The 57,671-nt window shown below is 44.5% G+C and carries 57 protein-coding genes, 1 pseudogene and 1 other annotated feature (2 of these 59 only partly in view); of the genes and pseudogenes, 48 read left to right on the top strand and 10 right to left on the bottom strand.

Annotated features, from left to right (window positions below):
* The 10 genes from ACFP56_RS04010 to ACFP56_RS03965 all read left to right on the top strand — a co-directional run.
* Window positions 1-185: the 3' portion of an AAA family ATPase gene (locus ACFP56_RS04010; RefSeq protein WP_379231362.1), read on the top strand. The gene continues 964 nt to the left of window position 1, outside the view; only the last 185 of its 1,149 coding nucleotides appear in the window; its start codon lies beyond the left edge, outside the window; the stop codon is at window positions 183-185.
* The gene (locus ACFP56_RS04005; RefSeq protein WP_379231360.1) at window positions 182-1,405 is read left to right on the top strand and encodes a CpaF family protein; all 1,224 of its coding nucleotides are present in this window, start codon (window positions 182-184) and stop codon (window positions 1,403-1,405) included. The genes ACFP56_RS04010 and ACFP56_RS04005 overlap by 4 nt, the downstream gene beginning before the upstream one ends.
* 30 nt (window positions 1,406-1,435) lie before the next feature.
* Entirely contained in the window at window positions 1,436-2,362 is a 927-nt protein-coding gene (locus ACFP56_RS04000) for a type II secretion system F family protein (protein WP_379231358.1), read from the top strand.
* Window positions 2,363-2,371: 9 nt separating this feature from the next.
* The gene (locus ACFP56_RS03995; RefSeq protein ID WP_379231356.1) at window positions 2,372-3,340 is read left to right on the top strand and encodes a type II secretion system F family protein; all 969 of its coding nucleotides are present in this window, start codon (window positions 2,372-2,374) and stop codon (window positions 3,338-3,340) included.
* Between the two features lie 13 nt (window positions 3,341-3,353).
* Entirely contained in the window at window positions 3,354-3,575 is a 222-nt protein-coding gene (locus ACFP56_RS03990; RefSeq protein ID WP_379231353.1) for a Flp1 family type IVb pilin, read from the top strand.
* 3 nt (window positions 3,576-3,578) lie between these two features.
* Window positions 3,579-4,298 (top strand): TadE/TadG family type IV pilus assembly protein, encoded by a 720-nt coding sequence (locus ACFP56_RS03985; RefSeq protein WP_379231351.1) that lies wholly within the window; start codon window positions 3,579-3,581, stop codon window positions 4,296-4,298.
* Window positions 4,299-4,311: 13 nt separating this feature from the next.
* A complete protein-coding gene (locus ACFP56_RS03980) occupies window positions 4,312-6,513 on the top strand; it encodes a hypothetical protein (protein WP_379231349.1) in 2,202 nt (733 codons plus the stop codon).
* Window positions 6,473-7,438, top strand: a complete 966-nt coding sequence (locus ACFP56_RS03975) for a TadE/TadG family type IV pilus assembly protein (protein ID WP_379231347.1) — start codon at window positions 6,473-6,475, stop codon at window positions 7,436-7,438. The genes ACFP56_RS03980 and ACFP56_RS03975 overlap by 41 nt, the downstream gene beginning before the upstream one ends.
* Window positions 7,439-7,499: 61 nt before the next feature.
* Window positions 7,500-8,015, top strand: coding sequence for an A24 family peptidase (locus ACFP56_RS03970; RefSeq protein ID WP_379231345.1), 516 nt, complete (start codon window positions 7,500-7,502; stop codon window positions 8,013-8,015).
* Window positions 8,016-8,073: 58 nt separating this feature from the next.
* Window positions 8,074-9,759, top strand: coding sequence for a DUF6382 domain-containing protein (locus ACFP56_RS03965; protein WP_379231343.1), 1,686 nt, complete (start codon window positions 8,074-8,076; stop codon window positions 9,757-9,759).
* Between the two features lie 264 nt (window positions 9,760-10,023).
* Here the strand turns inward: ACFP56_RS03965 and ACFP56_RS03960 are convergent, their stop codons facing one another.
* The 3 genes from ACFP56_RS03960 to ACFP56_RS03950 all read right to left on the bottom strand — a co-directional run bounded on the left by ACFP56_RS03960 (window position 10,024) and on the right by ACFP56_RS03950 (window position 11,889).
* Window positions 10,024-10,692: a hypothetical protein gene (locus ACFP56_RS03960; RefSeq protein ID WP_379231341.1), complete on the bottom strand. Its 669-nt coding sequence runs from the start codon at window positions 10,690-10,692 to the stop codon at window positions 10,024-10,026.
* 142 nt (window positions 10,693-10,834) lie between these two features.
* A complete protein-coding gene (locus ACFP56_RS03955) occupies window positions 10,835-11,335 on the bottom strand; it encodes a hypothetical protein (RefSeq protein ID WP_379231339.1) in 501 nt (166 codons plus the stop codon).
* Between the two features lie 125 nt (window positions 11,336-11,460).
* Window positions 11,461-11,889: a DUF2621 domain-containing protein gene (locus tag ACFP56_RS03950; protein WP_379231337.1), complete on the bottom strand. Its 429-nt coding sequence runs from the start codon at window positions 11,887-11,889 to the stop codon at window positions 11,461-11,463.
* 184 nt (window positions 11,890-12,073) lie between these two features.
* Here ACFP56_RS03950 and ACFP56_RS03945 point away from each other — a divergent pair, with 184 nt between their 5' ends.
* From ACFP56_RS03945 to ACFP56_RS03905, 9 genes are all read left to right on the top strand, one after another.
* Window positions 12,074-13,195 carry a deoxyribonuclease IV gene (locus ACFP56_RS03945; protein ID WP_379231335.1) on the top strand — a complete coding sequence of 374 codons (1,122 nt, stop codon included), beginning with the start codon at window positions 12,074-12,076 and terminating at the stop codon, window positions 13,193-13,195.
* Window positions 13,196-13,257: 62 nt separating this feature from the next.
* Window positions 13,258-14,145, top strand: coding sequence for a formyltetrahydrofolate deformylase (gene purU / locus ACFP56_RS03940; RefSeq protein ID WP_379231333.1), 888 nt, complete (start codon window positions 13,258-13,260; stop codon window positions 14,143-14,145).
* Window positions 14,146-14,224: 79 nt separating this feature from the next.
* Window positions 14,225-16,237, top strand: a complete 2,013-nt coding sequence (tkt, locus tag ACFP56_RS03935) for a transketolase (protein WP_379231331.1) — start codon at window positions 14,225-14,227, stop codon at window positions 16,235-16,237.
* 47 nt (window positions 16,238-16,284) lie between these two features.
* Complete coding sequence (ppnP, locus tag ACFP56_RS03930) at window positions 16,285-16,596, top strand: pyrimidine/purine nucleoside phosphorylase (RefSeq protein WP_379231329.1); 312 nt, start codon at window positions 16,285-16,287, stop codon at window positions 16,594-16,596.
* A 269-nt stretch (window positions 16,597-16,865) separates the two neighbouring features.
* Window positions 16,866-17,459 (top strand): MarR family winged helix-turn-helix transcriptional regulator, encoded by a 594-nt coding sequence (locus ACFP56_RS03925; RefSeq protein ID WP_379231327.1) that lies wholly within the window; start codon window positions 16,866-16,868, stop codon window positions 17,457-17,459.
* Between the two features lie 23 nt (window positions 17,460-17,482).
* Window positions 17,483-18,955 (top strand): aryl-sulfate sulfotransferase, encoded by a 1,473-nt coding sequence (locus ACFP56_RS03920; protein ID WP_379231325.1) that lies wholly within the window; start codon window positions 17,483-17,485, stop codon window positions 18,953-18,955.
* Between the two features lie 6 nt (window positions 18,956-18,961).
* Window positions 18,962-19,996 (top strand): ABC transporter substrate-binding protein, encoded by a 1,035-nt coding sequence (locus tag ACFP56_RS03915; protein WP_379231322.1) that lies wholly within the window; start codon window positions 18,962-18,964, stop codon window positions 19,994-19,996.
* 12 nt (window positions 19,997-20,008) lie between these two features.
* Window positions 20,009-20,809 (top strand): ABC transporter ATP-binding protein, encoded by an 801-nt coding sequence (locus tag ACFP56_RS03910; protein WP_379231320.1) that lies wholly within the window; start codon window positions 20,009-20,011, stop codon window positions 20,807-20,809.
* A gap of 15 nt (window positions 20,810-20,824) precedes the next feature.
* Window positions 20,825-21,601 (top strand): ABC transporter permease, encoded by a 777-nt coding sequence (locus ACFP56_RS03905; protein ID WP_379231317.1) that lies wholly within the window; start codon window positions 20,825-20,827, stop codon window positions 21,599-21,601.
* A 114-nt stretch (window positions 21,602-21,715) separates the two neighbouring features.
* Here ACFP56_RS03905 and ACFP56_RS03900 read toward each other — a convergent pair whose 3' ends face one another.
* Window positions 21,716-22,093 (bottom strand): VOC family protein, encoded by a 378-nt coding sequence (locus ACFP56_RS03900; RefSeq protein WP_379231315.1) that lies wholly within the window; start codon window positions 22,091-22,093, stop codon window positions 21,716-21,718.
* A gap of 309 nt (window positions 22,094-22,402) precedes the next feature.
* On the opposite strand from ACFP56_RS03900, the gene ACFP56_RS03895 reads away from it, so the two are divergent.
* The 16 genes from ACFP56_RS03895 (at window position 22,403) to ACFP56_RS03820 (ending at window position 41,045) form a co-directional block, all read left to right on the top strand.
* Entirely contained in the window at window positions 22,403-23,149 is a 747-nt protein-coding gene (locus ACFP56_RS03895; protein WP_379231313.1) for a hypothetical protein, read from the top strand.
* 204 nt (window positions 23,150-23,353) lie between these two features.
* Window positions 23,354-24,403 carry a glycoside hydrolase family 53 protein gene (locus ACFP56_RS03890; protein ID WP_379231311.1) on the top strand — a complete coding sequence of 350 codons (1,050 nt, stop codon included), beginning with the start codon at window positions 23,354-23,356 and terminating at the stop codon, window positions 24,401-24,403.
* A 29-nt stretch (window positions 24,404-24,432) separates the two neighbouring features.
* Entirely contained in the window at window positions 24,433-25,281 is an 849-nt protein-coding gene (locus tag ACFP56_RS03885; RefSeq protein WP_379231309.1) for a helix-turn-helix domain-containing protein, read from the top strand.
* A 168-nt stretch (window positions 25,282-25,449) separates the two neighbouring features.
* A complete protein-coding gene (locus ACFP56_RS03880; RefSeq protein WP_379231307.1) occupies window positions 25,450-25,971 on the top strand; it encodes a DUF420 domain-containing protein in 522 nt (173 codons plus the stop codon).
* Window positions 25,972-26,152: 181 nt separating this feature from the next.
* On the top strand, window positions 26,153-27,502 hold the full coding sequence (locus ACFP56_RS03875; protein WP_379231305.1) for a glucose-6-phosphate isomerase: 1,350 nt from the start codon (window positions 26,153-26,155) through the stop codon (window positions 27,500-27,502).
* Between the two features lie 91 nt (window positions 27,503-27,593).
* Window positions 27,594-28,226 (top strand): YigZ family protein, encoded by a 633-nt coding sequence (locus ACFP56_RS03870; protein WP_379231303.1) that lies wholly within the window; start codon window positions 27,594-27,596, stop codon window positions 28,224-28,226.
* Window positions 28,227-28,459: 233 nt separating this feature from the next.
* Window positions 28,460-28,969: a hypothetical protein gene (locus ACFP56_RS03865; protein ID WP_379231301.1), complete on the top strand. Its 510-nt coding sequence runs from the start codon at window positions 28,460-28,462 to the stop codon at window positions 28,967-28,969.
* Window positions 28,927-29,655, top strand: coding sequence for an AIM24 family protein (locus ACFP56_RS03860; RefSeq protein WP_379231299.1), 729 nt, complete (start codon window positions 28,927-28,929; stop codon window positions 29,653-29,655). Before ACFP56_RS03865 ends, ACFP56_RS03860 begins: the two co-directional genes overlap by 43 nt.
* A 180-nt stretch (window positions 29,656-29,835) precedes the next feature.
* Window positions 29,836-30,639 (top strand): sulfate ABC transporter permease subunit CysT, encoded by an 804-nt coding sequence (cysT, locus tag ACFP56_RS03855; RefSeq protein WP_379231297.1) that lies wholly within the window; start codon window positions 29,836-29,838, stop codon window positions 30,637-30,639.
* Window positions 30,639-31,436, top strand: a complete 798-nt coding sequence (locus ACFP56_RS03850; RefSeq protein ID WP_379231778.1) for a sulfate ABC transporter permease subunit — start codon at window positions 30,639-30,641, stop codon at window positions 31,434-31,436. Before cysT ends, ACFP56_RS03850 begins: the two co-directional genes overlap by 1 nt.
* Window positions 31,437-31,439: 3 nt before the next feature.
* Complete coding sequence (locus tag ACFP56_RS03845) at window positions 31,440-32,504, top strand: sulfate/molybdate ABC transporter ATP-binding protein (protein ID WP_379231295.1); 1,065 nt, start codon at window positions 31,440-31,442, stop codon at window positions 32,502-32,504.
* Window positions 32,505-32,545: 41 nt separating this feature from the next.
* A complete protein-coding gene (locus ACFP56_RS03840; protein WP_379231776.1) occupies window positions 32,546-33,589 on the top strand; it encodes a sulfate ABC transporter substrate-binding protein in 1,044 nt (347 codons plus the stop codon).
* A gap of 178 nt (window positions 33,590-33,767) precedes the next feature.
* Window positions 33,768-34,247, top strand: coding sequence for a ferric iron uptake transcriptional regulator (gene fur, locus ACFP56_RS03835; RefSeq protein ID WP_379231292.1), 480 nt, complete (start codon window positions 33,768-33,770; stop codon window positions 34,245-34,247).
* A gap of 322 nt (window positions 34,248-34,569) precedes the next feature.
* Window positions 34,570-37,470 (top strand): glycoside hydrolase family 10 protein, encoded by a 2,901-nt coding sequence (locus tag ACFP56_RS03830; RefSeq protein ID WP_379231290.1) that lies wholly within the window; start codon window positions 34,570-34,572, stop codon window positions 37,468-37,470.
* 294 nt (window positions 37,471-37,764) lie between these two features.
* Window positions 37,765-38,538, top strand: a complete 774-nt coding sequence (locus tag ACFP56_RS03825; protein WP_379231287.1) for an ABC transporter ATP-binding protein — start codon at window positions 37,765-37,767, stop codon at window positions 38,536-38,538.
* On the top strand, window positions 38,538-41,045 hold the full coding sequence (locus tag ACFP56_RS03820) for an ABC transporter permease (protein WP_379231285.1): 2,508 nt from the start codon (window positions 38,538-38,540) through the stop codon (window positions 41,043-41,045). Before ACFP56_RS03825 ends, ACFP56_RS03820 begins: the two co-directional genes overlap by 1 nt.
* A gap of 202 nt (window positions 41,046-41,247) precedes the next feature.
* Here ACFP56_RS03820 and ACFP56_RS03815 read toward each other — a convergent pair whose 3' ends face one another.
* Complete coding sequence (locus ACFP56_RS03815; protein WP_379231283.1) at window positions 41,248-42,051, bottom strand: Cof-type HAD-IIB family hydrolase; 804 nt, start codon at window positions 42,049-42,051, stop codon at window positions 41,248-41,250.
* Between the two features lie 82 nt (window positions 42,052-42,133).
* Between ACFP56_RS03815 and ACFP56_RS03810 the strand changes: the two genes are divergently transcribed.
* The 5 genes from ACFP56_RS03810 to ACFP56_RS03790 all read left to right on the top strand — a co-directional run bounded on the left by ACFP56_RS03810 (window position 42,134) and on the right by ACFP56_RS03790 (window position 46,932).
* Window positions 42,134-43,546, top strand: a complete 1,413-nt coding sequence (locus tag ACFP56_RS03810) for a S41 family peptidase (RefSeq protein ID WP_379231281.1) — start codon at window positions 42,134-42,136, stop codon at window positions 43,544-43,546.
* Between the two features lie 197 nt (window positions 43,547-43,743).
* Window positions 43,744-43,944, top strand: a complete 201-nt coding sequence (locus ACFP56_RS03805; protein WP_379231279.1) for a cold-shock protein — start codon at window positions 43,744-43,746, stop codon at window positions 43,942-43,944.
* A 159-nt stretch (window positions 43,945-44,103) separates the two neighbouring features.
* Window positions 44,104-44,322: a DUF1450 domain-containing protein gene (locus ACFP56_RS03800; protein ID WP_379231277.1), complete on the top strand. Its 219-nt coding sequence runs from the start codon at window positions 44,104-44,106 to the stop codon at window positions 44,320-44,322.
* Window positions 44,323-44,420: 98 nt separating this feature from the next.
* Entirely contained in the window at window positions 44,421-44,927 is a 507-nt protein-coding gene (locus tag ACFP56_RS03795; protein ID WP_379231275.1) for a ferritin, read from the top strand.
* A gap of 199 nt (window positions 44,928-45,126) precedes the next feature.
* Window positions 45,127-46,932 carry a B12-binding domain-containing radical SAM protein gene (locus ACFP56_RS03790; protein ID WP_379231273.1) on the top strand — a complete coding sequence of 602 codons (1,806 nt, stop codon included), beginning with the start codon at window positions 45,127-45,129 and terminating at the stop codon, window positions 46,930-46,932.
* A gap of 156 nt (window positions 46,933-47,088) precedes the next feature.
* Here the strand turns inward: ACFP56_RS03790 and ACFP56_RS03785 are convergent, their stop codons facing one another.
* The 4 genes and pseudogenes from ACFP56_RS03785 to ACFP56_RS03770 form a co-directional block, all read right to left on the bottom strand.
* Complete coding sequence (locus ACFP56_RS03785) at window positions 47,089-48,084, bottom strand: type I phosphomannose isomerase catalytic subunit (protein WP_449290043.1); 996 nt, start codon at window positions 48,082-48,084, stop codon at window positions 47,089-47,091.
* A 9-nt stretch (window positions 48,085-48,093) separates the two neighbouring features.
* A pseudogene (locus ACFP56_RS03780) lies at window positions 48,094-48,456 on the bottom strand (VOC family protein); the annotation flags it as partial.
* A 117-nt stretch (window positions 48,457-48,573) separates the two neighbouring features.
* Window positions 48,574-49,155 carry a tRNA (mnm(5)s(2)U34)-methyltransferase gene (locus tag ACFP56_RS03775; RefSeq protein ID WP_379231271.1) on the bottom strand — a complete coding sequence of 194 codons (582 nt, stop codon included), beginning with the start codon at window positions 49,153-49,155 and terminating at the stop codon, window positions 48,574-48,576.
* A gap of 4 nt (window positions 49,156-49,159) precedes the next feature.
* On the bottom strand, window positions 49,160-50,122 hold the full coding sequence (locus ACFP56_RS03770; RefSeq protein ID WP_379231269.1) for a TIGR01212 family radical SAM protein: 963 nt from the start codon (window positions 50,120-50,122) through the stop codon (window positions 49,160-49,162).
* Between the two features lie 263 nt (window positions 50,123-50,385).
* On the opposite strand from ACFP56_RS03770, the gene ACFP56_RS03765 reads away from it, so the two are divergent.
* Window positions 50,386-50,574, top strand: coding sequence for a hypothetical protein (locus ACFP56_RS03765; RefSeq protein ID WP_379231267.1), 189 nt, complete (start codon window positions 50,386-50,388; stop codon window positions 50,572-50,574).
* 164 nt (window positions 50,575-50,738) lie between these two features.
* Window positions 50,739-51,452: a tRNA (guanosine(46)-N7)-methyltransferase TrmB gene (gene trmB / locus ACFP56_RS03760; RefSeq protein ID WP_379231265.1), complete on the top strand. Its 714-nt coding sequence runs from the start codon at window positions 50,739-50,741 to the stop codon at window positions 51,450-51,452.
* A 170-nt stretch (window positions 51,453-51,622) separates the two neighbouring features.
* On the opposite strand, the gene ACFP56_RS03755 is transcribed toward trmB, so the two are convergent.
* Entirely contained in the window at window positions 51,623-52,189 is a 567-nt protein-coding gene (locus ACFP56_RS03755; RefSeq protein WP_379231263.1) for a phosphatase PAP2 family protein, read from the bottom strand.
* Between the two features lie 363 nt (window positions 52,190-52,552).
* On the opposite strand from ACFP56_RS03755, the gene ACFP56_RS03750 reads away from it, so the two are divergent.
* The 6 genes from ACFP56_RS03750 to ilvB all read left to right on the top strand — a co-directional run.
* On the top strand, window positions 52,553-53,788 hold the full coding sequence (locus tag ACFP56_RS03750; RefSeq protein ID WP_379231261.1) for a glycosyltransferase family 2 protein: 1,236 nt from the start codon (window positions 52,553-52,555) through the stop codon (window positions 53,786-53,788).
* Between the two features lie 63 nt (window positions 53,789-53,851).
* Window positions 53,852-54,010 (top strand) — a sequence feature (ribosomal protein L20 leader region).
* A 19-nt stretch (window positions 54,011-54,029) separates the two neighbouring features.
* Window positions 54,030-54,614, top strand: coding sequence for a translation initiation factor IF-3 (infC, locus tag ACFP56_RS03745; RefSeq protein ID WP_379231259.1), 585 nt, complete (start codon window positions 54,030-54,032; stop codon window positions 54,612-54,614).
* Window positions 54,615-54,647: 33 nt separating this feature from the next.
* A complete protein-coding gene (rpmI, locus tag ACFP56_RS03740; protein ID WP_251666071.1) occupies window positions 54,648-54,848 on the top strand; it encodes a 50S ribosomal protein L35 in 201 nt (66 codons plus the stop codon).
* A 41-nt stretch (window positions 54,849-54,889) separates the two neighbouring features.
* Window positions 54,890-55,249, top strand: coding sequence for a 50S ribosomal protein L20 (gene rplT, locus ACFP56_RS03735; protein WP_379231256.1), 360 nt, complete (start codon window positions 54,890-54,892; stop codon window positions 55,247-55,249).
* Window positions 55,250-55,391: 142 nt separating this feature from the next.
* Window positions 55,392-55,748 carry a hypothetical protein gene (locus tag ACFP56_RS03730; protein ID WP_379231254.1) on the top strand — a complete coding sequence of 119 codons (357 nt, stop codon included), beginning with the start codon at window positions 55,392-55,394 and terminating at the stop codon, window positions 55,746-55,748.
* 467 nt (window positions 55,749-56,215) lie between these two features.
* Window positions 56,216-57,671: the 5' portion of a biosynthetic-type acetolactate synthase large subunit gene (gene ilvB, locus ACFP56_RS03725; RefSeq protein WP_379231252.1), read on the top strand. Its footprint extends 290 nt past the window's final position; only the first 1,456 of its 1,746 coding nucleotides appear in the window; it begins with the start codon at window positions 56,216-56,218; its stop codon lies off the right edge, out of view.

The following is a 57,671-nucleotide window of genomic DNA, read 5'->3' as shown; positions in this document are numbered from 1 at the left end:
GGCATGTGTTGAATGAGCCGTATGGATGCTGTCCACTCGATTCAACGATAGTATTTCATGAATACTTGCCTTATGTCGAAGAATGGCAAGTTGGTGAACCAAAGCTGCTCGGTTCTGTAAGCTATCGCGCAGCAATTGAACGCTGTGCACAGCATCTTCTGTATGCAGGGGAGAAGGCAGGATGATTGAGCAAGCTATCTATGAGTTAAGAGGCCAGTTGCGTGACAGCGATGTTTTTTCTCAGGCGATGACTGATGCAGAGCTGCGCCATTGGATCGAAGAAGCTGTACTAAGATGGAGCTCCAATCGGCATATTTCTACTGGAGACAAGCTGGCAATCGTGCGAGGACTGTTTCACAGCTTTCGCGGACTGGATATGCTGCAGCCGCTGCTGGACGATCGCAGCATATCTGAAATTATGATTAATAGTGAACAGGACATATTTGTAGAACGGGATGGCTATGTCAGCAAGCTGGATATGAAATTCGAAAGCAGAGAGCGGCTGGAGGATTTGATTCAGCAGATTGTGTCTCCGCTTAACCGTGTTGTGAATGAAGCGACGCCTATTGTGGATGCACGTTTGTCGGATGGATCACGCGTTAATATTGTACTGCCTCCTATCGCACTGAAAGGGCCATGTATGACGATACGGAAATTTCCGGAGCAGCCGCTTACGATGGAGCGACTGATGGATCGTGGAGCGATTACGAAGCAAGCAGCAGACTTTCTGAAGGTGCTGGTTCAAGCCAAATACAATATTTTCATTAGTGGCGGAACGGGCTCGGGCAAGACGACCTTTCTAAACGCACTGTCTAGCTACATTCCTGACGATGAGCGCATTATTACGATTGAGGATGCAGCAGAACTTCAAATTCGCGGAATTCCGAATCTGGTAACGCTGGAAACTCGTAATGCGAATACCGAAGGAAAGGGAGAAATCTCAATTCGTGAGCTTATTCGCGCTTCACTAAGGATGCGACCCAACCGAATTATTGTCGGCGAGGTCAGAGGCAAGGAAGCTCTTGATATGCTTCAGGCGATGAATACCGGTCATGAGGGCTCAATGAGTACAGGCCATGCCAACAATGTATGGGATATGCTGTCGCGCTTGGAAACGATGGTGCTGAGCGGAAGCGAGCTGCCGTTACCTGTTGTACGATCACAAATTAGCTCGGCAATCGATATTATGGTTCATTTAACTCGCTTTGCTGATCGAAGTAGAGGCGTTTATGCGATCAGTCAAATGATCGGACTGGACAATGGAGAAATTATTCTCCAGCCGCTCTTTCAATACGATGGCGATGAGCCAGACCGCAGTCAGCGCTTGAAACGATCTACGTACCCGCTCCACAGAACAGAGAAGCTTCAGCTTGCTGGACTAGCTTTGCCGGAAGAGGAACGCTGAGCGGAATCAACCTGGAAATGAGGTGATGGATTGAATAAGCAACGTATGGGAGATGCAGATCATTCGTTCAACACGAAGGTAGAATCAAGTTCGGCAACGAGCAATCGTTACTCAGCCGCAACACCGCAAGAATCATCTTTCACAAGCGAGCGAACCTTCTCCAAGCCGCGCGAGCCAACAGATCTGTCAAACAACCAGAAGACAACAGCTGTGAAGCTTGTTCATTATGATCAATACTCGCTATCACGGGCAGAGCTTGTGCAAAGCCTGGCTATATGGGGCGGATTAATTGTGTTGATCACGTATAGCTTTTATCAGTCAATCTGGTTTTCACTGCTGTTGACCCCACTTTCGATTCTACTCCTTTCTTATGATAAAAGGCGGCTCATTGCGAAGAGGAAGCAGCGCATGAAGCTGCAATTAAAGGATATGCTCATGTCTCTTGTTTCCTCGCTTGCAGTGGGACGATCATTGGAGAATTGCTTTGCGGTTGCGGGTGAGGATATGGCTATGCTGTATCCGCATTCTAATGTGGAGATGATGGCTGAAATCTCGATCATTAATCAACGGATCCGCAATGGGGAAGCGATTGAGCTTAGCCTGCAAAAGCTAGCTGAACGGGCGAATATCGAAGAGTTAACACAGTTCGTTGAAGCTCTGCAGACATGCAAGCGAAGCGGTGGCGATTTGCTGTCAGTCATGCGTCGTACAGCAGCAATGCTCAGTGATCAGATTACGATTGATAATGAAATACAAGTGCTGATCGCACAAAAGAAGCTCGAGGGACGAATGATGATGGCTGCCCCATTTGTATTATTACAATTTCTTCATTCGATGTCGCCTGATTATATGGCAGCTCTGCAAACTGGACTAGGTTATGTACTGCTTACACTCGTCTTGTTGTTCTTGCTGCTGCTGTTTTGGGTGATGGATAAAATAACAACAATCAGAATGTAGGTGAGCATTTTGTTAATTGCTGCTTCGATTTTAACAGCTTTGTGGCTGCTGCTGTTTCTTTCGGGAACAAGAGTGAGTCAACTCCCAGCTCCAGTATTTCTCGTACAGCTGGCACATATGAAGCAGGAAGCACAGGAGCGGCAGCAGGCTGCTTTAGGAAAAGAAGTGAGTGTCAGAACTGGAAGCAAAAAGCGCAAGAAGACCAAATCAACCCAGCCGCCCTCCAAAATAATCTACGTACCAGCTTATAAGCTGTATGAACTTGTAAAGGTTGAAACACGTTTCCCAATGGTCCTGCACATGCTGCATAGCTACCTGCTTCAATACTATCGCTATCAATGGAGCTTCGAGGCAACTGTTTATTTGGTCAATGAAGCAGTGGGAAAAGCGTTGCTTATTGCGGTTGCAGGCTGCTGGATCGCTTATGCCGCAGAGGAGTGGGCAATTGCATTAGTTGCAGTTCTGGTAGCAGTCGTTTCGGTATTACAGCTGTATCAAGGGACTAAGTCCGCACTTGCTCAGAGGAAGCGGGCAATGCTTACAGAGCTGCCCAAACTGTTAACGCAGCTAACGCTGCTGGTTGGTGCGGGTGAATCCGTTTTGCAAAGCTTTATCAAATGCATCAAAAGCAAGCAGGATAGCAAGCATCCGCTTTATGTGGAATGGAGAGAAGCGGTGATTGAACTAAATAATGGTGCCTCGTTTGCCAGTGTCATTGAAAAGCTGAACCGTAATTGTGCGCTCCAGCAAATGTCGATGCTGACGACCATTCTGCTGTTGAATGTTCGTAAAGGAGGTGAGCATTTTATATCGTCCGTGCAGGAGTTGAACTTGTCCCTCTGGGAGTCTCGCAAGACGGTTGCAAGACTAAAAGGGGAGGAAGCTTCCTCCAAAATGATCTTTCCGCTTGTTGGTATTTTGTTGTTACTGATGGTGCTTGTAGTAGCGCCTGCCGTTATGATGATGCAAATTATGTAGAGGAGAGCTAGATATGAAAAAACTATGGAAGCAATCGAAGGAAGGCATCGTCTCATTTTGGAGAAATGAGCAAGGAATCGGAACGCTTGAGATAGTGCTCATTATTGCTGTTGTCGTTATTATTTTTTTATTGTTCAAAGATTTTATTGTTGAATTTGTTGAGAAATTAGTCAGTGGTTCAGAGAATGAATTAAAGGAATCTTTTAAAAATGAGAGAAATGGAGCTTTTAACTAGCTCATGACATCATACTTATTCAAGTCTCGTTTACAGCAATGGCTTAAGCGATTTGCACTTAATGAGCACGGAGCAGCTACTCTGGAGGCAACACTTGTATTTCCGCTTATTATAGCAGTGATCGTCATTATGATGCTTGCAGCGGTCTATGCGTATCAGCTTGTCTATGTGCAATATATTAGCTTGACTGCAGCAGAGCGGGCGAGCTACCAGTGGGATGCCAGAGATCGAGAGTTTCATACAGCGCAGATTGAAGGGCTGCACGAATACGGATTATACGAGCATGAGTTGTCAATTATGCTGCTCAGAGGTCTGCTGCCCTTGCCGATATCAGAATGGAATAATGAGTTTACCGTATCTTCCTCTGCTGCGACAATGCAGCGAAACGGAAAGCTCCTCAACGATAAACTTGCTAAAACAGAAGCTTATCTCGTTGAAAATGGCGTAGGAATGGCTGGACGCATGAAGCTGTATCAGCATAAGCTTATGCCTCATATTTCGCTGGAATTAACGAGAGACATTGCCCCTTTATTTTGGCAGCAAAGTGAGCTGCTGCCTTCTCCTCATTACTCTGCACGATACGCGATACACGCCCCGACACAATTTATTCGAAATGTGGACTTGTTTCTGTACTATGCCAAACGTTTTGCATCCATGACGGATGACGATCGGCAAAAGTGGAAGAACGGAGGGAGAAGGGCGATAACGTCCTTCTCCTCCTAAAGGTAGGTGCTGAATGAAAGCTTTGTTTTTTCGATCAGATGGAACCGTGACCGTTTTTTGTGCATTAATCATGATGCTGCTTGTCGTATTTTTTATGGTGCTAATTGATATGTCACGTATTCTATTGTTCCAGCGAACGACTGAATCTGCTGTGAAGCTATCGGCACAATCTATGGTTTCTGCGTATGATCGCCAGCTCTATACGAAATATGGTTTGTTTGCAAGAGGTGGAACAGATAGTGAGCAGCTATTTAGACAAGCCTTGGAGCTGAATCTGATGAATAGTTTATCAGTGTTCTCATTTGATCAAGGCAGTGACTTCGCAGCAGCGAAGCTGGAGGACATAGCGGTTTTTCCAACAGAGTTTTTAGGACAGCATCAGGTGTTCGAACGTCAGGTGCTGGAAGAGATGAAGTATAAAGGCCCAATAGACTTTACAGTTGAGCTGTTGGAAGAATGGTTGCCCATACAAAGTGCTGTCGATAAAGCATCAGGTTTAATGGAGGTCATGATTGAATTGGAGCATTTGTTCAAGGAGCGCGAGGAGTTGCTTTTGCAAGCATTGACCAAACAAAAACAGCTGGGCAGCATCCTGACCTCCAGATTTAAGAGTTCAGTTGTTCAAAGCTCGCAAAGCACGATCAACAGCTATGGACAGTACATAGGCTGGATCAAACAGCAGGATGATATCTTAAAAGAAATCAACGATTCGTTAGAAGAAATCGAGCCTGAAGCACTTGAAAAACTGTATGATCGCTTGGATCGATACGGCTCTCAAATTAGCTCCTATCAACGAACGGCAAGCAATGTTGTGCAAGCTATTAGGGAGGAAGGAAATCAGCTTCCCGAACGTGCTAGTAGGCTGGCAGATGAGATAGACAATCATATTCAAGCTGCATCAGCGCTGGATAGAACCATTTCCATCAAGTATGAATTGTACTTGAAACAGCATAACCGGCAGCCTTCGGGAGCTAATCAATTAGACCAAGAGCTGAATGAGCTGCAGTTTGATGACACGATGATCCGTGGAGAGAACTTCTTTAGGCAGTACCGTAGTGCAATCCAGACACAGCTAGCTGAAGCGACAGCAATTGTATCAGATGGTATAAGCTTGGCCGATATGATTCAGGCTTTAGTAGATCGTCCGAATACAAGCACTGCTAATAGCAGAGAGCTTAGTTCTGCTTCCGAATTGCGAGAACAACTGAAGCAGCATATTGAAAGCTACCATACTGATTATTCGACCAATGGTGCTAAAATCGCACATTGGGAGAGCAATATTAATCAGCAGCAAGAGGTAATCTCTCAGCTTGCGCAATACGAGCAGCAATTTAAAGAAGAGCTGGATGCATTTGAAGCGTTAAAATCGTTATTCCAGTCTGGAGAAAAGCTTCAAGAGGCACAGGCTGACTATGACGCATTGCACAGCCGTTATCGAACTAATGCCGAGCGCAATGCAGAACAAGCCTCAGCTGGTATTGAAGCATCTACATTGTCAGGCAATGGAAAGCAGCAGGCACAGCAATCTACAGCACAGCTTTCAAAAGTGATGGGCTTGATGGCGCAAGCTGCAACGAATGTTCGAAATGAAATCTATTTGAATGAATTCATTCTAGGGAAATATGCCTTGTTTCCGTTAGGGGAAATATCTCTATCAGAAGGTGAATTATCGTCTGAGCTGTTTCAGGCTTCAAAGCAAGAAGTGGAGTATATTCTGTATGGTGTTCATAAGCCGCTGGCGAATGTGCTGCTCGCTTATGGTGAAATATTCGCAGTGCGTTTTGCTATTCGAACGATAGAAGGATTCGTTGCTAATCGTGGACTAACTCATCCTTTGCTAATATTGGGGGCTGCCGTTGCTCATGGTATTAGATATGCTGTTCAAGATATGAATGAGCTTATGAAGAATGGCAAAACAGAGCTATCCAAGTATGTACCTATTGATGTTAGCTATGAGCAGTATTTGCGGTTGTTTTTACTGCTTCATTTTGGCAATAAGCCAGCAAAGCTTTCTAGAATGATCGCGGTTATAGAACAGAATACAGGACTGTCGCTGCTACAGCTTCCAACTTCCCTCACAGCTTCAGCCCAGCTGTCCATGAAGCTGTGGCTCCTTCCAGAAATCGCGAATGCATTAATAGCACAAAGTGCGACAGGTAGTGAGGTTGAAGGGAATGTTTATAAAAAAATGGAAATGGTCACTGCGTCATATTAAAAGATATAGATCCGAACTTCGACTTGAGGATGGATCAATCACGTTTGAGGCTGCACTGGTCATGCCCATATTCATTGCTTTTTTATTTGTGTTTTACGTAGTTATTATGGCAATTTCAGCGCAAATGACGCTGCAGCATATAGCCTCACAGTCGGCACAAAAGCTTGCCAACTATATGCACCCCGCGGGACTTGCTGCGGATTATTTGAATGAACGGCTAAACGCTAACGAGCAGGCTTCGTTCGGTGATGCAACAGAGGGAGTCTCTGAGCTTGTGTATGAGCTTGGCGAGCTTCTGCCACACCCGCTTGATCAGCTGCTTAAGGAAGGGGCTAAGGGGAATTTTTGGCCGGCGGCTAATCTTGCGACTACTGTGCTTGGAAGAGAACTGTTGGAGGGAGTCATCATAGGTGACAATCATTATGCGTTTCTTGATAAGGAGCAAATTAAGCTTGTTTATTTGCAGCTTCCTGATTTGGTACACTACACCGACCATAATGTCATCGTCGCTCTACAGTATGATTTGCCCTTCTCACTTCCGTTTTTTGGTCATCGTTTATCAGTACGTGAACAGGCGATGCAGCGCGTGTGGCTTCCAGATTCGCAATCGGCTTCATTTTCTATTGAAGATGAACAGGACGCTTATATTTACGTTACCTCTATAGAGCCAAATCCGCTTAAACCTGGAAGAAAGGCAACCGTTAAGGCTGTAACGCTTCCGAATTCGTCGATATCTCTAGAAGTGGTCTATAAGAGCGGCAGTAGCGTAGCGAAAAATCTAGGGACAACAACCTCGAATGATAAGGGTGAAGTCGAATGGACCTGGCATGTCTCAGGAAACACAACACCAGGCATGTGGACACTTCGATTAAAATTGACAGAGCCTGAATATAGCCTGGAGCAGCCTTTTCAAGTTAAAAAGTAATAGCTTTGCATTGCTTCAGCTAAATCTCACAATGCTGCAAGGGAAAGGAAGAATACGACACATGATGATTCATTTATGGCTGGCCGTTGGGACAGCGGCGATTGCCCTATACTATGACGTGACTTATTTTCGAATACCAAATTGGCTTGTGCTTGGCAGTTTGGCAGCAGGCTTGCTCACACATGGCGTGATGGATGGAGGGGCTGGTTTAGCAGCCTCGCTTCTTGGTCTTGTGACAGGCTTTATCCCTATGCTATTGCTATTTTTGTGCAAGGGCATTGGAGCTGGAGACGTCAAGCTGTTCGCTGCGCTTGGCTCACTATTAGGAGTATCGTCTATCGTGCAGCTAATGGTGCTGTCCTTTATTTTTGGCGGCGTTATTTCTCTGCTGCTGCTTGGTTATCAGGCGATATTAAAAATAATGAAACGACGCCATTATTATTCGAATGCATTGCTTGTTGAAGTGCCTGCATCTGAAAGGCTCATGCTGCTTGGGGTGTTCAAGCTGCACCAATTTCCCTTTATGCTGGCTGTTGCGCCTGCGATGATGATTGTTTGGTTGTTTCCTGGGGGATAGGATAAGTCTAAAAGAAAAGGAGGGGCTGCTATGATATGGAACTGCAGCGTGCAGCTTATTGGCAGCAAAATTAATCGTGATGCGATCTATTCATATTGATTTTACAAATTATAACGGACATCAAATGACGATTTCAGGCAAAGAGCCGTTTCATCGTCATGAATTGCATGAGCTGGAACTTAATATGTTAAGCGATAATACGATTCATACGCTGTTGTCGATGAGTTGGCTAGAGGTAGATGATCGTATCAGCTTTAATTATGAAATTAATGGCTATCGTCTGATTACACATGTTCTCAGAACAGAACAGCTAACGATGAAGCAATATTATAGCTTGCTTCTTTCCATCGCGGATGGTTTGGCTACTTGCTATGACTATATGCTGAGGCCGCAGTGCTGCATGCTGGATGAACAAGTGATGTATATCGATGATACGAAGGAACGCATTGGTTTGGCTTACTTGCCACTCAGGCAGCCATTATCGGATCAGCTTGGACAGAGTTTGCTGCTGCTAGCCGTTCGCTGGTCGAGTCTGGTTGCCGATCTGGATACGGCAGGCTACCATAGAATTTTACAGCTCCTTTCTGCAGCCGAGCTTCCGATTCATCCGCTGCGACAGCTGTTGCTTGATCTCATTCATGAACAAACGCAAACTTCAGTGAAGCAGAGCTTACATGACCGTAAAGTAAATGAAAAGCTAGCTTCCGCTATGGATCAGGAAAGCTTCAGAGCTGTTCATTCCTCGCAGCACGTCCCATCTTCTCGAACAAACCACGGGGAGGAGGCGCATAAGAAGAGAAAGCTGCAATTAGCGGAAGAAAATGAGGCGCAACATCAAGATCAGCAAGAGGTACAGAATCAGCTGCTGAGCAAGCAGCATCGTGTCCGCACGATCTTGGAAAGCTCAGAGCCACCTGCTTTTAAGCATATTGAGGAATTAGAGGATGATGAGCTGGAACTGGAAGAGGAAGACGATGCTGCAAGCTTGACATGGAAGCATGCTGCGGTGGCTGTATTAATTGTTGCCGCAATTGGCCTGTCGTGGTTCACGCTCTATGCTGAGAAACGGAGCTTGGATCAATTGCTTCTCTGCAGCGGCATCACAATCGGCTTGCTGGCTCTTTTAGGTTTGCTTTTATTTAAGCCTATCAAGACATGGATGGATACGAGAGGACTAGATGAACCGATCTCGTTTGAATTGATGACGGAACATGCTGTACACGCATCTTCTCGCTTGCAGTCGCTTCAGACAGCAGTAGAGGAAGGTGTGCCAAAGCAAGTCATGGCGCAGCCAGCAGCTCCTTCATCTGTTTCGGAAGGAAAGCCACACTCAGCTCTTCATGTTGGAACAGCAGCTAACCAGCCTAAAGTGACTCCTAAGAGCCATTCGTTAGCAACGGTCCAATTGGATGAATTTCATGCTACGGTGATGTTAAATCAACAGCCTATGCTCGTTCGCACGCTGCACGGCAAGCAAGAGAATATAATGCTTGGCGACGCCCCTTTTCTCATCGGTCGTGCTGAGGAAGGCGTCCACTATCAGGAGGAGGCCAAAGGCGTGTCGCGCGTCCATTTGGAGCTGGAGTGGAGGCAGGGAAGGCTTGAAGTCAAGGATGTTGGCTCACGTAATGGTACGTATTTGAATGGTCAGCTTATGGTTGCCTATAAAGTGTACTCGTTGCAGGCAGGGGACAAATTGCAGCTTGCCAGTCAAGAGGGGCCTGTGTATGAGTTTGTGAGCTAATTGACATCCTCCTGAAACATAAAAACATATAAATACTCTGATGATTGGTCAAAATGGTTAAAATAAATAAAACAAAAAATAGATAACACTAAAAACGTCAAGTCTAGACTCCATTTGGGAGGAGTTGAACTTGACATTTCTTTAGAAATCATTCAATCCTGCGTTATTGTGCTGAGCTATATGTTGCGATGATGGAATTTATAATTGAGGACTATGCACCATTGAGAGAAAAAGGATTTTTTTGCAGCTTAATAAATTGTTGGATTACTCATTATCGAGGTATGTTTCAATTAAATCAATGAACAAGTCTTCATAAACAATTTGAATTATTCTGCCTGTTTCAGATTGCGAACTCAAACTCTGGCTAAGCGAGACAGTTTCAATGGAACGCAGTTGCGGGGCAGGATATGCTGCTTTTTCCAATAGACCATTCCCTAGATCAGCATACATACCGGTTTCTTCTCCATAAATCCAAAATGTAAGAGGCTGTTCGACTGTATCGGTATGCTTTAGAAACAAAATGTGCTCACTGCCTTCCTGCAGGATATCATTGTTCTCAAATAACCATTTGCTATTGCCCTTCTGCAAAACCTGGATGGAAGTTAACGGGTCATTCCCTTTTATTACGTTTAGAATACTTGCTTCTAATAAGGTTTTCGGTGAAGGCTCATCGAATTCATCTAATAGTTTTCCTATTTTCACCTTTGCAATTAGGTCTGCGTCGATAATTTGATCCTCGAATTCAATATGCAGAAGTTCGGCTTCAACTGCCTTTTTGGTTATGTCCTCAGTTGCTATTACTTCAGAATTATGATGTGCTTGATGTGTTTGATATGGTTGGAAAATAAATGTGGCTGCAAGGATACTGAATGCTGCGAAGTACAAAATAGACTTCATGGTAAATGCCCTCCAAGCTAAACGCAATGGTTTCATTCCTGCCAGCTGACGCACACTGTGAACAATGTAGAACGAAAAAACGTCACGTTCAGGCTCCTATAGCTTAAACGTGACGTTTTTTGTTTCGATCATATGCTGTTTATTTCGTATAGTATGGATTGATGGTTAGATTAAAGCATTACTTTTTCTCAATGCTTTTCAGCCACAACTGCTTAGCTCCAAGATCTTCAATCGTTTTCTCTACATATTCAAACGTTACGGCTTCGTTTCCTGCGTAATCCGTAATAATATGCTCTAGCGTATCATCGATTTGGAACATGAGATAGTCGTTATCTACTTTAATTTCAACACTATGATTATCGGCAGCTCCGATATAGATACCTTCAGCTGATAGAACATCACTGTAGCTCACGTTGCCATCTGTATCGCTTGCATCTCCATTTCCGTCATTGCCTGATCCCTGTTCGTCTTGATCTGGCGTAGGCGTACCAGGATCCAAAGTACCTGTTCCATCAGGCAGGTTATCAGAAGGAATCGAGCCTTGATCAGTCTGCTCTGTGTCTGGCGTGGCAGTTGGCGTAATGGTTGTGTTGTTGTCGCTACAAGCAGCAAGCATAAGGGCAAGAAGAATTGCACTTGTAGTTGTGGCTGTGCGTTTCATTTTACTTTTCCATTTCATTGAATAGCCACCTCCTAAAACTTTTCATGACCATCTGAATATACTTTTATGTTCAACATGAAAAGTACATCATAAGCACAGTCTACTGTTATATACGCATATCAGGCCGAAAAGGTTGCGTTTCGCTATTTATTAATTAAATGCTCATAGCGTTTATAATCGATCTGCTTCTTGTTCAAAAAGGCAACTAGGCTCTTATAATCGCGCTTCGGCGTTGCTCGTATGTAGCCTTCAATACAGTGATCTCTTGTTACTTCCTTCGCTCCGCTTTCGATGGCAACTTGTCCAATTCGAGCAGCGATGGAATGTGATGCGATGTCACGGAATGGAGTAGGAACTGGTGAAACCAGCTCGGCTAGAAATGCCTTGGATTCATCTGTCCACATATGCCGGCTCGATTCAACCCAATAGTTTTGCCAGTCTAATTTCGACTTGCCATCGCCCATCGGCATGATTTTCAAAAACTTACGAAACATGAAGAATCCACCGATACCCATGGCGACGAGCATTACGATCGCCCAAAATATAATGAAATACATAAACCAGTCGTACATATGGAAGTTCACCTCGACAAAAATTTGCTCGTTCTAATAGATATTATAGCCTGAAATGTGCGCGATGGGCACCTTTTTAGCTAGAATCATTGAAAGTTGGGAAAGATGTAGCAAGATAGCTTGCGGAATGCTGTAGGCTTGCACTACAATAAAGTGTGATTAACCTCAGAAGGAGAGTTAAAATATGTTGAAAATCGGTTCCCATGTGTCGTTTTCAGATAAAGGTCTGGTAACGGCGGTTAAAGAAGCTGTTTCCTATGATTCTAGCACCTTTATGATCTATACAGGCGCACCGCAAAATACGCGCCGCAAGCCTATTGAATCATTGTATATCGAAGAAGGCAAAGCTTTGATGGAGCAGGCAGGCATTAACGAAATTGTTGTACATGCCCCTTACATTGTCAATCTTGGTTCATATAAGGAATCCACCTATGAGCTGGGCGTGACGTTTCTCCAAGAAGAAATTCGCCGTACTGAATATATTGGGGTAAAAAATATTGTGCTTCATCCGGGCGCTTATACAGATAAGGATGCTGCTTACGGCATTGCTCGTATTGCAGAAGGACTGAATGAAGTATTGTCTGGAACCTCAGAAACAAGTGTAAACATCGCACTTGAGACGATGGCTGGCAAAGGCACGGAGGTTGGCCGTACGTTCGAGGAGATTGCGCAAATTATCGAGAAGGTGGAGCATAACGAGCGTCTAACAGTCTGTCTTGATACCTGCCATATTCACGATGCAGGCTATGATATTGTGAACGATCTGGATGGTGTGCTGCAGCAATTTGACGATATTGTAGGTCTTGATCGCATCGCGGTTGTTCACATTAATGATAGCAAAAACAGTATTGCGGCGCACAAGGATCGTCACGCGCCAATTGGTTCGGGCTATCTAGGGTTCCAAACGATTCACAATGTTGTTCACCATGAAGCACTGAAGGGCAGACCATTTATTCTGGAAACCCCTTGGATTGGCAAGGATGCTAAGCGAACAGCACCAATGTATGAGATTGAAATTGCTTTGCTGCGTGGTGATGTATCTTCACATTTCGGTCCGCAGTTTGTTGAGGATCTCGAGCGTTTGAAGCATTTCTTTGCCAGTCAGGATATCGATCCGAATCAATTTACGGCAAGTACATGGGATCTGCTCAAAAGCGATGCCAAGGCGAAAAAGGCTGATCCGCGCGAGCCGCTGGAGCGCTTGTATGATCTAATAATAGAAGGTAAAGCGCTGAGCGCTGATTTGTCAGAAAGCGAAGTTAACCAACGCTTGATCGCAGTATTGTCAGGTTTGGATAACTTCTAGGGCGTATCTGTAGGTGCAATTCTTAGACACACCCTAATACTTAAAGATAAAGGAAGGTTATCATGTCACAAGCTACATCACAAAATAATCGCGAGTATGAAAATCGCGCGAGAATGCTTATTTCATGCCCGGACCGTTCAGGAATCGTGGCAACTGTTTCACAGTTTTTACATGAGCACGGCGCTAACATTGTGCAATCCGATCAATATACGATGAATCCTGAAGGAGGCATGTTCTTCATTCGATTCGAATTTGATTTGAATGATTTGGAGAAGGAGCTTCCTGTTATTGTAGAGGATTTCAATCGAGTAGCAGATCGCTTCAATATGAAGTGGAGCACTTTCCGTGCCAGCCGCAAGAAGCGTTTAGCGATCTTCGTATCAAAAGAGGATCACTGCTTAAATGAGCTGCTATGGCAGTGGAAGTCGGGCGATCTTGATGCGGATATTGCGATGGTTATTAGCAACCATCTTGATATGAAGGAGCAAGTAGAGTCTTTCGGTATTCCTTACCACCATGTTCCAGTAACACCGGATACAAAAGCGGAGGCAGAACGCAAGCATTTGGAGCTCGTATCAGGTAAAGCTGATTTGATCGTGCTTGCGCGCTACATGCAAATTATTCCGCCTAAATTTATCGAGGAATTCCCGAACCGTATTATTAATATTCATCATTCCTTCCTGCCAGCTTTTATTGGTGGAAGCCCTTATGCGCAAGCCTACAAGCGCGGCGTTAAAATCATCGGCGCGACCGCACATTATGTAACGGAAGAGCTGGATGCCGGACCAATTATTGAGCAGGATGTACAGCGTGTTACGCATCGCGATGATATCACCAGCTTGAAGCGAATTGGCCGCACGATTGAGAAGGTTGTTTTGGCTAGAGCAGTCAAGTGGCATCTGGAAGATCGCATCCTTGTTCATCAGAACAAGACGGTTGTATTTAATTAAAAAGTGATGGTACAATGTTCAAAGTATTAATGAAAATATGACGTATTTCTACAAAAGATAAATCTGGGAGGAAACTGAAATGACTGTTTCTCAAAAATCAATTGATCAATTGTCAATTGACACGATTCGTACATTAGCAATTGATGCAATCGAAAAAGCGAAATCAGGACATCCTGGTATGCCAATGGGCGCTGCTCCAATGGGCTATACACTATTCGCGAAAACAATGAATCATAATCCGGCGAACCCATCTTGGATTAACCGTGATCGCTTTGTTCTGTCTGCAGGTCATGGCTCCATGCTTCTATACAGCCTGCTTCACCTTTCTGGTTATGATCTTCCGCTTGACGAGCTGAAGCAGTTCCGTCAATGGGGCTCTAAAACACCTGGACACCCTGAGTTTGGTCATACCGCTGGGGTTGACGCAACAACAGGTCCGCTTGGACAAGGTATTGCAATGGCTGTTGGTATGGCGATGGCTGAAGCTCAGCTTGGCGCTACATACAATAAGGACAATTTCAAAGTTGTAGATCATTATACGTTCTCTATTTGCGGCGATGGCGACTTGATGGAAGGGATTTCTCATGAAGCAGCTTCGCTTGCTGGTCACTTGAAGCTTGGCAAGCTGGTAGTGCTTTATGACTCCAACGATATTACGCTTGATGGCGAGCTAGGCCTATCTTATTCTGAAACGGTACAAAGCCGTTTTGAAGGTTATGGCTGGCAAGTGCTTCGCGTACAAGACGGCAACGATCTTGCTGCGCTTGAGCAGGCTGTAGCAGAAGCTCAGGCTGAAACAAGCAGACCGACCTTGATCGAAGTTAAAACAATGATCGGCTACGGTTCTCCTAACAAAGGAGGTAAAGGTGGTCACGGCGGTACGCATGGTTCACCGCTTGGTGCTGACGAAACAAAGCTGACTAAGCAATTCTACGGCTGGGATGAGAACCATGAGTTCCATGTTCCAGATGAAGTTCGCGCTCATTTTAGCGAAGTAAAAGCAAAAGGCGAGCAAGCAAATGCCGAGTGGAATGCGATGTTCGAGGCTTATAAAGCAGCTCATCCTGAGCTAGCGAAGCAATTCGAGCTTGCGATTACTGGCGCGCTGCCGCAAAACTGGGATGCAGATCTTCCTGCGTACCAAGCAGGTGATGCTGCTGTTTCAACGCGTGTTGCATCTGGTAAAGCGATCAACGGACTTGCGAAAAACGTTCCTAACCTTGTTGGGGGCTCAGCTGACCTTGAAAGCTCTACAATGACACATATTAATGGCGAAGCAAGCTTTGGCCCTGAGGATTACTCTGGCCGCAACATCTACTTCGGCGTTCGTGAGTTCGGCATGGCGGCTGCGGTGAACGGTATGCTGCTTCATGCAGGTCTAAAAGTATTTGGTGGTACATTCTTTGTATTCACAGATTACTTGCGTCCAGCTGTTCGTTTGTCTGCACTGATGAACATTCCTGCAATTTATGTTCTGACGCATGATTCGATCGCTGTTGGTGAGGACGGCCCTACACATGAGCCAGTCGAGCAGTTAGCTTCGATTCGTGTTATCCCTAATCTAACCGTTATTCGTCCAGCTGATGCTAATGAAACATCTGCAGCTTGGGCTTATGCCGTAGAAAATACAGGTGCTCCTGTTGCCCTAGTGCTTACTCGTCAAAACCTTCCGATTCTAGAAGGAACAGTGAGTGGTGTTCGCGAGAACATTAAAAAAGGTGCGTACGTTGTTTCAGATGCAGCTAATCCAGTTGCGCAAATTATTGCAACAGGTTCTGAGGTTCAGCTTGCTGTAGCAGCACAAAAAGCTCTTGCTGAAGAAGGCATCGCAGTTCGTGTTATCAGCATGCCTAGCTGGGAGCTGTTCGATAAACAATCTCAGGAGTATAAGGATTCTGTTATTCTTCCAGAGGTTAAAGCTCGTCTTGCTGTGGAAATGGCTCATCCAATGGGCTGGCACAAATACGTTGGCGACAAAGGCGATGTTCTTGGCATTGAAACGTTTGGTGCTTCAGCGCCTGGCGATCGTGTAATCAAAGAGTATGGCTTCACAGTTGAGAACGTAGTGAGCAAAGTTAAAGCAATGCTTTAATAGCCACTGCTTCCGATAGATTCAATCAGCAAAGGGGAAATTTCTAAATGTCTCAATTCGATAACGTTTCTGTAATCAAAAAAGCAAATGTATACTTTGATGGTAAAGTAACGAGCCGTGCAGTGGTATTTCCTGATGGTACGAAAAAAACATTAGGGATTATGCTGCCAGGCGAGTATGAGTTTGGAACCGATACAATTGAGATTATGGAAATTTTGGCTGGTGACTTAAAGGTGCTTTTGCCAGGACAAGCGGAATGGATTCATATTAAAGGCGAAGGCGAATTCAAAGTAGCAGCGAATGAAAAGTTCAAGCTGGTTGTCACTGAAGTGACAGACTACGTTTGCTCTTATCTGTAAGCTGCAACATAACGGTGCTGTAGAGATGCTCTGCAGCACCGTTATTTTTTTGATAAATTCCTACTTGACACATTGGAATTGTTGGAGTAAGCTTGAGCTATACATTTCAAGCATCATATTTTCAATATCAAAAGCTTCAACGTTAAAAGGTTTTCCGTTGAAGTAGTGGCCGATTAGACGACTAAAGGCACGAAATCTATTGCTACCCTTATTAAGAGGAGGCGATTGATTTCGTGCCTTTTTTGTTCAACCACGAGGCAGGAGGGATTATGACCGACGCAAATTACGTACAGCTGCAGGAACTAGATCATTTGTTTCGCAAGCTGGTCAGAAAGTATGTGAAAGAACGCGATAAAATCACGATTGAGGGTATCACTTTGCCAGGTGTCATGATTTTACGCCAAATCTCGCTTTTAGGCGAGCAACGCATGAGCGATCTCGCCGAGCAGCTAGATCTTTCGAGTGGCGCCATTACTGCCCAATGCGACAAGCTGGAGGAAGGGGGATATGCAGAACGCATACGCTACAAGGAGGATCGTAGAACAATCTATCTGAACATCACGGAGCAAGGCATAGGATTACTCGAGCGCTATCACAATATTGGACAGCTTAATATGGAGCTGATCTTTCGCGGATTTTCGCAAGATGAGGTCACTCAGCAGCTTCATATTTTCCGCAAATTGATTGAAAATGTTGAGGGGATGTCAGAACAAATTATGAGTGCCGTAGTGGTAAATGACAAGAATGAACAGAGTACCGATGAAAGCAGCCCGAATCGAGAATCGGATCAAGCTGTCGCCAAGCATCGACCTGCTCAGCCCCAAACGCAGCAAAGCAAGAACGATCATTTTTTATCTTATTAATTTTAATATAAGGAGTGTTGAAGATGGGACATCCAACGATTTATCCAACAGGAGCAACGATCTATAATCCAGAAAAGGCATGGAGCGGCTATACCATTTTTCAGGCGCCAAATGTAGGTGCATTGCTGATTGATATGAACGGTAAAGAGGTTCATTTATGGAAAGGATTAAGAGGGTTTCCTAACAAAATATTCCCGGGCGGCTATGTGCTTGGCAGTACGAAGCAGCGAGATCCACGGTATAGCTTTCAGGATGAAGCCAATTTGGTGCAGGTTGACTTTGATGGCAATATCGTATGGAAATTCGATAAGCTAGAGTTTATTGAAGACCCTGATAATGAGCCGCAATGGATGGCTCGTCAGCATCATGATTATCAGCGTGAAGGCAATCCCGTTGGCTATTATGCCCCGGGGCAAGAGCCGAAGACAGACTCTGGCAAAACATTGATTCTCGCGCATCGCAACGTGAAAAAGCCCGAAATATCGGATAAACGATTGCTTGATGATGTTATTATTGAGGTTGATTACGAGGGCAATATTGTATGGGAATGGAGTGTCAGTGATCATTTCGAAGAGCTCGGTTTTGATGAAGCGGCGAAAAATGTGCTATTCCGCAATCCGAACGCTCGCTCCTTTAGCAGTGAGTCGGCAGATGGCGACTGGATGCATATTAATTCTGCTTCGTACGTAGGACCGAATAAATTTTATGATGCGGGAGATGAACGCTTCCATCCAGACAATGTGATATGGGATGCGCGCGAGTCCAATATTATTGCGATTACGGATAAGAAGACAGGTAAAATTGTGTGGCAGCTTGGACCTGATTACTCCAAGCCTGAAGTAAAGCATCTAGGATGGATTATCGGTCAGCATCATGCTCATATTATTCCGAAGGGTTTACCGGGCGAAGGGAATCTGCTCGTATTTGATAATGGCGGCTGGGGTGGATATGGCCTGCCGAATCCCGCTTCACCTTACGGCTTGAAAAATGCTGTGCGCGATCATTCACGTGTGTTGGAAATAAATCCGGTATCACTGGAAATCGAATGGGAATACACGCCAACGAAAGCTGGCTTCAATGAGCCAACGGACTCCTATCGCTTCTACAGTCCATATATTAGCTCGGCACAGCGGTTGCCGAACGGCAACACGCTCATTACAGAAGGTGCTGACGGTAGATTGTTCGAGGTTACAAGCGAGTATGAAATCGTATGGGAGTATATATCTCCGTATAAAAACAACTATAACGCCAATATGGTTTATCGTGCCTACCGTCTTCCATATGAGTGGGTGCCGCAGCTCCAGAAGCCAGTAGAGATCGAGATTAAACCGCTCGATGTTGCAAATCTGCGCGTGCCGGGGGCGGCTCCTAGCGGAACAGACTCTGTGGTAGAGGTTGCTGGAACGGAAGCAGCTCATCCAGATGCGCTTGAAGGTGCGCTGTGTGTTGTAAGCAATTTAGAGGTGAAGCAAAGACAAGTGAATCAAGAGGAGTAATGGACGATGAAAACAAATAAATTAGAGTGGAGTTTGGTATTAATCCTAGTATTTTCATTGATTTTATCGGGATGCGGCAATCAAAAGGCAGCAACGCCGCAGCAATCTAACGATGGAGGTACAGCTTCATCCCAGACGACGAAGCTGACGATTGCTGATATCGTGACCAATCCAACCTTTCAGGTAGCGCTGGAGGAAGGTTTTTTTGAAAAGTACAACATAGATGCAACCATTGCAACGTTTGCTACTCCAGCAGAAGGGATTAATGCACTGTTTATTAATCAGGTTAATGTAGCCTTCGGCGCTGATTTTCCAGTGTTAAACGCTGTAGCCAAGGGAGAGTACTCGATCCTTGCAGCCACTGGAACAGGCTTAAGTGAGAAGGATGCAAAGCGCTGGAAGCTGTATGTGAGCAGCGATATTCAGTCTGCAACGGATTTTGCAGGGAAGAAGCTGAGCTTTAGCCGTGGTACATTTATTCCTTATCTGTGGGATGAGTTCCTTACCGAGCAAGGGGTCGATACGGATGAGGTTCAGTTTATTGGTCAAGGCGGCTTCGATGAAAGCTATATTGCGCTAAAAGGCGGCGAGATTAACGGCGTATGGGTAACTGGCTCTGTGCTGCTTGATAAATTTGAGGAGCTCGACAATGCGTATGCATACACCGATATGGCTGCTACAGATGTTCGCATTGGCGGTGATATTATTGTCGCCAATCGTCTCATTGAAGAGAATCGCGAAGGCATGAAAAACTTTTTGCTGGCGATTAATGAAGCAAGTGAATTTATTGAAAACAACCCGGAGCGCGTAGCGGACATTATGTATGACAAGGTGAAGCAGCCGCGTGAGCATACGATTAGAGATTTGCAGGATAACACATGGAGCATTCATTATTCAGAGGAAGCACACACGACCATTAGCCGATTGAAGGACTATATGCTCGGTGAAGGCATTATTGAGCAGGATTTCGAGCTTGCTACGAAATTTGATCTTAGCTTACTGCAAGAAGTATTGCCTGAACGTGTAACGTTTGTACCATAGGGAGGAATGAGGATGACATTAGCTACACAGGTTAACGATCAACAGCAGAGCATTACGATCTCAGGTCTTAATAAAAGCTACGATCATACAGCTAAAGGAGAACTGCATTATATATTGAAGGACGTAAACCTAACGATCAAGAGTGGGGAGTTTTTCGTTCTGCTTGGCCCCAGCGGCTGCGGAAAATCTACTTTGCTCAATATGATTGCGGGCTTTGTCAGCAAAACAGACGGTCAGCTTAAAGTTGGCAAGTCAGAGGTCGAAAAGCCCGGACAGGATCGCGCAGTTGTGTTTCAGCAGGCGGATGCCTCCTTGTTCCCGTGGCTGAATGTCAGGCAAAATGTTGAGTTTGGCTTAAAAATGAAAAAAGTCGACAAAGCAAGACGTAATGAAATCTCCAGTTATTACATTGAGCTGGTCGGACTCCAAGGTCATGAGCAGAAATATCCCCGCGAGCTGTCAGGCGGCATGAAGCAGCGTGTCCAGCTTGCGAGGGTGCTGGCGAACGATTCCTCGATCTTGCTTATGGATGAGCCGTTTGGCGCATTGGATGCGATGACGCGGCGCACGATGCAGAAGGAGCTGTCGCATATTTGGAGACAAACAGGCAAAACCGTTATTTTTGTCACGCATGATATCAGTGAAGCGGTTTTGCTGGGACAACGGATTGGCATTATGTCACGTGGTCCGAACAGTAAAGTAACAGATATCTATGACGTTCCGCTTCACTATCCTCGTGATCCGGGGCAGCCTGATTTTATTAAGCTGGAAAAAACGATTCAAGCTCATTTTGATCATGAGTATTCGATCTAGGAAAGGAGCAAAGCTATGAATCTTCTGAAGAATAAGCTGGTTGCCAACGTTTTGCTCTGGGTATTGGTTATTACGATCTGGCAAGTTGGTGCTCTCATTTACGGCCCTGACGTCATACCTGGACCGCTTGTGACGCTGCAAAGCGCGATAGAGCTTATTGCGGACGGATCGCTGCTTCATTACATTGGCATTAGCTTCTATCGTGTATTTGTTGGCTGGATGCTAGGCAGTTTGGTTGCGATTCCGTTGGGCTTATTAATTGGAAGAGTAACGATTGTACGTATTTTCGCAGAGCCGTTTCTCAACTTTATTCGTTTTATTCCGCCAATCGCCTTTATCACCTTGTTTTTGGTGTGGTTTGGAATAGGTGAGCAGTCTAAAATAGCACTCATTTTGTACGCGACCTTATTTATCGTCATTATGAATACACTAACAGGCGTGCTGGCTGTAGAGGAGGATAAAATTCGCGCAGCTCGCAGCCTGGGCGCGTCAGAATGGCAAATTCTGATTCATGTCATCATCCCCGCAACGGTACCATATATGTTCACAGGGGTACGTCTCGCGATGGGGACATCGTATATGGCGATTATCGGTGCAGAGATGATTGCTGCCAACGAAGGTTTGGGTTATCTGATCTGGAATTCCAGATTGTTCTTTAGAACAGATTGGATATTTGTCGGACTCATTTCATTAGGTCTGATCGGTTTTCTGACCGATCGATTGGTGGGCTTGTTCGGGAAAAAGCTGCTTTATCGCTATGGTATAATTAGCTCAGAACCGATTAGACGATAGCCAACAACGCTTCATGAACATAAGGGCATAGCCGTGACTGGTAGATTCTATCCACAATGCTGGTAGAAAGTTACCCGAGCGACTTGCCCTTTTTCGAATTATGCACTCATTATATTAATACTCCAGGAACTCTAGCCGATTGCCGAACGGGTCGTTAATAAAGAATCGACTTACTCCTTCACCAACCCGATCACTGTCATCCATAATCGTTTGCTGATGATGCAGCAAATGGCTGCGCAGTTGTTCTAATCCGATGACTTGAAAGCCAGGGTGTGCTTTCACAGCGGGCACGAAATCAGGCTGTATGCCAATATGAACCTGCTGCTCGCCGCATTGGAACCATACACCGCCACGCTTTTGTAAGGCGAGCGGTTTCTCAAGCTCTCTGAAGCCAAGCAGATCACCATAAAACAAGCGTGCTTTTTCCTCACAGCCGGCAGGAGCAGCCAGCTGTACGTGATCAATTCCTTCAAATTTAAATCCCTCACTCATCTCACGCACTCTCCTTATCATGACTCAAAGCAGTTCCGCTTGGTGAAACCTAGTTTCATTCTAAAATTATTATAAGGTAATTATTGTAAACGGTAAAGTGATTTCAATTAAAATTAGCTATAAACGGAAGCTATTATAGTACCGTTTCGCTTGATTCATCCAGTAGTAGCTGCTTTTTTATCCCAAATGAATTTCCAATGTCTATACAATTTGTCCGCAACGTTTTAATCTATAACAGGTATAAAGTTATTAAGAGGAAAATATGTGTGGTACAATCTAATATAAGATGAATAACAAGGAGGGTATTTCGTGCTTCATGTTAGACGTTTACTGATTGCGGCAGTGCTGCTGTCTCTTATATTAGAAAGTCAGCGTGCTTTAGCAAGTTCGATTCAACCACCTTTAGAAGCGACTCAATTTGCAGAACAGCATTTCTTTCAAATTGTAGAGGATGTAGTGTTTGCAGATGTGCCAACTGAATGGGGCTTCAAGGAGGAAAAGGGGAGTATTACCTTTAGCAACTTACATCCGGTGTATCGCATCAATGCGGACTTTGCACTTGGCAAATCCGATCATATCTACGTAGAGGACCAGCCTATCTGGATTGCAGTTATTTTTCAAGATAATCAACCTGTAAATGCGATTGGAACGGAGATGCTTATGGATGGAAGCTACGGCTTATCCGCAATTGGATATCCGCCTGAGCTGCCTGAAGGCTTGTTAAAGCTGCAAGACAACCAGCGTATTCTATACGATGTCCCAGCAGATGAATATTATATGCTATATGAACAAGATAATACGATTCAAAGGCTTGTTTTCTCTCAGGAACCACCATCTGAAACTAATACTCAGAGCATAAAGGAGTTCCAAGCCATGCTAGAGAAACGCTATGAAAATACCAATACAATGGATTTGGAGCTCGATTCATCGTTTCGACTGATTCATGATGAGCTCTCCCCAACTGGAAGATCAAATGATTTCCTTGTATACATAGCGCTGGCATTGGTGATTGGCGCGTTGACTTGGATGTTAATAAGGAGAAGTCGCTCCAAATAGTAAAGACGCTGCTGCATCGCTTGCTTAAGCTTGCTGCAGCGTCTTTGTTTCTCTTAGTCGCTTGTTCAAGTTTTTATCTTTTTAGATATTGCTAATTCTTATATGCTTTGTTGCGTTTTCTTATATATCCGCCAATTTGCAAGCGCTTTATAATAAAACTATCGATCATATTTCAAATTTCTCTCAATAAAGGAGCGAATGAGGATGACCATTACATTTATTAAAGGCGCAGATATTTCATTTGTCGATGAGATTGAACAAGAAGGCGGAGCGTTTTATGAAAACGGTAAAAAACGCGATGTGCTTGATATATTGAAGGATAGCGGGGTCAATGCTGCTCGTCTGCGCATCTGGAACAACCCTGAGTTCGATTATTGCAACCCGAAGAAAACGCTCATGATGGCTAAGCGGATCAAGGATAAAGGACTTCATTTTTTATTGGATTTCCATTACTCGGATTACTGGGCAGATCCGGGCAAGCAGCATATGCCAAAGGCTTGGGTGGGCTTGAGCTTTGAAGAGCTGGTCGCTGCAGTTGAGGAGTTCACGGCCTCCTTTATATCCGAGCTAAAGGAGCAAGGAACACTGCCCGATATGGTTCAGGTTGGCAATGAGATTACCAACGGCATGATCTGGGATGCAGGAAAGGTAGATGGCGAATATAACACACCCAAGCAATGGGAGAAGCTCGGACAGCTGATTGCAGCGGGCATTCGCGGCGTTCAAGCTGCAACGAGCGATGAGGACAGCATTCCGATTATGATTCACATTGATCGCGGCGGTGATAATGAAGCGAGTCGTTTTTTCTATGACAAGCTTTCATCTCTACGAATCGATTACGATATCATCGGACTATCCTATTATTCGTGGTGGCACGGTACGCTTGAGGAGGTTAGTGATAATATTCATGATTTGGCACAACGCTATAAAAAACCAATTATCGTAGTAGAGGTTGCCTATCCGTGGACGATGACGCCGCCAGACGATAAGCCGCTTATATTCCATACGGAGGACTGGGTACATCCAGGCTTTCCTCCAACAGTCGATGGCCAGAAGCAGTGGCTGCTGGAGCTTATGAAGCGGATTCGAGAGCTGCCCGATCAGCTTGGAATGGGGCTTTACTATTGGGAGCCCTGCTGGATTCCGTCGAAGCCGAATTGGTCAGTAGGGCATGAGAATAACTGGTCTAATCTTACGCTTTTTGATTACAAAGGAAATAAGCTGGATTCACTCGACGCATTTCGAGAAGGATAATATAATGAGAGGTATCAGGTGGTGATGCCTTGAATTGGGGAGAAAAGAATATTCGTTATGTTTTTACCTCGCTGGAACGCTCCCTGCCGTTATATGTGGAGTCCATTGGCTACAGCGCATGGGAACGAGCATTTCAACGGGCAGATGGGTACCCGTTCTATCATTGGCTGCATACGCTGGACGGAGAGGGATGCTTCGAGATGCATGGCGAGGAGATGAAGCTGGCGAAGGGGATGGGTGTCCTGCTTGCACCATTCATACCGCATAGCTATTATCCAACCTCAGAACGTTGGTCTACGATTTATATTACATATGGCGGTGCATCGTCAGCTTCTATCATGAAAGCACTTGAAATGGATACGTTCACCTTTTATGAGGAAGATGCAGATCAATCATTCGACCAATTATTTAGAGACTGGTTCGAGCGCATTGCAGCCTCGACTACATTATCCAGTATTGAAGGCTCCACAGCGTTGTATGCTTTTTTAATGCAGCTTCACAAATTTGGCATGTTCAACCAGCAGCCATCCCTATCACAAACCTATCAAACCTTACAGCCGATCGTTACTTGGATGGAGCGCAATCTATCTCATAATATTGGGATTCAGGAAATTGCGGAGCAGGCACATGTCGCTGTTCAGCAGCTGAATGAAAGCTTTCAGCAGGCATTCGGTTTAACGCCGTACTCATTTCTCATTCAGCTGCGCATTCGAGAGGCCAAGCGAATTATGCTCGATTACCCTGATTTGGCGCTGCGCGAGGTAGCAGAACAGACAGGCTTTAATGATGTGAGCCACTTCGTTGCAACGTTTCGCAAAAAGGAAGGGCTGACGCCAGGGAAATACCGCGAGCTGCATCTCGTAAAAATGTATAAATGAATTGAAGTTAACGGATGCTAGTTTTATTCTTTTTAAAGAATGGAACTAGCAATTTTTTTGCAAAAACGTCGTTTTTCTGTTACAAAAGCGTCACCAATGATGTGGAATAGCGATTTATAATACGCTAAAGTATAAGAAATAGGTAAATTTGAGGAGGTTCAACAGCTCATGAAAGAAAGAAATTATACGCCGCTCGTTATGACGCTGACAGTGGTCATTGTTGCATTGATTGCGGTATTGTTTTTTCTTCCTGGTTACGAGGGGGAAATCGGATTTGATGTAAAAATACTGCCGATGCTTAACGCAATATTCAACAGCTTTACGTTTCTGGCGCTTGTGGTCGCACTAGTAGCCATTAAAAAGAAAAACATTAAGATGCATAAAACCTTTGTCGGAGTTGCATTTGTCTCTACCACCTTGTTTTTGGTGTCATATGTAACGTATCACTACTTAACGGAGTCTACTTCTTACGGCGGGGAAGGAATACTGCGCGGCATTTATTTCTTCATCCTCATTACGCATATTGTGCTGGCAGCCGTTGTTGTCCCGTTCGCGCTATTTTCAGTCATTCGCGGATTAACCAATCAAATTGAGAAGCATCGCAAAATCTCGCGCTGGACGATGCCAATTTGGCTATATGTCAGCTTGACAGGCGTTATCGTGTATTTGATGATCTCTCCTTATTATTGAGCCAATATTGATTTGCTGTTCGGGTTTACAAGCTTCATATAAAACTTATTTGTACCTCTATTCAATAGTTATTATAGCTGCTGTACTTGTGTTTACGGTGCAAATTCGATATTCTTAATTAAAAGTCATTTCATTTTTGAGATTGAAGCTATGCTTCGGAATTTTGGAGGTCGTTAAAACGATGAGTAATACAGTAAAATTTGACTACAGCAAAGCCTTGGCATTTGTTGGACAGCATGAGGTAGATTATTTCTCTGAGCAGGTGCGCGTTGCACATGAGCAGCTACATAATGGTACAGGTGCAGGTTCAGACTTTTTGGGCTGGATTAACCTTCCTACAGAGTATGACAAGGATGAGTTTGCTCGTATTAAGAAAGCGGCAGATAAAATTCAACAGGACTCTGAAGTGCTGGTTGTCATCGGTATTGGCGGATCATACCTGGGAGCAAGAGCAGCGATCGAGATGCTATCCAACTCCTTCTATAACATTCAATCCAAAGAACAGCGCAAAACTCCTCAGGTTTTGTTCGCTGGTAACAATATTAGCTCTACATACGTGAAGCACTTGCTTCAGCTTCTTGAAGGTCGTGACTGGTCCATTAACGTTATTTCCAAATCAGGAACAACGACTGAGCCGGCTATCGCCTTCCGTATTTTCCGTGCAGAGCTTGAGAAAAAATACGGAAAAGAAGAAGCTCGCAAACGCATCTATGCAACAACAGACAAAGCAAAGGGCGCACTAAAATCTCTTGCAACAGCAGAAGGCTACGAGTCCTTTGTCATTCCTGATGATGTAGGTGGTCGATACTCTGTGCTGACAGCAGTTGGCTTGCTTCCGATTGCCGTTGCAGGCATCGACATTGATGCGATGATGAAAGGTGCTGCTGATGCATCCGTTGCCTACAGCAAACCATCCTTGGCTGAAAATGAAGCCTATCAATATGCGGCTATCCGCAATGCGCTATACCGCAAAGGTAAAGTTACTGAAATTCTTGTAAACTATGAGCCAAACCTGCACTTCGTATCGGAATGGTGGAAGCAGCTGTTCGGTGAATCAGAAGGTAAAGACTACAAAGGCATTTACCCAGCATCTGTAGACTTCTCGACAGATTTGCACTCTATGGGTCAATTTATTCAAGAGGGTAACCGTAACATTTTCGAAACCGTCATTCAAGTAAATGAGGTTGCTGAGCAAATTACGATCGAAGCAGAAGAAGCGGATCTTGATGGTCTAAACTTCCTTGCTGGCAAAACGATGGACTTCGTGAACAAAAAAGCGTTCCAAGGAACACTTCTTGCTCATACTGATGGACAAGTACCTAACCTGATCGTAAACATTCAGGACATGACGCCTTACACATTCGGCTACATGGTATACTTCTTTGAAAAAGCATGTGCAGTGAGCGGATACTTGCTAGGCGTTAATCCATTTGACCAACCAGGTGTTGAAGCATACAAAACCAATATGTTTGCATTGCTTGGCAAGCCTGGCTTTGAAAAACAAAAAGCAGAGCTTGAAGCTCGTTTATAATCGACAGTCTTTTAGTCGGTAATAAAATGAATAATCCTGCACAGTGTGATCTAATGTGCAGGATTATTTCTTGTAAAGGAGAGGGATTAGGTTGCTGCAGCGATATCGCACAGTACGACAGGACGGCAATAAAGAGATTGTCATTAAGAAATCACGCTTTATCGGCTACGCACGACCTGTTGAAACGGAAGAAGAAGCAATTGCATTTATTGATGAAATCAAGCGTCTGCATCGCCAGGCTACACATAATTGCTCAGCCTATATTGTAGGGGAGCGGGATCAGTTTCAAAAAGCATCGGATGATGGGGAGCCAAGCGGCACTGCAGGCAAGCCGATCCTTGAAGTAATTAAAAATAAAGGATTGAAAAATGTCGCGGTAGTCGTCACTCGATATTTTGGCGGCATTATGTTAGGCGCAGGCGGTTTGGTGCGCGCCTATACAGATGGAGCGGTCGCAGGCATAGAGGCGGCAGAGGAGATTGTGTATGTCCTGCATCGCGAGGTATTCATAGAGGTGGACTATACCTGGTATGGGAAGCTGGAAAATGAGCTGCATGGTCGCGGTACACGTCTTGGCCATGTTGATTTTACAGATAAGGTGACAGTATGCTGCTTGCCTGAGGCTGATCAGGCTGAACAATTTGTGGCGTGGGCTACGGATATTACGCAAGGAAAATCAAGTATTACACTCGGAGAAGAACGCTACTATATCGAGAATGAATAACGAGATTGCTAGACTCGAAATGAGAGCCTGCTGGAGATAGAGCCAGCAGGCTTTTTTTGCTATAAGCGTGTAATGTACGGCAAATGAGCTCGGGTTTAGTCAAGCGTACAAACTCGTTTTGTAAACAAATTATCTAGCATTCGCATAAAAATCCGACAATTAATGACAAAATTATGATAGAATAGATAATAGTTGCATATGAAAACTACTAGATTATAAAGCAGGTGAGTGCAATGAAAATCATGCTGAAGGTTGGCTTTATTGCAGCTATTATTCTAATGATAACCTTGACAACGACTGAAACGGCGGAAGCGGGCTTTTTTGATCGAGCGAAAGATATTTATAATATTCCAGATAAAATTGAAGAAATACAGATGGAATACAATGCGGCCAAGCAGGCGATGGAAAATCAAATTGCCACGCAACAGGAGCAGCTGGAGCAATCGCGCAAGCAGGCTGAAGAGCTCATGAATCGTCAGGATGCTTTGAATGAAAGCAATGAGTATTATCGCCAGCAAAACGAGCAATATCGGGAGAAAACCGAAATGCTGCTTGCTGAAAATCAAAATTTATTACTTAAAATGGAGCAAATGGAGCAAGCTCGCAAGTCTCTTTATCATAAGCTATTGATTGCGGCTGGATCGATTATTGCATTGGTGTTTCTATATGCGCTTTCCGTTCGCATTTGGCGGTTTGCGGTATGGCGCAGACAGGTACGAACGCGGGAAGTACAGCTGCCATGAACATAAGCGCTCCCCCGCCGATTGGACATGTACGCATTCAGCTTGAAGCGGAAGAAACGCTTCATGTGCTGCATGCGAAAGCGATTATGGCTTATCAAGGCTCGCCGCTTGGACGTGAGGACAAGCTAATGGGGCTTGGTGGTGTATACCGCAAGAAGAAATGGATACGCTCCCGTCTGCAAGGTCCTGCATCGTTTATGCTTGGCTTGCCGGCCGGTTTTTCATTGGAAACCCTTGATATCCCTGAGGATAGCAATTTACTGTTTGATTTTCGACATGTGGTCTTTTTTACAGAAGGGATACACTATCAAAGCAAAATATTGAAGCTGAAAACGGCGTGGATTACGAAAGAGCTCATTCGCATCAAATTTTCGGGCCCAGGCAAGCTGGGAGTTATATCTGTTGGCGATATTGCAACCATGCAGCTTGATCCGGTTACCCCGTTGTTCGTTGATACGAGCGCGCTTGTCGCTTACCCGGAGGACGCCTCCATTCGTTTGGCTGTGTACGGGAATTCCCTCGCTAGTCAGCATATGAATGTGCAGTGGGAGCTTCGGGGAACAGGACCAGTGCTTGTTCAGACAGGCTCTCGCGACCGGCAGCTTGAGAACAAGCTTACCGATGAGGGCTGGTTTAAGCGACTGCTGCGCGAGCTTTTACCGTTTGGCAGTGTATATATCAAGTAATAGCGGCGCAATAAGAAGAAAAAGCGGCAGAGACATCTCTGCTGCTTTTTCTGTCCGGGCAACATGCACAAATAATAAAAACCTATTGAAAAATACATTGACTTCCATTAGGTGGGAGTGATACATTGTAAATACCTAGTATTCAAGTGGGATTAATTATATTCATGGAGGCAGAGCACATTGAACTCACTTTTTCGTAGCCCAAAATGGAGCTATAGCTTTCGTACGATCGTCTTCATTTACTTTATTGGACTGATTATTATACCCATTATCGGGATTTACACACAATCTCTCTCTGCAGGGGTCGCTAGCTTTATAGAAAACTTATCGGATCCGCTAGCTTGGAAGGCTGTACTATTGACGCTCAAGCTTGCAGCGATTGCAACGCTCATCAATATCGCAATCGGCACGATGATCGGCTGGGTGCTTGTACGATACGAGTTCCCTGGCAAAAGTATTATTAATAGTGTAATTGATTTGCCATTTGCACTGCCAACCGCAGTTGCTGGTTTTATCATATTGCTGCTCGTTGGACCAAGCAGCATGTTTTATGACTGGTTTGGCATCGATATTGTGTTTCATGAGCCGGCAATTGTCATAGCGATGGTATTTGTGACCTTTCCATTTGTTATTCGCGGACTTCAGCCGCTGCTTGAGGAGTTAGACCAATCAGAGGAAGAAGCAGCATATACGCTTGGTTCTTCCAAGGCTCACACCTTTTTCAGAATTATATTGCCGACAATGCTGCCAGGCATACTAAGCGGTGCGATGCTGGCATTTTCTCGGGCGATAGCTGAATTTGGAGCGGTCGTTTTAATCGCCGGCAATATTCCCGGAAAAACACTTGTTGCATCTGTTTATATTTTTGGAGAAATTGAAAGCAACAACCCTCATGGAGCGGCTGCAGTATCGGTATTGCTGCTGACCATATCGTTCCTGATTCTTTGGTTTATACACAAGCTTAATCGTGGGGGTCAGGCATGATGAGAAGACTTTGGATCACATTAACTTATATCGTAGTAGGATTGCTGCTGTTTTTGCCGCTATACAAAATTTTTACAGGAGCATGGGCCGACGGCTTTACTGGCTTTTTCGATGCTCTGCTGCGAACGCAATCCTTGCATGCCCTTAAAATGACAGGACTTATTGTTGTCATTGTAACTGTACTTAATACGCTGTTTGGCGTGATGCTATCCATTTATCTTGTACGCGCAACTTGGCTGTCTCCGCTTATGAAGCGATTAAGCAATAGCATCGTCGATTTGCCATTTGCGGTTTCTCCTGTTATTGGAGGCTTGATGATCGTATTGCTGCTTGGACCTAATACAGTGCTTGGCACCCTGCTGGGCAATGTTGGCGTTCAGATCGTATATGCGCTGCCAGGGATGGTGCTTGCTACCTTGTTTGTAACCTTCCCAATTATGGTGCGCGAGGTTATGCCTGTTTTGCAGGAAATTGGTGATCAGCAAGAGCAGGCTGCCACAACGCTTGGCGCCTATTCATGGTATACGTTTTGGAAAGTGACATGGCCGAATATCCGATTTGCCGTGATGTACGGCGTTGTGCTTACTGTAGCACGCTCGCTGGGTGAATTTGGAGCGGTGCTCGTTGTATCCGGCAATATCATTAACAAGACGCAAACAGCAACAACCTTGGTATATCAGGATGTAGAGAATTTTAATGTTGTGGCTGCCAATGGTATTGCCTTGGTGCTTGCAGCATTTTCTATTATGCTTCTGCTTCTAATGGAGTGGACGAAAAAGAGAAAGGAAGTGCATTAGCCTATGCATATCGAAGTGAAGAATCTGAATAAAGAATTTGGCAGCTTCCATGCGGTACAGGATGTCAGCTTTGAAATTGAAAAGGGTAAGCTGATTGGCTTCCTGGGACCAAGTGGTGGTGGTAAAACATCGATTTTGCGCATGCTTGCAGGACTCGAAACGCCGACCTCTGGCGATATTTACTTTCATGGCAAACGTGTAAATGACCTGCCTCCACAAGAGCGCGGCATAGGCTTTGTATTTCAAAACTATGCGTTGTTCAAGCATATGACGGTGTTCGACAATATTGCCTTCGGACTTAAAGTGAAAAAGCAAAACAAATCATTCATTAAGGAACGGGTGCAGTACTTGGTTGAGCTAACAGGATTGAAGGGCTTCGAGCATCGGTATCCGCATCAGCTGTCAGGTGGTCAGCGTCAACGTGTAGCGTTTGCGAGAGCGCTCGCTCCTGAACCACAGCTGCTGCTGCTCGATGAACCGTTCGCAGCGATTGATGCGAAGATCCGCACTGAGCTTCGCACATGGCTGAAGGATATGATTAGCGAGCTGGGCATTACGTCAATCTTCGTTACACATGACCAGGAAGAGGCAATTGAGGTTGCAGATGAAATTATGATTATTAGCAAAGGCAAGCTGGAGCAAAAAGGGACGCCGTGGGATATTTACAAAAATCCAGAAACGCCATTTGTCGCTAGTTTCATCGGCGAGTCCTCGTTGATTGAAAATATACAAAGCTTAAAAGGCTACGAAGATGTTGCGAAGTCTGAAGGTATTAAAGCGCTAATCCGTCCAGAATATATTGAGGTAGGCAAGTCAGGCGAAATTGTACTGGCATCTGCTACGATGGATGCTATAGTGAAGCATTTGCACTTTCGCGGCAGCGAATGGATGGTCGAGCTTGACATTGATGGACAGAAACTTATTACGTACCGCTCCCTTGAGAAGGAAGTGCTCCACCCTGGCGAGCAGGTAAAAGTGCTCGTTCATCGTGCGTATTTGTTCAATGATGAAAAGAGCTGGATAATGGAAAATCCGCTTAAGGTCGATCCGCTGCCTATTTATATCTAGTGATTATGCGCAAAAGGTGTGGAGATAACGTGACGATATCTATGAAAGCAAGAGCATTGAAATATTCGCTGTTAGTCATATGTTTATTACTTGTTGCAGGCTGCAGCGGCAATGGGGCGTCAGTACAAGAAACAACACCGGCTACGGGCGATGTTACCTTAGTGGTCGGCGCTTATTCTGTTGCAAAGGATGCGCTGCAGGAGCTGCTGCCGATGTTTGAGCAGCAATGGCTGGAAGCAACAGGCCAGCGTATTAAAGTACAGGAGTCGTATGAAGCATCCGGTACACAGGCACGCGCAATTATAGGTGGCTTTGAGGCCGATATTGCAATATTGGCAATGGAAGGCGATATTGATTTGCTTGAAGCGGCAGGTCTGATTACGCATGATTGGCGCAGTCAAGGGTATCAAGGTATGGTTACGAGCTCCATTGTTGTGCTTGGAACACGTACAGGCAATCCGCTTCAGATCGAGGATTGGGATGACCTGGCAAGAGAAGGCGTAAAGGTGTTATACCCGAATCCAAAAACCTCCGGGGGCGCGCAGTGGGATATCAATGCAATCTACGGTGCTGGATTAAAGCAGTCTGAGACGTTGTTCGGCAGCCCCAATGCTGATTATGCGAAAAACTATGTTAAGCAAATTCACGCCAATGTCGAATCGCTTGATAAAAGCGGGCGAGCATCGATGGCTGCATTTGAATATGGAGTTGGCGACGTAATCGTCACCTATGAAAATGAGCTGCTTGCAAGAATTGCAAAAGGTGTTGACTACGATATTGTCATCCCCGAGCATACGATTCTTATTGAAAATCCGATCGCCTTAGTTGACAAGCATATTGATCAGCATGGCAATCGAGAGGTCGTTGAAGCCTTTTATCAGTTTCTCCTATCAGAAGAAGGTCAGCGCGTTTTCGTTAAGCATGGCTTCCGCCCAGTCAATGAAACTGTAGCCGCAGCTATTAAGGGGCAATTCATAGAGCCAGATGGTTTATTCGACATCTCCTATCTTGGGGGATGGGATTATGTGAGGGAGCAGCTGTATTCCAAACGAGGAATATGGTATCAAGTATTGGCGGATTTATAGCGAATTAGTGAAATGTAAGGGATAATCAGAAGAAATGAGTCGAACAGATTCAAATATTTTCTGACATCCCTTTTTTTGTTGTTGCTTTATTGGGCAAAATAGCATACCATTATTTTAGAATCATTCTAAAATGAGAAATGTTTAGAATAAGCTTGCCTTGTATGGCTGAGGAGGCGAAATGATGAATATACAAGCTGAGATTGAAAAAATAAAGCACAGCTTGATGGAAAGCGGATATAAGCTGACGACGCAGCGTGAAATCATCGTTCGGGTGCTGCTCGAAAATGAAGAGGATCATCTCAGCGCGGAAGATGTCTACATGCTTGTAAAGGAAAAGTTCCCCGAAATCGGGTTAGCTACCGTATATCGTACGCTCGAGCTGCTCGCTGAGCTGCAAATTGTTGCAAAAATGAATTTTGGTGATGGTGTTGCTCGTTTTGATCTGCGTGGTCAGGACCATGAACATATGCACCATCATTTGATCTGTCATACATGTGGTGCGCTTGAAGAAATTAAAGACGACTGGCTTCTTGAATTAGAACAGCGTTTAGAAGCAGAGTTTGGATTCAAGGTACTGGATCATCGTCTTGACTTTATTGGAAATTTTGCTAGCTGTCCGAATCGTGAATGTAAAAGTCATGCACAAAAAGGATCATGATGATTTATCGTGTAGATTTTTCAATAACGTGTGACTTATTATGACATAAAACATCTTCAATGAGGATTTTGTCGAATGACAAATCGTTTTTTGGAGATGTTTTTTTATTTTGTGTGAGAATTATTAACGTAGTACATGAAGACTATACAAAACTTGTTACTTTATAATCATAAATCAAAAATTGGTAAAAAAATTGTTTACAAATGAATACACTTGCATTTACTCTATTGGTGGGTTAAATAAAATTTTTACAATTTATTTTCATTGTGAAATTTTATTTCAAAATATTTAACCTAATACTACATAAAGGAGAACACATGAAATGCAAGTAAAACGAGTGATACTGGTATGTTTAAGTTGTTTACTAGTTATGGCAAGTTTTTCATTACCAATCGCAAGTGCAGCAGAAGAAAATGTGGTAACAAGTGTAGTTTTTGAAGATTTCGAGGATTTTGGAACGACTGGAGATGTATATGCAACGCAGAGTGCAGCGGCAGATCGTATCGCATTGACGCAAGCAGATAAGCCAGCGCCTGTTATGCATGGACTTTCCTCAGCGAAATTGGAATATGATTTTACGAATACAACTGGAACATCAGCGGCTTACATCTGGTTCAAGGATGCTGATGGTTCAACGAATGGCCGTACGCTTGAAGGCTCACCCTCTAAAATTGGTTTTTGGGTGCATGGTCAAGGCTTTAAGTACTGGATTAGAGGTCATTTGCTAGATAAGGATGGGAAGGAAACCCCGATCGATTTTACAACTACGTCAACAGTAATCGACGGTTGGCAATATGTGAGCGCGAATATACCAGCTGCAATCGAAGGTCCGATCAAGCTGCGCAGAATCTATCTGGTAGAAACAAGCGCAAAAACACAGGGAACGATTTATATCGATCATATAACGTTATTGTACGGTAATTCTCAACTTGCAGAGCTAGAGCTTTCTGATATTCGCTCTATGCAGGTTGGGGAAACTCTTACTCCAAAGCTGTTGGCTACAAAAAATGGCGATAAACAACCAACAACGATAGCATTGAATCAGGCAGCATTAAGCAGCTCCATGCCTGAGGTTGCAGAGATTTCAGCAGACGGTGTTATCGAAGCTAAAGCATTAGGATCGACGACGATAACTGCAGTATATAACGGAAGAGCAGCAAGCTATCAGCTGTCAGTTAGCGAGCATGCAGCTGTGCCCGAACAGCTAATCGTTACTGGACCTGCTTCGCTCGTTCCTACGGAGGAAGTAGCAGTACAAGCATTCGCTGTATATAACGGCAACGAGCTTGTTGATGTAACGGCGCTGACTGAGTTTACTTCAAGTGACGAAGCAATCGCGAGCGTTAATGGCAGCGCAATTCGTGGTGTAAGCTACGGTGAAGTCACAATATCTGGCTCGTACACAACAGAGGCGTATGGAACATTAACGAGCAGTCTGGATCTGCAGGTACAACCAGGCGAGCTTCGTTCGATTGCGATAAAGGATGTTTTCTCCGCCTATGTGGATGGCGAGCCGATAACGGCAAAAGTCTATGGCACGTACCGCATAGAAGGTGAAAAACCGATTACGGAAGGAGTCACCTTCTCAGTTCAAAACCCGGATATTGCATCCATTGATGCCGAGACAGGCGAGATTTATGGCCTTGCTCCAGGCGTAACAACCGTATACGCAGATGTCAACGGTCAGCGCGTTAGTCAGCAGCTTATCGTTACGAATGCCATCAGCTCACCGAAATACGAGCTGCGCGGCGCTTGGGTATCGACCGTTGAAAATATTGACTGGCCAGCTAAAGGAGATACAGATCCAGCATCGCAGCGTGCGGATTTTGTAAAGCTGCTGGACGATCTGCAAGCAGCAGGAATTAATGCGATATTTACACAGGTTCGGCCTACAGCGGACTCCTTCTTTCCATCCGAATATTTCCCTTGGTCGCATTGGCTGACAGGCAAACAGGGCGTAGCGCCTTCGGATGGCTATGATCCGCTAGCTTTTATGATTGAGGAAGCGCATAAGCGCAATATGGAGTTCCATGCGTGGATTAATCCATTCCGGGTAGCGATGCATACGAATGTTGATGCACTGGCTGAAGGTCACCCAGCTCGCGTTAATCAGGGCTGGACGGTTCCTTATGGAGGCAAGCTTTATTTCAACCCTGCCATTCCAGAGGTTCGTGATTATATATCAGAAGCTGTAGCAGAAATTGTTCAAAACTATGATGTTGATGGCATTCATATGGATGACTATTTCTATCCTTACCCTGTAGGCGGCGAGGAGTTTGCTGATGGGGCGCAGTACAATGCTTACATTGCAGCAGGCGGGCAGCTGTCTCTAGGCGACTGGCGCCGTGAAAATGTCAATCAGGTTGTCTCTGGACTGTATGAGACTATTAAGGAAGAGAAGTCTTATGTGAAATTCGGCATTAGTCCATTTGGGATTTGGAAAAACAAGAACAGTGCAGCAACTGGCTCAGATCCTACAGGCTCAGATACAACCGGCCTTGAGAGCTACTCTGCTGTGTATGCGGATATGAGAAAATGGATTCAAAACGGTTGGGTCGATTACATTGCACCACAAATTTACTGGCAGTTTGGTTTAAGAGCAGCTGCTTATGAGGTGCTGGTTGATTGGTGGAAAAACGAGGTTGAGCAGTATGCGGATACGCATGATGTTCATCTGTACGTTGGTCATGCCACGTATAAAGTAGGTACATCTGGCTGGGAGCATGAGGATCAACTGCCTGCACAGCTTCGTTATGCACAGGACAATGGCGTGCATGGAAGCATCCTGTTCAGCTCTAATCACTTCCTGGCTAATCCGCTGGGAGCACTTGACGGCATCAAGGAAACATATGTGAAGCCGTCACTGATTCCTGTAATGCCATGGCTTGGTGGCGAAGCGCCTAGAACCCCAACCTTAGCTCAAACGAAAAATGTAAGCAGCGGTGTGCAGTTAAAGTGGAAGGCAGATAACAAGGGCGAGAAGCCGCGCTATTACGTTATTTATAGAGCATCGGGCAAGCAGGCGCCAAGTACAACGACAACTGAGCATATGGTGGCTACCGTGGCAGCAACAAAGGAGAACATGCAATTATTTATTGATCATACCGCTGTTCCCGGTGAAACCTATACGTATGTTGTTACGGCAGTATCTCGTCTGCATGTCGAAAGTGAAGCAAGCAAAAGCTCTACTATCGCCGTGAAGAAGGTGAAAAACGAGCATTGAGATAAGGATAAAGTGTATAAGCAATAATCAAGAAGCTGTTACTAGTATTCGCTTAGGCGAAGCTGGAAACAGCTTTTTTGTTATGGTTTATTTGCAGTCTATTGCTCTTATGGGGGAGCAAAGCATCAAAAGTACATTTCAAGAAGGAAATAATAAAGTCACTTCCGACGAAAAAACGACCCAATATGACAAAAACACTTTTTATGCAGCAATGTAGTGTAGATTTATAGGATTAGGTTTGTCGTCATACGGATCTATAGTTCGTTCATTATAGGGGAGCGAGGGTTGAGTTCAATGAGTCGAAACATCATATTGAAGCTGGAACAGATAGGAAAATGGTACAAGCAAGGATCTAACAAGCTTGTAGCGCTGCAGAAATGCACGCTGGAGATTGAAGATGGGGAATTTGTAGTGGTTATGGGCACAAGCGGCTCAGGCAAAACAACGCTGCTTAATATAATTGGTGGGATGATTGCTCCATCTTCAGGAGCGCTTTTTGTACGTGGTAACAAGGTGCATTTTGATGCAAAGCATGGTCACCAGCTGTCTGAATATCGCCGAAGGGAAGTTGGTGTGGTTTTTCAGGATTTTAACTTGATTGAAGCGATGACAGTTAGAGAGAACGTAGCGATACCACTTATTTTGGATGGAGAAAGCGCTGCAGTTATTGAGGAGAAAACGGAGCAAATGCTTAAAAAAGTTGGGTTGGAGCAGCGCGGCAGCTTTAAAACGTACGAGCTGTCAGGAGGTCAGCAGCAGCGTGTGGCGTTGGCGAGAGCGTTAATCAAGCAGCCCGCCATACTGCTTGCAGATGAACCTACAGGCAATCTTGATTACAAGACATCCAGAGCAATGCTTGAGCTGCTGATTGATATCCAAACCTGCGCTAAGCAAACCATTGTAATGGTTACCCATGACCCGCTGATGGCGGCATACGGCGAGCGTGTGTTGTTTATGCATGACGGTTTTATGTATGAGCAGCTCAAGCTAGATGCTAATTGTTCAATTGAGCAGAGGCGCGACATCATTGTGACGGAGTTTTATAGCATGAAAGGGATGACGAGCTGATGAGAACGTCAATGCTTGGGATTTCGTTTCGGTTATCGGTTGTCAATCGCTCAAGAATGCTTGCCTCCATTGCCAGTGTCGCCGTTGCAATCGCACTTTTGGTTTCCATGTCACTATTGCTTGCCAATATGGAGAGCTCCTATAAGCAGCAGCTTGCTGACGTTTTTGGCGGAGTTGATGTCATTGTTACACCACCTACGATCTCTGTTCGTTATTTTAATCCGAGCGATCAGGAAAACATTACTCAGTTGAAGGATGTCAAACAGGCATCATTTGTATTGATAAATCCAGTTGAAGGAGAAGAGCTGTTTCTAATCGGGCTGCAAAATGATGAGCTCGCCAAAGCAAGGTATCGGTTCACCGAGGATTTATTGCAGGATGAGGTGATCATTACAGACTCGCTTGCTAGCAGGCTGAATGTGAAGCAAGGCGCTAGTGTTGAGCTGCCTTTGAATTATATTTCGCGTAAGCATTGGACGGTAAAAGAAATTATTGCAGATGTGAATGTAACAGCATTCCCTGATCTTGTGTATATGAATTTGGAAGCGTTGCAGAGAAGCAGCGGACATGATGGATTAGTTTCCGGGGCAATGCTGGACTTGGCAGATGGAGTAGAGCCCCTTTCTCTAATCAGACTCATCGAGCGAACGATACAGGCTCCAGTCGCTTATCAGCTAGTGACAGATAGCGATCTTGCGAAAAGGAATGCAGAGAGTATGCGCTGGATATCCTCGATTGTGACGCTAGCGACCTTGCTTGCCAGTCTAGCTATTGTGTTAAGCAACTTTCGTCTTATGCTTCACAGCATAGTCCGGCCAATAACCATATTACATGCGAATGGAGCAACCAAAAAGCAGCTCTTTTCAATTGTGCTTTATCAGCTTGCAGCGGTTGTAATATGTGGCAGCCTAATTGGAGGAGCGCTTGCAGCGGCGCTTAGTATGCTCGGATCAGGACTGCTTGAACGTCTATTCTCACTTGGCAATGCTTCCTATACGTTCTACTGGAAGCTGCTGCTGATCGATATGATGAAGTATGCAGCTATGTTGTTCATTGTTTTGCTGCCATTGCTAGCACGTGGGTTTTTCAAGCTGCCGATCGAGTATCGCACTGCCGTTATGAATAAGGAACGAGGTGTGTCAAAGTCGCTGCAATATACAGCAGGGCTTATGCTGGCGATATCTATTGTTGTCGTGATCATAGCGGTGCTGAACGAAAAGCAGATATTCTCTCCACTTGCAGGTGCGCTATTTGCCTGCGGGTTATGGCTTGCTTTGCCGCCATGCTTTCATAGCTGGCTCGATTGGCGAATTAGAAGAGGGCTTCGCAGCAAGCAGAAGGAAAAGGTTATTGCGCTGCAATATTTAGCGCTTTATTTCAAGCAAAATATGCTTATTATATTTGCGATATCCGTTTCGATTAATGTTCCTGTTATTGGATATACCATTTTTGATTCAGCGAAAAAAGCGAATATCAATATCGTCAATGAAGAGTTCGTGGCGGATATTCATTTATACAATAACAGCATCACGGTCGCTCTTCCTGATAATGCTGTAGCCGATATTGCTGGAATACCAGGCGTGCAATCCGTCATTCCTGTAAGTCAAGACGATTGGGCAACTGTTATCAATATTAAGGGGGTGACGGAGGAAGAGCGTTATCATCAATTGTATTATAAAAAGAGCAATCTACAGCAGTTGATCGATAAAGGACTAATTCCACCTATCCAGCACGATTTAACCCAAAGCGTAATACTAACCAAGGATTATGCGAAGGAGGTAGGAGTTTCGGTTGGGGATAAGCTCACGCTCATTGATCCAGAGCGGAAGAATGAGCCAATCGGTAATCTGCAAATAGCTGCAATTGTAGATGGGTATTTGCCAGGCTCCATGAGTTTGAAAACCGTTGCCTATGTGGATGCCGATCATTCGATTGTGGGGGCTGATCCCGAATCTCCAGTTGGCAGTAGAGCAAGGGCTTGGAATACGCTGTTGATTGATATCGAGGAAGAACAGCGAGCGTCTATCTATGAGGAGCTTCAGGCATATGCTTCCTTTTACACAAGTATACGTTTTGGAGATAAGCAGCTCGCATTACATGAGATGGAGCAATTTGTACATCAGCGATTTATGTTTCTATATGCGATTGTAGCTGTAACGTTGCTCGTTAGTGCAATTGGCATCTATTATACGATGCACGCCTTCGTCAACCAGAGGCGGAAGGAGTTTGCCATTCTATTTAGTTTAGGGATGACCTTTAAACAGGTAAGGCGTATGCTGGTCCATCAATTGTCCATGTTTTGTATAGTTGCCAGTCTGACTGGCATTGCAACAAGCGTGGTCATTTCCAGTTCGTTGCTGCTTGCGATGGAAAGCCCGATCATATCGCTATCGTGGAGCTTTATACTTAGCCTGACACTTGGGATTGTTGCGTTTGGAGGGCTTCTTGCTTATCGACTAGCTCGACCATTAAGGGTGCTCAGCATTCCGCAGCTGTTAACGAGTTAAGAGATTGTTAGTTTCCCACATATAATCGGTAATATGGAGATAATCCATATTTAAGGGCGTTGAATTCATTGAAATGTGTGATTCCGAGCAAGAGGTTGAACGGGATTCGTTGTAGTTTATCATTCATTTGTTTCAAAATAGAGACAGGGCATGATGTGATATCATGCCCTGCCTCTATTTTAATATAATAGACTCGCGCCATCTATTTCTCCTGAAATACAAACTTCTCAATTACGTGCGCGACGCCGTCCTCATTGTTGCTAAGCGTAATATAGTCTGCCAGCTCCTTTAGCTGCGGTACGGCATTGCCCATCGCCACGCCAAGTCCTGCTGCTTGAACCATTTCCCGGTCATTCCACGCATCGCCAATTGCGATCGTTTCTTCTATCGTGCAGCCGATATGCTCTGCCATAAACTGCAGCGCATGTCCTTTTGTACCTTCCTTATGCATAAATTCAAGATAATGTGCCTTAGACTTTGTAATATGAAGCTGATCGCCAAGCATACGCTGTAAAATAACAAGATGATGGTCAAGCACCTCTGGCTCATCAATAATGAGCATTTTATGATTAGGCTTGTCAATTAACAGCTCGAAATTCGGCTCGATCTTGTACGGAATGTTAGATAGCTTGGAATACGCCTGGATTCTTGCGTTGTCCTCTGTGCCATACAGCACATCATCGACATAAAGCTGCAGATGAAGATTGTGCTCTTTGGCGTATGCAAGCAGCTTGCGCGCAGCATCTGCCGGAACGTTACGCTCATACAGCACCTTCCCGTCAAGCAGAGTTTTGACTAGCGCGCCTTGATAGGTGATAATTGGTACATTGAGTTCAATTTGCTTCGCAATTTTTTGAGCAGAAGCGAACATGCGACCAGTTGCCAAGGTAACGGTCACACCAGCTTCAATCGCACGCTTAAGTGCTGTTTTTGTAGCTTCAGTTACGATGATGTCATCGTTAAGCAGTGTATCGTCTACGTCGATTGCAATTAGTTTGTAGCTCATGTATGTAGAAACTCCCTTCAGCCATCTAAAATCTATTTACGTTTGATTGTAACATATTATCGACAAACAAGGAGAATCATCAATGGAACCAATGGAACAAAAAAGTCAACGTTCAAAACCGTACATAGCGCTTATTACGATAATCGCCTTGGCAGCAGGCTTTTTCGGAGGCCAGCTGTGGACGAAGAGAAATAATTCGATAATGGACGCCGAGGGCTTTGAGCTGCTTCAGGCAACGTATAATCGTATCAATGATAAGTATTTATATGGAGCCAAACAAGAGGAATTGATCAATGGTGCGATTGTTGGAATGGTTGAATCATTAGGTGATCAGTACTCGCAGTTTTTGCCCGACGAGCAGGGTGAGCAATATGTAGATTCCTATCAAAGCAATTTTTATGGAATTGGTGCGGAGATTAAGGTCGTTAATGACCGTTACTTTATCTCTTCGCTTGTCAAGGATATGCCAGCTGAGCAGGCCGGTCTCAAGCCAGATGATGAGATTGTTACCGTTGATCAACAGTCCGTCAGCGGCCTTTCTATGAATGAGCTGCTTAGCAAGGTGCGAGGCGAGAAAGGCACTCGCGTTGTGATTGGCGTGAAGCGAGCAGGAACAGAACAGATCATCGAATTTGAAATTGAACGTGCAGAAATTCCAGTCTATAGTGTGCAGAGTGAGCGATTAGAAGGGGATATTGGTCTAATCTCGATCTCACGCTTTGTAAAGGAAACAGATACGGAATTTCAAGAAGCACTCGATCAACTGCAAAGTGAAGGGGAACTGAAAGGGATCATTCTCGATCTACGCTCTAATCCTGGTGGCCTGTTAGATGAAACAATCCGAATTGCGAATTTGCTCATTCCTAAGGATAAAAAAATTCTTGATGTCGTCTATAAAAATGAAAGCCGTGTTGTCAGCTTTGTGTCGCAACAAAAGGAACCGTTCGAGCTTCCAATTGTCGTGCTGATTAATGAATATTCTGCAAGTGCAAGTGAAGTACTCTCAGCTGCATTGAAGGAGTCAGCAGGTGCCTCTGTCGTCGGTGTTACGTCCTACGGTAAAGGAGTCGTGCAAACCTATGAAGCATTCCGTGAAGGCTCTGTACTTGTCCTGACGGAAGCAGAATGGAAAACACCAAGCGGCAACGGGATTCATGAGGTTGGCGTAGAACCAACGCATCTCGTCGAGCTTCCAGAGTACTCTAAGTTTACAATGATTTCAGCAGGTGCCGAATTGAAGCGAGGCAGCTATGGCGATGATGTTAAGCTGCTTGAGCAGTATTTGAAAGTGCTTGGCTACACTCCTTCAGAGGAGGGCCTGTTCGACGAGCAGACAGAGCAGGCACTGAAGCAGTACGAACGAGACAAAGGGCTAACTGCTGACGGTGTCTATAATACCGAAGTCGGGGCTGCGCTTGTAGAGGATATTCGCGAGCTGCTGGCACGCAATGATACACAGCTGAAAAAGGCACAGGAACTGCTGAATGAACAGTAGTTTAAATGTTTTCTGCTGGAAAAAAATATAGTAGTTGTATTATTTGTTTCCATGTGCTACAATCAATGTATTCAATATTAAGACCTTAGTCGCTTAGTGCATGTAGGCTTTTAGTAACGAATAGGCCGAATTGCACGAAGCGACTTTTTTGTTATAGAGACAAGGACTTAATAAATATATTTAAGGTGGTAACTACTTTGGAACAAGGTATCGTAAAATGGTTTAACGCAGAAAAAGGTTTTGGTTTTATTTCAGTTGAAGGCGGCAACGATGTATTCGTACATTTCAGCGCTATTGTTGGCGACGGCTTCAAATCTCTTGACGAAGGCGACCGTGTAGAATTCAACGTTGTTGAAGGAAACCGTGGTCCTCAAGCAGAAAACGTAGTTAAGCTTTAATATTAATTGCGACGTTCAAAAAGCAGCAGGCATTGATTTCAATGCTTGCTGCTTTTTTTCATGGCCTCCTCATCGTACAGTTTCTGATGACATTGACTTTATCGGTGATAATCATTATCATCTAGATAGATGAATAAACCGATAGTGAGAAGGTGCGACATGAAGATTAAGTATTGCAAGCGAAGCCTTGAGCAAGGTCTAAAGCCTGTCTACAAAAGCATGAAGAAGAAATATCCCAACATCAAGCAGAAGAAAACAGGCTGTCTCAAGCAGTGCAAGTCCTGCAAGTCTGGATGTTTTGTCATGATTAAGTCGCAGCCGATTATTGAAGCATCGCCAGAGAAGCTGTATAAGCGTTTAAAGAAAATTGTGGGCTAATTATTAGGGTAGTGGAAGCTTTTTACTGATTCATGCTTTTCTTATTGTGATTTCTATGTTAGAATAATTACAAATAAGAAAAGCGAGGTGCACAGATTATGAACGATCATTTAGCTAAAGCCCTTAATGACCAAATGAATTTTGAGTTTTATTCTGCTCATGTGTATCTGGCAATGGCAGCCTACTGCTCAGCTGAAAATTTGGATGGATTCGCTAATTTTTTCTTGGTGCAAGCTGAAGAAGAACGATTCCATGGCATGAAGATTTATAAGTTTTTGAATGATCGTGGTCAGCGTGCTACGATTCAAGCGCTTGGTGAGCCTAACAATACGTATATATCGATGGTGGACGTATTTGAACAAGGTTATAAGCATGAGATTGCGAATACGAAGCGTTTCTACGATCTATCTGATCTGGCCATTTCGGATCGTGAACATGCTACAATTAATTTTCTCAAATGGTTTATTGATGAGCAGGTAGAAGAGGAAGCATTATTTGATGGCATTATTACAAAGCTGAAACGCATCGATCAAGATAGCAATGCCTTCTATATGATGGATGCCGAATTTGCAGCACGCAGCTTTGATCCTGCAGCTGAAGAATAACGCACTCCTTTACGGCTATACAGCAATTATAACTATAAATAAGAAGCCTAGATTTTGTCGTTCCTCGGCAAAATCTAGGCTTTTATTGTTGGAAGAAGGACAACCCTTCTTTTTTGCACGAAGATTCGTTACAATAGTAGAATGAGTGTTTAAGGCTTCTAGAAGTGAACTATTGAACGATGAAAGCAGAGGTACCAATATGAAGGTCGTGTTATCTACATTAAACGCAAAATTTATTCATACATCGCTGGCGCTTCGCTGTCTGAAGGCGTACAGCGGTCATAAATTTGATATGGAGATTGCTGAATACACCATTAAAGATCCTGCCATGAATATTGTGTCCGATCTTTTTTCCCGCAATCCCGATGTAATCGGCTTCTCCTGCTATATCTGGAATATCGAAGAGACGATTGTTGTGATCAAGATGCTGAAAAAAATTAAGCCTGAGCTTAAAATTGTACTTGGCGGACCAGAAGTGAGCTATGATACGGATTATTGGATGGAACGTCTACCTGAGGTTGATTTCATCGTTATGGGTGAAGGGGAGGAAACGTTCGATCATTTGCTAACTGAAATCGAGACCACACAAAAGTATCATATGGTGTTTGGCGTAGCTTATCGCAAGCATACAGAGGCAGGTGCTGAAATTCGTATTAATCCAGGTCGACCGAAGCTCGATCTTAATACATTACCTTCACCGCATCGTTTTGAGGAGGATTTGTCTCAGCTGGGCAATCGCATCGTCTATTTTGAGACAAGCCGTGGCTGTCCGTTCAGCTGTCAGTTTTGCTTATCAAGTATTGAAGTCGGGGTGCGCTACTTCGATATTGAACGAACGAAGGCGGACATTATTTATTTGATTGATAACGGAGCGAAGCTGATCAAGTTCGTAGACCGTACGTTTAATATTAAGCGTGATTATGCCCTGGAGATGTTCCAATTTTTAATTGAGAATCATCGTGGCTGTGTGTTTCAATTTGAAATTACAGCTGATATTATGCGCCCAGAGGTGCTTGATTATTTGGCGGAGAACGCTCCTCCAGGTATTTTCCGCTTTGAGATCGGGGTTCAGTCCACGAATGATCCGACGAATTTGGCGGTACAACGCAGACAAAACTGGTCGAAGCTTGTACGTACTGTTACGAAGGTGAAGGACTCTCTGAAAATTGACCAGCATCTGGACTTGATTGCCGGCCTGCCGCTTGAAAACTATGATACGTTCCGCGGCACATTTAACGATGTGTTCGCGCTGCGTCCAGAGGAGCTGCAGCTTGGCTTTTTGAAAATGCTGCGCGGAACGGGCTTGCGCAGAGACGCTGAAAAGTGGGGCTATATCTATATGGATACTGCTCCATACGAAATGCTTGCCAATGATCTGATGCCGTTTAGCGATATCGTTCGCATTAAGCGTGTAGAGGATGTACTGGAGAAGTATTGGAACGCACATCGCATGGACCATACATTGCTGTATTTGGTGGATCATGTGTTCAGCTCGCCCTTTGACTTCTTCCAAAGCTTTGGCGACTACTGGGAAACGCAAGGCTGGCAGAAGATCGGTCATCAGCTTGAGGATTTGTTCTCGCGGTTATGGTCCTACCTGACTGTTGCTCAGAAGCAGGAGGGGGTTACGCTTGACTTGCCAGTTATTGAAGGCTTGATGAAGCTGGACTATTATTTGAACCATCGCTATAAGCCGCGTAAAGTATGGTGGGAGATGGAGCTGGATAAATCAGAATGGTCGCACTGGATGAAAACACTTGCCGAGCAGCCAGAGCTTGCAGGCGAGAAATTTGCCAGCTATCAATTTAATGAACGGGAGCTGCAGAAGCATATCGTAATGGAGAAGGTTCCGTTTAACATGCCTCATTATTTGCAGACAGGTGAGCTGATTGCTGAGGGTGAGTCTTTGCTTGTGATGATGTATGTGCAGGAGCAAGGTGAGCAGAAGCCAACTGCCAAGCCGTACAGTATTAATCTGTCGAAGCAGGAGCAGCTGAATAGCTAGCAAGAAGCGATAGATATAAGAAAAAAGATGGAGAAGGGCCGAACGTTCAAGCGTCTTATGACGCTCGTCGCTCGGCCCCTTTTTGTCTAACTACATAGTTATACGATTGGAGCTATAGGCCTGCTCTGCTCAGGTGCTATTTCGATCCATCAACTATTATTCAGCTGCTGGAACGGTAGAGCGCAGTACAGTCAGCTTTCCTTCAAGGGAGTAAACACCAAGCGTTGCTGGCAGCAGGAAGCATTGTCCAGCTTGTACCGGCTGCTCGTGATGCTCGCCCCAAGTGATGTTACCTTCGCCCTCAGCGATAACGATGATTTCGAAGCTGTCCTTGCTCGTTGTAAGCTGGGCATCTGAAGCAATCAAGCCCTTTTGTACCTTGAAATAAGGAGACTCTGCAATTGTAAGCCATTCGCCTGCTTGCATGGCGCTCGTATCAACATAGGAAGCTCCTGCCCCTTCATAAGCGATAACAGCAAGCGAATCCTCGATATGCAGCTCACGCAGCTTGCCGTCTAATCCAGGACGATTATAGTCATATAGACGGTAGGTTGTATCAGAGTTTTGTTGGATTTCGGCAACAACTACGCCAGAGCACAATGCATGGACAGTACCTGCTGGTATATAGAAGGCGTCACCCGCTTTGACAGATACCTCTTGAAGCTGATCCATAACTTGGCCGCTTTCGATCGCTGCTGCAAGCTGCTCGCGCGTCACGTTTTCTTTTAAGCCATAAATTATTTTCGCATCAGGCTTGGCAGAAAGGATATACCACATTTCTGTTTTGCCGAGCTCGCCCGCTGGTAGCTTATCATAATCATCCGTAGGATGTACCTGTACCGATAGATCATCATTGCAATCAAGCAGCTTGATGAGAAGCGGGAAGCGCTGGCTTTTACCGGACAAACCATTTTTACCGAACCATTCGGCTCCAAATTGCTCGCGCAGTACATCAAGACCTGTACCGGCAAGCGCCCCATTAACAATTTTCGTAATGCCATTTGGATGATCACTAATCATCCAGCCTTCACCTATTGCGCCTTCTGGAGGTGTTAAGCCGAATTGCTCAAGCGCGCGTCCGCCCCATACTCTTTCCTTGAATTGAGGCTTAAACTGCAGTGGATAAGGCTTGATCTCGCCAGGCTGGAACAGCTCCAGGAATTCTCCGTCAGGTCCGTAGAAAAAAAAGTATTTGGAGCCGTCAGGCAGGATCGTAAGTGCATCATCCTGAAGTTTAACGTTTGGCAGCTGCTTCAAGCGCTCAAATTCAGAGTCGATATCGCTTACGGTGAACGCGAGGTGATGAACTTTTCCTTCCGCTGGAAGATCAGCATTGTAGCCTTGGATCAGCTCAAGCACCGTTTCGTTGGAGTGGGGATAACCTAAAAATGCAAGTGTAATAATTCCGTTGGAATGAGGCATCGTGCGCAAATGCTTTAGCCCTAGTACATTAGTATAAAAAGCAATGGATGTCTCAATATCTTTTACCATAAGTCCGACATGCTCGATTTTTTGAATAGTCATCGTGTTTCTCCTTTTCGCGTTAGATCGATTTTTGTTGGCTGGCGTAAAAACTGAAGCAATTAATACATTGTAGAAATCGTTGACATGATGATATGTACAGAGAAATAACGATTAGCTTCAGCGATGTGTGATGTTTTTTCGCTCTACTGCAATAAGATATGGCGCAGCAGGTCGCTGTGGTTGACGATACAGAACGACATTCGCAAGCTCATGAGGCAGTCGTGCTGCCCATTGCTCTACAGCAGCAGCCTCGGTCTCGCCTCCTGCATGACCAGGATACAGCACACAGGTCAGGATGCCGCCAGGCCGAAGCAGGCTAACGCCTTGCTCAAGAGCGCTTAAGGTTGAATGAGGCACTGTTATGATCTGGTGGTCTCCTCCTGGAAAGTAGCCAAGATTAAACATAATTGCAGCAACCGGTGCCGCCGCATAGCTGCTCATCTTGGAATGACTGTCCTTAATTAGCTGCACTGGAGCCAGCTTATTCTGCTCTTCATAAGCCTTCAGGCGTGCCGCAGTTTTGTCCAGCGCATCCTGCTGGATATCGAAAGCAAGCACGCGCCCTTTAGGACCAACAAGTTGTGCAAGCTGCAACGTATCAACGCCGCCCCCGGCAGTAGCATCAATAACTGTTTCACCGCGCTCGACTCGTTCTGCTACCCAGCGCTGAGCCATCGTTAGTACAGAGATAAATCCCATAATCTTAACCCCCTTGTACCCACAGCTTGCCTTGCCATGTATTGCGCCGTCTAAGCTCTCGATCGATTCCATTGAGCACTTCCCATTTTCGCATACTCCACATTGGCCCAATTAGCAGATCGCGAGGCGCATCCCCTGTCAGGCGATGCACAATCATCTCGGGCGGCAAAAACTCAAGCGTATCAACGATAAGCTTAATATATTCATCCTGCTCCAAAAAACGAAGCAGACCGGCTTCATACTGCTTGACCATCGGTGTTTTTCGCATTAGATGCAGCAGATGGATTTTAATGCCCTGTACGTCCATTTTGGCTACCTGACGTCCTGTCTCGAGCATCATCTCATGTGTTTCCTGCGGAAGACCGTAGATGATATGCGTGCAAATGCGTATGTTGCGCTCACGAAGACGCTTGACAGCATCCAGATAGCAAGCTGTATCATGTGCGCGATTAATGAGCTGAGAAGTCGATTCATGAACGGTCTGCAGGCCCATTTCTACCCACAGATAGGTACGCTCATTCAGCTCTGCCAAATAATCAATGACATCATCAGGCAAGCAGTCTGGTCTTGTTGCGATTGATAGCCCGACTACACCGGGCTGCTCTAGAATGACTTCGAAGTAGTCGCGAAGTGTCTCTACAGGGGCATACGTATTGGTATACGCTTGAAAGTATCCGATATATTTGGCATTTGGCCATTTCAGATGCTGACGATCCCGAATCGTATTGAACTGCGTGACGAGATCATCCCTACGGCTTCCAGCGAAGTCTCCAGAACCGCGTGCACTGCAAAACGTACATCCCCCTTTGGCGATGGAACCATCGCGGTTTGGGCAGGTAAACCCAGCATCCAGCATCACCTTGAATACCTTTGTGTCGAACTGCTCGCGCATTTCATAATTCCAGGTATGAAAATTTTTATCGCCCCAAGTAAGAGGCTTATCCAGGGCATGTTGTATATTAATCATGATTTACCTTCCTTTTCACTGCTTCATCCTTAATTGTAACGAAAAAAGTGTTGAAAAGCCATGTTTTCTATTAGCTTGACAGCGGAATGTTCGGGAAAAATAAACAGCCTAAAAGTTTGCTGCCAGCTTGCAAAAGGTTACATGGTATGTTATATTAAAAGTGCGATAAATCAATAAAAAAACCTAACATATACTTTTTGGAAACGGATACAGCTTCGCATAATTTTCTTCATTTTTCATATCCTATGAATGAGGTGATTAATATGGAAAAAACAAAAATTCCACATGGTGACGAAGTCGTAACAGTTGAGTTGACGGTTAAAGAGCTTATTGCATTGACGGGTGTACGTCTGTATGACAACAATTCTTCAAAGATTTCTGCGTACAAGAAATTAAATCATACATTGGAGAAAGCATGGAGCAACGACGAAAAGGATTCGGCACTTGCTTAACGCGCTGGAAGGGCTGGTTCAAATCACATCTGATTTGGAACCGGCCCTTATTTTTTTGCTTATAGATTAAGCAACACTTTTGAAAGGACTTTACAAGCCGCTTGAGATTATGCACAATTATATCTGAGTGATTAGTAGCATACACGAACGAAGGAGATATAGCGATGCGCTTAAGAGGTAGGAAGGGGATTCTTGAAAGTATAGAAGCCCAAAAAGATTTGGTCGTATTAGATGCTTCCCAATATAAAGGAAAATGGCATGAGTTTTTTGGCAACGACCACCCCATTTATGTGGAACTAGGCATGGGAAAAGGGCAGTTTATTAGCCAGATGAGTGTACGCAATCCTGAGATTAATTATATCGGTGTAGATATGTATGATGAGTTGATTCGTCGCGCAAGCGAGAAGGCGCGTGCAGCATGGAGTGAGCATGAAGTGGATTCTCCGCCTAATCTTGCATTGCTGCGTGCCAATATTGAAAACATCGATGAAATGTTCGATGAAGGTGAACTGCAGCGCATTTACTTGAACTTTAGTGATCCGTGGCCTAAGAGCAAGCATGCCCGTCGTCGACTGACTCATCCGCGATTTGTTGAGCGTTATATTCATAAATTAAATGAACAGGGCGAGATTCATTTCAAAACAGATTCGCAATCTTTGTTTGATTTTTCATTGAACAGCTTTGCAGATATGGAGCTTGTTATGCGAAATATTTCGCTTAATCTGCATAAGGATGGTCCACGTGAGGATTTGGTTTTCACTGAATATGAGACAAAGTTTCACCAGATGGGACAGCCTATTTATCGGGTAGAGGTGGTCATTGGTAAACAAGTGCTGCAAGAGCACCGCGAGCAGAAGAAAACCAAATATCGCATGTAGCTATACTGGCAAAAGAAATCGGGCTGTCCAATTCGCGATTACGTGAAAGGGACAGCCCGATTATATTATCCGTTATTTATAATAGAAGGAACGTTGCAAAACAGCGAGAAAAATCAGGTTTTGTCGATTCGAAACTTCCTATATAGTACACTACTGTTCGATACGTCGTATTAATTGCCAGTTGGTGTATGCCAGAAGTATTGGATTGCCATAGCGGTAAGTGTGCCGATCAGCCCACCGACAAGTACATCAGATGGGTAATGCAGTCCTAGATACATGCGAGACCATCCAACCGAAACTGCGATGATCAGTGCCAGTGGTACGACAAAAAACGGGAACAGCGAGGCATTTAACACGATCGGGATAATAAAGGCGAATATTGCCGTTGTATGACCTGACGGGAATGAAGGATCTGCCAGCGGCTTTAGTCCTGTATTGACATCGGGCAGCTCTTGATAAGGACGTAATCGTTTAAATTTGTATTTCAAAAGTGCTACAGGAATGTGACTGATTGCTAAAGCAGCAAGACATTTCCAGCCTACTGTCGAAATTTCGCCACGACCTAATAATGCAATAAGCAAGGAGCAGCAAATTGTAAAGGTAGCTCCTCCGAAGTGAGTAATTGAACTCATCCAGCGATGCAGAAAACGATAGCCGAATGTATGGTTAAGGCGTCGGTTAGCCCAAATTAATAATCGATTTTCGTGGATGCGCAACCAGCTAATCCATTTTTCCATGTATGACATCCTTCCACAATATCCAGTCCGTAACTGATTAATTTTGCTCGTACATAAGTATACTATACCATTTTAGCTATATTTATGGGTAATAGAAACATTTATTTATGGTAAAGCTAACAATAATCTAAGCGGTTTTCCTTGTCAAAAATTACGAGAAACGGAACATTCATAAGCTTTGCAAAGAAAATGGCAGCAGCGTGAAAGATGCAAACGCTTTTCCAGCCAATTGTGGCTTTAATCTAATTTTGACAAGAATAAGCTTTAGACTGCACAATCGTATGGTTGTGATTATTAGACAGAGAGAACCGATCACAATCGCTTCACCAAACGAAGTAAGATGTGTTAAGGGGGCTATGCAACATGTTTTTTACAGTGGCATTTATCGTTGTTCAAGTTTTCTTGGCAATTATCGCGCTGTACCAGTTTTCGCTTTCGCTATTCGGTTTCAAAAAACATATAAGCAGACCGAAGCAAAAGCCGCAAAAGTCGTTTGCTGTTCTAGTTGCAGCTCACAACGAAGAAAAAGTAGTCGGTGCGCTCATTGAAAACTTAAAGGCGATGGATTATCCGAAAGAGCTGTACGACATTTTTGTAATTTGTGACAACTGTACAGATGCTACAGCGGACATCGTTCGCGAGCATGGCGTATATGCCTGTGAACGAAGCAATGACAAACAGCGTGGCAAGGGCTACGCGATTGAATGGATGCTCAAGGAGTTGTGGGCGATGCCGCGTCAGTATGATGCGATCGTCATGTTTGATGCTGACAATTTGGTAAACGAAGATTTCTTAAAGCTAATGAACGATGATTTATGTGCTGGGCATAAAGTTATTCAAGGTTATTTGGACACAAAAAATCCGAGCGACTCATGGGTTACAGCGGCTTATGCAATTACGTATTGGTACTGCAACCGTTTATGGCAGCTGTCTCGCATGAATTTGAACATGAGTAATTTCCTTGGTGGCACGGGCATGTGTTTTGACTCCAAGCTGCTTAAGGAGATGGGCTGGGGAGCTACGAGTCTTGTCGAAGATCTCGAGTTTTCGATGCGCTGTGTGAAGCGCAATGTATATCCGGTGCTGAATTACGAAGCGAAGGTATACGATGAAAAGCCTGTCACATTCAAAGCTTCAGCGCGTCAGCGTTTGCGCTGGATGCAAGGTCACTTTAACGTGGCTCGTAATTATTTCTTCCCGCTGCTATGGGCAGGTATTAAAGAGCGGAATCTGACCAAAATTGATTCTGCTGTCTACTCGATCTCTGTATACAATACGTTGATTGGATTTTTATTAACGGTATTTTTATGGATTGATCTTATCGTACCAGCGGATAATATTATTATTTCGATTTACAGCCAATTTCCAATTTGGTTTGTAGCTATCGTGATCGCGTGCTCGGTGCTTCCTTTCCCAGCTGCGATGCTTATCGAGGGGGTACGGTCATGGAAGATGTATGCCCATCTGCTTACACTGCCGTTTTTCTTGATTTCATGGTGGCCAATCACGTTTTACGCATTCTTTACGCAAAACAACAAAGTATGGAGTCATACTGAGCATACGCGTGTGGTTCGAATCGAAGAAGTGCGGGGTAAATGATTCAACGAATAGCGTTGACACTGTGAATTGTCTATGCTATAGTTACTAAGGTATGTGAATACATTGCACAAGCAGAAGCGCCCGCTTCTCACCTGATTGGCTTTATTGCTGACTGGTTCGCGATGAACGAATGCATAATTAAGCATATGCTTGTCGTATGTTTTATGGATACATTACGTTTGTTCGATGCGGGTTCGACTGAACCCGCATTTTTTATTTTGTGCAGAAGCTATTTTGATTTATGCTTCACTTTCGTGGAAATGGAAGCATAAAATCAATCATTGTGAAAAAATTTAGGAGGTGTAACACTATTAGCAGAGATCATCAAATCAACGACGATATTCGTGCAAGAGAGGTCCGTTTAGTCGGTCCTGAAAGTGAACAACTTGGAATTAAGCCGCTTCGTGAAGCGTTGCAAATGGCTGCTGACATGAATCTTGATCTTGTAAACGTTGCTCCAACAGCTAAACCACCAGTATGCCGTATTATGGACTATGGTAAATTCCGCTACGAGCAGCAGAAGAAAGAGAAAGAAGCCCGCAAAAACCAAAAGATTGTAGATGTGAAGGAAGTTTGGTTCCGTGCGAACATCGAGGAACACGACTATCAAACAAAATACCGTAACGTAGTGAAGTTTCTTAAGGACGGAGACAAAGTGAAAGCGTCTGTGCGCTTCCGCGGCCGTGAAATTACACATGCGGATATTGGTCAACGCATTTTGAATCGTTTGGCATCTGAGGTTGCCGAAATATGCAATGTTGAGCGCGCTCCTAAGCTTGAAGGCCGGAGCATGATTATGATTTTGGCACCAAAAAGCAACAACTAAGCTGTACTATTACTTTTAAGGAGGATAACACAAATGCCTAAAATGAAAACACACAGCAGTCTTAAAGACCGCTTCAAAATTACTGGAACAGGTAAAGTGAAACGCTATAAAGCTTACAGAAACCACTTGCTGTCTCACAAGTCTGGACGTCAAAAACGCGTTCTTGCAGGTCAACCACTTATGGCAGCTGGCGACGTTCGTCGTATTCAGCAAGGTCTGTCTAATCTTAAATAATTCAACAATAAATTGATTATATCTACAGGAGGTTTCTATTCATGGCAAGAGTCAAGGGCGGATTTGTCCGCACACGTCGTCGCAAAAGAATTCTTAAACTAGCTAAAGGCTATTTCGGTTCCAAACACCGTTTATTTAAAACCGCGAAGGAGCAAGTAGGTAAGTCTCTAATGTACGCTTACCGCGACCGTCGCAACAAAAAACGTGATTTCCGCAGACTTTGGATCGTTCGTATCAATGCTGCAGCACGTATCAATGGTCTATCCTACAGCAAATTCATGCACGGCTTGAAACTTGCTGGCGTTGAAGTTAACCGTAAAATGCTAGCTGATCTAGCAGTTAACGATATCGCTTCTTTCAACGCGCTAGCAGCAGTTGCTAAAGATAAAGTTAGTGCTTAATGAATTGATCGTGATAATAAAAGGCTCTACACCTGTTCTATGGACAAGTGTAGAGCCTTTTTGACTTTGAGGGGACATACATACATTCCTGTCCGACCACCTTTGCATACAATACAGTAGTTTGTAAAGGAGGTGCAAGATCGTGAGAGGAATACGAGCAATAAGAAAGGCTTCGTTGAGAAAGCATATCGGACGGTATATTCAAGTTAGACAAAGAGATGGCTCTATCGTAAGAGGAAAGCTTGTCGCCGTGGATCAACACCGCGTATATATTAAACCGATAAGAAGAAACAGTAAAGGAAAGCCAGTTACTAGCAACTGGATCATCGCACTGTTTCTTTTAGGCATTGTATTTGTTGGCATATTCGCCTTCTGGGGCGCAAGATGGGGCGCTGGCTGGGGCGGAGGCTATGGCTATGGCGGCGGATACGGGTATGGTGGAGGTTATGGATACGGCGGCGGATATGGTTATAGAAAAAAACGACCATATTACGTATAAACAGTACGTTTTATGGTAAACTAACAAAAAGGCTATCACTTAGTAGTTGACGTTTCTAATTAATCGTCATATAATGATGAAAAGAAAATCCACTGCATATTTATAATGTATTCAGTGAATAATAATCGGCATCGATGAGGAAGAAGTATTAGGGCTCTACTGCTCAGAGAGTGTTGGATTAGCTGAGACCAACGCCGGAATCCCTTTATACGAGTCACCTCGGAGCTATTCTCCTGAACAGCACTGCTTATTAGGGGGAGTCGCAAGGCAAGCGTTAACGTGCTATAGGTAGAATTTGTTATGTGTATTTATACGCGCTTATTCGACCTGCTAAGGTTATTTATCGCAAGATAGATAACGAATATGGGTGGTACCACGGAAGATAAACCTTTCGTCCCTGTACACTTTTTTAGGATAAAGTGTCAGTGGATGAAAGGTTTTTTTGCTTTTCGAGAGGAGGATTACTTATGGCAACAACGAATGTCATTACGAAGTCAAGAGCAGAATTAATGGAGAAGTTTTCCAAGCCGGAAGTGATTTCAGGATCTGAAATTTTGCTGCGCAGTCTATTGCTTGAAGGTGTGGATTGTGTATTCGGTTATCCAGGTGGCGCGGTTTTGTATATTTATGATGCGATGCATGATAATCCGGATTTCAACCATCTCCTAACGAGACATGAGCAAGGCGCTATTCATGCAGCAGACGGCTACGCACGTGCAAGCGGCAAAGTAGGCGTATGTATTGCAACATCTGGTCCGGGAGCAACGAACCTGGTAACAGGGATCGCTACAGCATATATGGATTCTGTACCATTAGTTGTCATTACTGGCAATGTAATGAGTACACTGATTGGAACAGATGCATTCCAAGAAGCCGATATTACAGGCATCACAATGCCAATTACTAAGCACAGCTATTTGGTACGCGATGTAAAAGACTTGCCGCGTGTCATTCATGAAGCATTCCATATTGCGAACACTGGCCGTAAAGGACCGGTACTCATTGATATTCCGAAGGATGTTTCGGCTGCAAAAACGTTGTTTAAGCCTGTTGAAGAAGTTAGTATTCGCGGGTATAACCCTACCGTTTCGCCAAACAAGCTTCAGGTTGACAAGATGATTCAGGCGATCAAGGAAGCCAAGCGTCCGATTATTCTTGCAGGCGGCGGTGTAGTTTACTCTGGTGCTCATGAAGAGCTATTAGAATTTGTAAACAAAACGGATATTCCGATTACGACAACCTTGCTCGGTCTAGGTGGTTTCCCTAGCGGTCATGAGCTGTGGCTTGGTATGCCAGGGATGCATGGTACGTATACAGCCAACAACTCCTTGCAAAAAGCAGATCTGCTAATCAATATTGGTGCTCGATTCGATGATCGCGTAACGGGTAAGCTGTCTGGCTTTGCGCCACACGCGAAGATTGTTCATATCGATATTGATCCAGCTGAAATCGGTAAAAACGTACATGCGGACATTCCAATTGTAGGTGATGTGAAAACCGTGTTGCAGGTTGCCAATCAATCGGCTGCTCGTGCTGAGCTTGCAGATGAATGGAGAAAAGAAGTGCTAGCTTCAAAAGCAGCGCATCCATTCAAATACATCGATTCTGATGAAGAGCTTAAGCCGCAATGGGTTATTGAAATGATCCATGAAACGACAAACGGTGATGCAATTGTAACAACGGATGTTGGTCAGCATCAAATGTGGGCTGCTCAATACTATAAATTCAACAAGCCGCGCTCTTGGGTAACGTCTGGCGGACTAGGAACAATGGGCTTTGGATTCCCGTCTGCAATCGGTGCGCAAATGGCTAATCCGGATCGTATGGTCGTATCCATCAATGGCGATGGCGGCATGCAAATGTGCGCGCAGGAGCTTGCGATATGTGCAATTAACAATATTCCGGTTAAAGTTGTTATTCTCA

The sequence above is a fragment of the Paenibacillus septentrionalis genome, assembly GCF_042659865.1.
GTDB classification, from domain to species: domain Bacteria; phylum Bacillota; class Bacilli; order Paenibacillales; family Paenibacillaceae; genus Pristimantibacillus; species Pristimantibacillus septentrionalis.
This window is presented reverse-complemented; position numbering and strand designations above follow the sequence as displayed.

Excerpts from the sequence above, each read along its gene's own strand:
- ACFP56_RS03765 (WP_379231267.1), top strand. The coding sequence starts at position 50,386 with ATGGAAAAAACAAAAATTCCACATGGTGACGAAGTCGTAACAGTTGAG.
- ACFP56_RS03820 (WP_379231285.1), top strand. The coding sequence starts at position 38,538 with ATGAGAACGTCAATGCTTGGGATTTCGTTTCGGTTATCGGTTGTCAAT.
- ACFP56_RS03955 (WP_379231339.1), bottom strand. The coding sequence starts at position 11,335 with ATGAAATGGAAAAGTAAAATGAAACGCACAGCCACAACTACAAGTGCA.
- fur (WP_379231292.1), top strand. The coding sequence starts at position 33,768 with ATGATGAATATACAAGCTGAGATTGAAAAAATAAAGCACAGCTTGATG.
- ACFP56_RS03815 (WP_379231283.1), bottom strand. The coding sequence starts at position 42,051 with ATGAGCTACAAACTAATTGCAATCGACGTAGACGATACACTGCTTAAC.
- ACFP56_RS03795 (WP_379231275.1), top strand. The coding sequence starts at position 44,421 with ATGAACGATCATTTAGCTAAAGCCCTTAATGACCAAATGAATTTTGAG.
- ACFP56_RS03800 (WP_379231277.1), top strand. The coding sequence starts at position 44,104 with ATGAAGATTAAGTATTGCAAGCGAAGCCTTGAGCAAGGTCTAAAGCCT.
- ppnP (WP_379231329.1), top strand. The coding sequence starts at position 16,285 with ATGTCTCAATTCGATAACGTTTCTGTAATCAAAAAAGCAAATGTATAC.
- ACFP56_RS03920 (WP_379231325.1), top strand. The coding sequence starts at position 17,483 with ATGGGACATCCAACGATTTATCCAACAGGAGCAACGATCTATAATCCA.
- ACFP56_RS03980 (WP_379231349.1), top strand. The coding sequence starts at position 4,312 with ATGAAAGCTTTGTTTTTTCGATCAGATGGAACCGTGACCGTTTTTTGT.
- ACFP56_RS03945 (WP_379231335.1), top strand. The coding sequence starts at position 12,074 with ATGTTGAAAATCGGTTCCCATGTGTCGTTTTCAGATAAAGGTCTGGTA.
- ACFP56_RS04005 (WP_379231360.1), top strand. The coding sequence starts at position 182 with ATGATTGAGCAAGCTATCTATGAGTTAAGAGGCCAGTTGCGTGACAGC.
- ACFP56_RS03825 (WP_379231287.1), top strand. The coding sequence starts at position 37,765 with ATGAGTCGAAACATCATATTGAAGCTGGAACAGATAGGAAAATGGTAC.
- ACFP56_RS03850 (WP_379231778.1), top strand. The coding sequence starts at position 30,639 with ATGAGAAGACTTTGGATCACATTAACTTATATCGTAGTAGGATTGCTG.
- ACFP56_RS03970 (WP_379231345.1), top strand. The coding sequence starts at position 7,500 with ATGATGATTCATTTATGGCTGGCCGTTGGGACAGCGGCGATTGCCCTA.
- ACFP56_RS03810 (WP_379231281.1), top strand. The coding sequence starts at position 42,134 with ATGGAACCAATGGAACAAAAAAGTCAACGTTCAAAACCGTACATAGCG.
- ACFP56_RS03960 (WP_379231341.1), bottom strand. The coding sequence starts at position 10,692 with ATGAAACCATTGCGTTTAGCTTGGAGGGCATTTACCATGAAGTCTATT.
- ACFP56_RS03790 (WP_379231273.1), top strand. The coding sequence starts at position 45,127 with ATGAAGGTCGTGTTATCTACATTAAACGCAAAATTTATTCATACATCG.
- rplT (WP_379231256.1), top strand. The coding sequence starts at position 54,890 with ATGGCAAGAGTCAAGGGCGGATTTGTCCGCACACGTCGTCGCAAAAGA.
- trmB (WP_379231265.1), top strand. The coding sequence starts at position 50,739 with ATGCGCTTAAGAGGTAGGAAGGGGATTCTTGAAAGTATAGAAGCCCAA.
- ACFP56_RS03750 (WP_379231261.1), top strand. The coding sequence starts at position 52,553 with ATGTTTTTTACAGTGGCATTTATCGTTGTTCAAGTTTTCTTGGCAATT.
- purU (WP_379231333.1), top strand. The coding sequence starts at position 13,258 with ATGTCACAAGCTACATCACAAAATAATCGCGAGTATGAAAATCGCGCG.
- ACFP56_RS03880 (WP_379231307.1), top strand. The coding sequence starts at position 25,450 with ATGAAAGAAAGAAATTATACGCCGCTCGTTATGACGCTGACAGTGGTC.
- ACFP56_RS03915 (WP_379231322.1), top strand. The coding sequence starts at position 18,962 with ATGAAAACAAATAAATTAGAGTGGAGTTTGGTATTAATCCTAGTATTT.
- tkt (WP_379231331.1), top strand. The coding sequence starts at position 14,225 with ATGACTGTTTCTCAAAAATCAATTGATCAATTGTCAATTGACACGATT.
- ACFP56_RS03845 (WP_379231295.1), top strand. The coding sequence starts at position 31,440 with ATGCATATCGAAGTGAAGAATCTGAATAAAGAATTTGGCAGCTTCCAT.
- ACFP56_RS03865 (WP_379231301.1), top strand. The coding sequence starts at position 28,460 with ATGAAAATCATGCTGAAGGTTGGCTTTATTGCAGCTATTATTCTAATG.
- ACFP56_RS03830 (WP_379231290.1), top strand. The coding sequence starts at position 34,570 with ATGCAAGTAAAACGAGTGATACTGGTATGTTTAAGTTGTTTACTAGTT.
- ACFP56_RS03950 (WP_379231337.1), bottom strand. The coding sequence starts at position 11,889 with ATGTACGACTGGTTTATGTATTTCATTATATTTTGGGCGATCGTAATG.
- ACFP56_RS03840 (WP_379231776.1), top strand. The coding sequence starts at position 32,546 with ATGAAAGCAAGAGCATTGAAATATTCGCTGTTAGTCATATGTTTATTA.
- ACFP56_RS03985 (WP_379231351.1), top strand. The coding sequence starts at position 3,579 with ATGACATCATACTTATTCAAGTCTCGTTTACAGCAATGGCTTAAGCGA.
- ACFP56_RS03875 (WP_379231305.1), top strand. The coding sequence starts at position 26,153 with ATGAGTAATACAGTAAAATTTGACTACAGCAAAGCCTTGGCATTTGTT.
- ACFP56_RS03905 (WP_379231317.1), top strand. The coding sequence starts at position 20,825 with ATGAATCTTCTGAAGAATAAGCTGGTTGCCAACGTTTTGCTCTGGGTA.
- ACFP56_RS03890 (WP_379231311.1), top strand. The coding sequence starts at position 23,354 with ATGACCATTACATTTATTAAAGGCGCAGATATTTCATTTGTCGATGAG.
- ACFP56_RS03755 (WP_379231263.1), bottom strand. The coding sequence starts at position 52,189 with ATGGAAAAATGGATTAGCTGGTTGCGCATCCACGAAAATCGATTATTA.
- ACFP56_RS03910 (WP_379231320.1), top strand. The coding sequence starts at position 20,009 with ATGACATTAGCTACACAGGTTAACGATCAACAGCAGAGCATTACGATC.
- ACFP56_RS03775 (WP_379231271.1), bottom strand. The coding sequence starts at position 49,155 with ATGGGATTTATCTCTGTACTAACGATGGCTCAGCGCTGGGTAGCAGAA.
- ACFP56_RS03860 (WP_379231299.1), top strand. The coding sequence starts at position 28,927 with ATGGCGCAGACAGGTACGAACGCGGGAAGTACAGCTGCCATGAACATA.
- rpmI (WP_251666071.1), top strand. The coding sequence starts at position 54,648 with ATGCCTAAAATGAAAACACACAGCAGTCTTAAAGACCGCTTCAAAATT.
- ACFP56_RS03770 (WP_379231269.1), bottom strand. The coding sequence starts at position 50,122 with ATGATTAATATACAACATGCCCTGGATAAGCCTCTTACTTGGGGCGAT.
- ACFP56_RS03925 (WP_379231327.1), top strand. The coding sequence starts at position 16,866 with ATGACCGACGCAAATTACGTACAGCTGCAGGAACTAGATCATTTGTTT.
- ACFP56_RS03990 (WP_379231353.1), top strand. The coding sequence starts at position 3,354 with ATGAAAAAACTATGGAAGCAATCGAAGGAAGGCATCGTCTCATTTTGG.
- ACFP56_RS03900 (WP_379231315.1), bottom strand. The coding sequence starts at position 22,093 with ATGAGTGAGGGATTTAAATTTGAAGGAATTGATCACGTACAGCTGGCT.
- infC (WP_379231259.1), top strand. The coding sequence starts at position 54,030 with ATGCTTCACTTTCGTGGAAATGGAAGCATAAAATCAATCATTGTGAAA.
- ACFP56_RS03975 (WP_379231347.1), top strand. The coding sequence starts at position 6,473 with ATGTTTATAAAAAAATGGAAATGGTCACTGCGTCATATTAAAAGATAT.